The 54444-nt window shown below is 59.9% G+C and carries 65 protein-coding genes and 1 tRNA gene (1 of these 66 only partly in view); 23 read left to right on the top strand and 43 right to left on the bottom strand.

The annotated features are described in order from the left end of the window. Both ACM64M_RS10405 and ACM64M_RS10400 read right to left on the bottom strand, forming a co-directional pair. Window positions 1-219: the 5' portion of a hypothetical protein gene (locus tag ACM64M_RS10405; protein ID WP_416228622.1), read on the bottom strand. 456 nt of this gene lie to the left of the window's left edge; the window shows 219 of its 675 coding nt (coding positions 1-219); the start codon lies at window positions 217-219; the stop codon falls past the left edge of the window. Window positions 220-261: 42 nt separating this feature from the next. Then, complete coding sequence (locus tag ACM64M_RS10400; protein ID WP_416228621.1) at window positions 262-690, bottom strand: DUF2177 family protein; 429 nt, start codon at window positions 688-690, stop codon at window positions 262-264. A gap of 93 nt (window positions 691-783) precedes the next feature. On the opposite strand from ACM64M_RS10400, the gene ACM64M_RS10395 reads away from it, so the two are divergent. From ACM64M_RS10395 to ACM64M_RS10350, 10 genes are all read left to right on the top strand, one after another. Further along, the gene (locus ACM64M_RS10395) at window positions 784-1053 is read left to right on the top strand and encodes an exodeoxyribonuclease VII small subunit (RefSeq protein ID WP_416228620.1); all 270 of its coding nucleotides are present in this window, start codon (window positions 784-786) and stop codon (window positions 1051-1053) included. A gap of 1 nt (window position 1054) precedes the next feature. Next, a complete protein-coding gene (locus ACM64M_RS10390) occupies window positions 1055-1969 on the top strand; it encodes a polyprenyl synthetase family protein (protein ID WP_416228619.1) in 915 nt (304 codons plus the stop codon). A 52-nt stretch (window positions 1970-2021) separates the two neighbouring features. Next, window positions 2022-2534: a pantetheine-phosphate adenylyltransferase gene (coaD, locus tag ACM64M_RS10385; protein WP_416228618.1), complete on the top strand. Its 513-nt coding sequence runs from the start codon at window positions 2022-2024 to the stop codon at window positions 2532-2534. 113 nt (window positions 2535-2647) lie between these two features. Beyond that, entirely contained in the window at window positions 2648-3358 is a 711-nt protein-coding gene (locus tag ACM64M_RS10380) for a peptidylprolyl isomerase (protein WP_416228698.1), read from the top strand. Between the two features lie 45 nt (window positions 3359-3403). Further along, on the top strand, window positions 3404-4441 hold the full coding sequence (gene queA, locus ACM64M_RS10375) for a tRNA preQ1(34) S-adenosylmethionine ribosyltransferase-isomerase QueA (protein ID WP_416228617.1): 1038 nt from the start codon (window positions 3404-3406) through the stop codon (window positions 4439-4441). Window positions 4442-4482: 41 nt separating this feature from the next. Further along, window positions 4483-5427: an ABC transporter ATP-binding protein gene (locus ACM64M_RS10370; RefSeq protein ID WP_416228616.1), complete on the top strand. Its 945-nt coding sequence runs from the start codon at window positions 4483-4485 to the stop codon at window positions 5425-5427. Next, complete coding sequence (locus ACM64M_RS10365; RefSeq protein ID WP_416228615.1) at window positions 5424-6191, top strand: ABC transporter permease; 768 nt, start codon at window positions 5424-5426, stop codon at window positions 6189-6191. Before ACM64M_RS10370 ends, ACM64M_RS10365 begins: the two co-directional genes overlap by 4 nt. Continuing rightward, on the top strand, window positions 6188-7312 hold the full coding sequence (tgt, locus tag ACM64M_RS10360; RefSeq protein ID WP_416228614.1) for a tRNA guanosine(34) transglycosylase Tgt: 1125 nt from the start codon (window positions 6188-6190) through the stop codon (window positions 7310-7312). Before ACM64M_RS10365 ends, tgt begins: the two co-directional genes overlap by 4 nt. 429 nt (window positions 7313-7741) lie before the next feature. Further along, window positions 7742-7873, top strand: coding sequence for a hypothetical protein (locus ACM64M_RS10355; RefSeq protein WP_416228613.1), 132 nt, complete (start codon window positions 7742-7744; stop codon window positions 7871-7873). A gap of 107 nt (window positions 7874-7980) precedes the next feature. After that, window positions 7981-8322 carry a chorismate mutase gene (locus ACM64M_RS10350; RefSeq protein ID WP_416228612.1) on the top strand — a complete coding sequence of 114 codons (342 nt, stop codon included), beginning with the start codon at window positions 7981-7983 and terminating at the stop codon, window positions 8320-8322. Here ACM64M_RS10350 and ACM64M_RS10345 read toward each other — a convergent pair. The 7 genes from ACM64M_RS10345 to ACM64M_RS10315 form a co-directional block, all read right to left on the bottom strand. Next, window positions 8319-8954, bottom strand: coding sequence for an NAD(P)H-dependent oxidoreductase (locus tag ACM64M_RS10345; protein ID WP_416228611.1), 636 nt, complete (start codon window positions 8952-8954; stop codon window positions 8319-8321). The genes ACM64M_RS10350 and ACM64M_RS10345 overlap by 4 nt on opposite strands. A 105-nt stretch (window positions 8955-9059) precedes the next feature. Next, window positions 9060-9674 (bottom strand): 30S ribosomal protein S4, encoded by a 615-nt coding sequence (gene rpsD, locus ACM64M_RS10340; RefSeq protein ID WP_416228610.1) that lies wholly within the window; start codon window positions 9672-9674, stop codon window positions 9060-9062. Window positions 9675-9855: 181 nt separating this feature from the next. After that, entirely contained in the window at window positions 9856-10164 is a 309-nt protein-coding gene (locus ACM64M_RS10335) for a hypothetical protein (RefSeq protein ID WP_416228609.1), read from the bottom strand. An 80-nt stretch (window positions 10165-10244) separates the two neighbouring features. Beyond that, complete coding sequence (locus ACM64M_RS10330) at window positions 10245-11009, bottom strand: RNA methyltransferase (RefSeq protein ID WP_416228608.1); 765 nt, start codon at window positions 11007-11009, stop codon at window positions 10245-10247. 7 nt (window positions 11010-11016) lie between these two features. Next, the gene (nrdR, locus tag ACM64M_RS10325; RefSeq protein ID WP_416228607.1) at window positions 11017-11478 is read right to left on the bottom strand and encodes a transcriptional regulator NrdR; all 462 of its coding nucleotides are present in this window, start codon (window positions 11476-11478) and stop codon (window positions 11017-11019) included. Window positions 11479-11490: 12 nt separating this feature from the next. Then, window positions 11491-12813 carry a serine hydroxymethyltransferase gene (gene glyA / locus ACM64M_RS10320; RefSeq protein ID WP_416228606.1) on the bottom strand — a complete coding sequence of 441 codons (1323 nt, stop codon included), beginning with the start codon at window positions 12811-12813 and terminating at the stop codon, window positions 11491-11493. Continuing rightward, on the bottom strand, window positions 12810-13289 hold the full coding sequence (locus ACM64M_RS10315) for an RpiB/LacA/LacB family sugar-phosphate isomerase (RefSeq protein ID WP_416228605.1): 480 nt from the start codon (window positions 13287-13289) through the stop codon (window positions 12810-12812). The genes glyA and ACM64M_RS10315 overlap by 4 nt, the downstream gene beginning before the upstream one ends. 187 nt (window positions 13290-13476) lie before the next feature. On the opposite strand from ACM64M_RS10315, the gene ACM64M_RS10310 reads away from it, so the two are divergent. Then, entirely contained in the window at window positions 13477-14154 is a 678-nt protein-coding gene (locus ACM64M_RS10310) for a hypothetical protein (protein ID WP_416228604.1), read from the top strand. On the opposite strand, the gene ACM64M_RS10305 is transcribed toward ACM64M_RS10310, so the two are convergent. The 6 genes from ACM64M_RS10305 to ACM64M_RS10280 form a co-directional block, all read right to left on the bottom strand. Continuing rightward, window positions 14151-14582 carry a hypothetical protein gene (locus tag ACM64M_RS10305; RefSeq protein WP_416228603.1) on the bottom strand — a complete coding sequence of 144 codons (432 nt, stop codon included), beginning with the start codon at window positions 14580-14582 and terminating at the stop codon, window positions 14151-14153. The genes ACM64M_RS10310 and ACM64M_RS10305 overlap by 4 nt on opposite strands. Then, window positions 14579-15229 (bottom strand): ParA family partition ATPase, encoded by a 651-nt coding sequence (parA, locus tag ACM64M_RS10300; protein WP_416228602.1) that lies wholly within the window; start codon window positions 15227-15229, stop codon window positions 14579-14581. Before parA ends, ACM64M_RS10305 begins: the two co-directional genes overlap by 4 nt. Window positions 15230-15309: 80 nt before the next feature. Continuing rightward, the gene (locus tag ACM64M_RS10295) at window positions 15310-15786 is read right to left on the bottom strand and encodes a hypothetical protein (protein ID WP_416228601.1); all 477 of its coding nucleotides are present in this window, start codon (window positions 15784-15786) and stop codon (window positions 15310-15312) included. 14 nt (window positions 15787-15800) lie between these two features. Continuing rightward, entirely contained in the window at window positions 15801-17840 is a 2040-nt protein-coding gene (gene rpoD / locus ACM64M_RS10290; protein ID WP_416228600.1) for an RNA polymerase sigma factor RpoD, read from the bottom strand. 109 nt (window positions 17841-17949) lie between these two features. Beyond that, window positions 17950-19815, bottom strand: coding sequence for a DNA primase (gene dnaG / locus ACM64M_RS10285; protein WP_416228599.1), 1866 nt, complete (start codon window positions 19813-19815; stop codon window positions 17950-17952). 67 nt (window positions 19816-19882) lie between these two features. Beyond that, window positions 19883-20335, bottom strand: a complete 453-nt coding sequence (locus ACM64M_RS10280; protein ID WP_416228598.1) for a GatB/YqeY domain-containing protein — start codon at window positions 20333-20335, stop codon at window positions 19883-19885. Window positions 20336-20485: 150 nt separating this feature from the next. On the opposite strand from ACM64M_RS10280, the gene carA reads away from it, so the two are divergent. The 6 genes from carA (at window position 20486) to greA (ending at window position 27257) form a co-directional block, all read left to right on the top strand. After that, entirely contained in the window at window positions 20486-21664 is a 1179-nt protein-coding gene (gene carA / locus ACM64M_RS10275) for a glutamine-hydrolyzing carbamoyl-phosphate synthase small subunit (protein ID WP_416228597.1), read from the top strand. Next, window positions 21664-22227 (top strand): hypothetical protein, encoded by a 564-nt coding sequence (locus ACM64M_RS10270; RefSeq protein ID WP_416228596.1) that lies wholly within the window; start codon window positions 21664-21666, stop codon window positions 22225-22227. Before carA ends, ACM64M_RS10270 begins: the two co-directional genes overlap by 1 nt. Continuing rightward, window positions 22220-22813, top strand: coding sequence for a carbamoyl-phosphate synthase large subunit (locus ACM64M_RS10265; protein ID WP_416228595.1), 594 nt, complete (start codon window positions 22220-22222; stop codon window positions 22811-22813). Before ACM64M_RS10270 ends, ACM64M_RS10265 begins: the two co-directional genes overlap by 8 nt. Continuing rightward, entirely contained in the window at window positions 22810-23340 is a 531-nt protein-coding gene (locus ACM64M_RS10260; protein WP_416228594.1) for a hypothetical protein, read from the top strand. The genes ACM64M_RS10265 and ACM64M_RS10260 overlap by 4 nt, the downstream gene beginning before the upstream one ends. Next, on the top strand, window positions 23340-26663 hold the full coding sequence (carB, locus tag ACM64M_RS10255; protein ID WP_416228593.1) for a carbamoyl-phosphate synthase large subunit: 3324 nt from the start codon (window positions 23340-23342) through the stop codon (window positions 26661-26663). Before ACM64M_RS10260 ends, carB begins: the two co-directional genes overlap by 1 nt. A 117-nt stretch (window positions 26664-26780) precedes the next feature. Continuing rightward, the gene (greA, locus tag ACM64M_RS10250) at window positions 26781-27257 is read left to right on the top strand and encodes a transcription elongation factor GreA (RefSeq protein ID WP_416228592.1); all 477 of its coding nucleotides are present in this window, start codon (window positions 26781-26783) and stop codon (window positions 27255-27257) included. A gap of 19 nt (window positions 27258-27276) precedes the next feature. Here greA and ACM64M_RS10245 read toward each other — a convergent pair whose 3' ends face one another. The 6 genes from ACM64M_RS10245 to ACM64M_RS10220 form a co-directional block, all read right to left on the bottom strand. Next, on the bottom strand, window positions 27277-27807 hold the full coding sequence (locus ACM64M_RS10245; RefSeq protein WP_416228591.1) for a GNAT family N-acetyltransferase: 531 nt from the start codon (window positions 27805-27807) through the stop codon (window positions 27277-27279). Window positions 27808-27827: 20 nt separating this feature from the next. Beyond that, on the bottom strand, window positions 27828-28058 hold the full coding sequence (locus ACM64M_RS10240; RefSeq protein ID WP_416228590.1) for a DUF4170 domain-containing protein: 231 nt from the start codon (window positions 28056-28058) through the stop codon (window positions 27828-27830). Window positions 28059-28185: 127 nt separating this feature from the next. Then, complete coding sequence (locus ACM64M_RS10235; RefSeq protein ID WP_416228589.1) at window positions 28186-28791, bottom strand: hypothetical protein; 606 nt, start codon at window positions 28789-28791, stop codon at window positions 28186-28188. Further along, window positions 28781-29110 carry a hypothetical protein gene (locus ACM64M_RS10230; protein WP_416228588.1) on the bottom strand — a complete coding sequence of 110 codons (330 nt, stop codon included), beginning with the start codon at window positions 29108-29110 and terminating at the stop codon, window positions 28781-28783. The genes ACM64M_RS10235 and ACM64M_RS10230 overlap by 11 nt, the downstream gene beginning before the upstream one ends. Beyond that, complete coding sequence (locus ACM64M_RS10225) at window positions 29107-29544, bottom strand: phage holin family protein (RefSeq protein WP_416228587.1); 438 nt, start codon at window positions 29542-29544, stop codon at window positions 29107-29109. Before ACM64M_RS10225 ends, ACM64M_RS10230 begins: the two co-directional genes overlap by 4 nt. Window positions 29545-29568: 24 nt before the next feature. Then, complete coding sequence (locus ACM64M_RS10220) at window positions 29569-30183, bottom strand: hypothetical protein (protein ID WP_416228586.1); 615 nt, start codon at window positions 30181-30183, stop codon at window positions 29569-29571. Window positions 30184-30375: 192 nt separating this feature from the next. Between ACM64M_RS10220 and eno the strand changes: the two genes are divergently transcribed. Then, the gene (gene eno, locus ACM64M_RS10215; RefSeq protein WP_416228585.1) at window positions 30376-31665 is read left to right on the top strand and encodes a phosphopyruvate hydratase; all 1290 of its coding nucleotides are present in this window, start codon (window positions 30376-30378) and stop codon (window positions 31663-31665) included. Between the two features lie 20 nt (window positions 31666-31685). On the opposite strand, the gene ACM64M_RS10210 is transcribed toward eno, so the two are convergent. From ACM64M_RS10210 to ACM64M_RS10185, 6 genes are all read right to left on the bottom strand, one after another. Beyond that, window positions 31686-32135: a MarR family transcriptional regulator gene (locus ACM64M_RS10210; protein ID WP_416228584.1), complete on the bottom strand. Its 450-nt coding sequence runs from the start codon at window positions 32133-32135 to the stop codon at window positions 31686-31688. 489 nt (window positions 32136-32624) lie between these two features. After that, a complete protein-coding gene (locus ACM64M_RS10205; protein ID WP_416228583.1) occupies window positions 32625-32852 on the bottom strand; it encodes a hypothetical protein in 228 nt (75 codons plus the stop codon). 138 nt (window positions 32853-32990) lie between these two features. Next, the gene (gene ribH / locus ACM64M_RS10200; RefSeq protein ID WP_416228582.1) at window positions 32991-33413 is read right to left on the bottom strand and encodes a 6,7-dimethyl-8-ribityllumazine synthase; all 423 of its coding nucleotides are present in this window, start codon (window positions 33411-33413) and stop codon (window positions 32991-32993) included. Between the two features lie 5 nt (window positions 33414-33418). Then, on the bottom strand, window positions 33419-34669 hold the full coding sequence (ribB, locus tag ACM64M_RS10195; protein ID WP_416228581.1) for a 3,4-dihydroxy-2-butanone-4-phosphate synthase: 1251 nt from the start codon (window positions 34667-34669) through the stop codon (window positions 33419-33421). Between the two features lie 105 nt (window positions 34670-34774). Further along, window positions 34775-34850 (bottom strand) — tRNA-Lys (locus ACM64M_RS10190). Between the two features lie 112 nt (window positions 34851-34962). Next, window positions 34963-35301 carry a hypothetical protein gene (locus tag ACM64M_RS10185; protein WP_416228580.1) on the bottom strand — a complete coding sequence of 113 codons (339 nt, stop codon included), beginning with the start codon at window positions 35299-35301 and terminating at the stop codon, window positions 34963-34965. A 204-nt stretch (window positions 35302-35505) separates the two neighbouring features. Here ACM64M_RS10185 and ACM64M_RS10180 point away from each other — a divergent pair, with 204 nt between their 5' ends. Beyond that, window positions 35506-36234, top strand: a complete 729-nt coding sequence (locus ACM64M_RS10180; protein WP_416228579.1) for a helix-turn-helix transcriptional regulator — start codon at window positions 35506-35508, stop codon at window positions 36232-36234. A gap of 3 nt (window positions 36235-36237) precedes the next feature. On the opposite strand, the gene rodA is transcribed toward ACM64M_RS10180, so the two are convergent. The 5 genes from rodA to ACM64M_RS10155 are packed head-to-tail and all read right to left on the bottom strand — an operon-like array spanning window position 36238 to window position 42048. Continuing rightward, window positions 36238-37368 carry a rod shape-determining protein RodA gene (gene rodA / locus ACM64M_RS10175; RefSeq protein ID WP_416228578.1) on the bottom strand — a complete coding sequence of 377 codons (1131 nt, stop codon included), beginning with the start codon at window positions 37366-37368 and terminating at the stop codon, window positions 36238-36240. Further along, window positions 37365-39479 (bottom strand): penicillin-binding protein 2, encoded by a 2115-nt coding sequence (gene mrdA / locus ACM64M_RS10170; protein WP_416228577.1) that lies wholly within the window; start codon window positions 39477-39479, stop codon window positions 37365-37367. Before mrdA ends, rodA begins: the two co-directional genes overlap by 4 nt. After that, a complete protein-coding gene (locus ACM64M_RS10165) occupies window positions 39476-40036 on the bottom strand; it encodes a rod shape-determining protein MreD (RefSeq protein WP_416228576.1) in 561 nt (186 codons plus the stop codon). Before ACM64M_RS10165 ends, mrdA begins: the two co-directional genes overlap by 4 nt. Next, complete coding sequence (gene mreC / locus ACM64M_RS10160; RefSeq protein WP_416228575.1) at window positions 40033-40950, bottom strand: rod shape-determining protein MreC; 918 nt, start codon at window positions 40948-40950, stop codon at window positions 40033-40035. Before mreC ends, ACM64M_RS10165 begins: the two co-directional genes overlap by 4 nt. A gap of 54 nt (window positions 40951-41004) precedes the next feature. After that, window positions 41005-42048: a rod shape-determining protein gene (locus ACM64M_RS10155; protein WP_416228574.1), complete on the bottom strand. Its 1044-nt coding sequence runs from the start codon at window positions 42046-42048 to the stop codon at window positions 41005-41007. Window positions 42049-42250: 202 nt separating this feature from the next. Between ACM64M_RS10155 and mutL the strand changes: the two genes are divergently transcribed. Next, window positions 42251-44080 carry a DNA mismatch repair endonuclease MutL gene (gene mutL / locus ACM64M_RS10150; protein ID WP_416228573.1) on the top strand — a complete coding sequence of 610 codons (1830 nt, stop codon included), beginning with the start codon at window positions 42251-42253 and terminating at the stop codon, window positions 44078-44080. A gap of 109 nt (window positions 44081-44189) precedes the next feature. Further along, window positions 44190-44978: a hypothetical protein gene (locus tag ACM64M_RS10145; protein ID WP_416228572.1), complete on the top strand. Its 789-nt coding sequence runs from the start codon at window positions 44190-44192 to the stop codon at window positions 44976-44978. 64 nt (window positions 44979-45042) lie between these two features. Here ACM64M_RS10145 and ychF read toward each other — a convergent pair whose 3' ends face one another. From ychF to ACM64M_RS10090, 11 genes are all read right to left on the bottom strand, one after another. Continuing rightward, window positions 45043-46143, bottom strand: a complete 1101-nt coding sequence (ychF, locus tag ACM64M_RS10140; protein WP_416228571.1) for a redox-regulated ATPase YchF — start codon at window positions 46141-46143, stop codon at window positions 45043-45045. A gap of 101 nt (window positions 46144-46244) precedes the next feature. Then, a complete protein-coding gene (locus ACM64M_RS10135; protein ID WP_416228570.1) occupies window positions 46245-46466 on the bottom strand; it encodes a PEP-CTERM sorting domain-containing protein in 222 nt (73 codons plus the stop codon). A 113-nt stretch (window positions 46467-46579) separates the two neighbouring features. After that, window positions 46580-47164, bottom strand: a complete 585-nt coding sequence (pth, locus tag ACM64M_RS10130; protein WP_416228569.1) for an aminoacyl-tRNA hydrolase — start codon at window positions 47162-47164, stop codon at window positions 46580-46582. A 119-nt stretch (window positions 47165-47283) separates the two neighbouring features. Next, complete coding sequence (locus ACM64M_RS10125) at window positions 47284-47937, bottom strand: 50S ribosomal protein L25/general stress protein Ctc (RefSeq protein ID WP_416228568.1); 654 nt, start codon at window positions 47935-47937, stop codon at window positions 47284-47286. A gap of 141 nt (window positions 47938-48078) precedes the next feature. Then, entirely contained in the window at window positions 48079-48975 is an 897-nt protein-coding gene (locus ACM64M_RS10120) for a TraB/GumN family protein (RefSeq protein WP_416228567.1), read from the bottom strand. Beyond that, on the bottom strand, window positions 48972-49892 hold the full coding sequence (locus ACM64M_RS10115) for a TraB/GumN family protein (protein WP_416228566.1): 921 nt from the start codon (window positions 49890-49892) through the stop codon (window positions 48972-48974). The genes ACM64M_RS10120 and ACM64M_RS10115 overlap by 4 nt, the downstream gene beginning before the upstream one ends. A 70-nt stretch (window positions 49893-49962) precedes the next feature. Continuing rightward, entirely contained in the window at window positions 49963-50421 is a 459-nt protein-coding gene (locus ACM64M_RS10110) for a hypothetical protein (protein WP_416228565.1), read from the bottom strand. Further along, window positions 50418-50618 (bottom strand): helix-turn-helix transcriptional regulator, encoded by a 201-nt coding sequence (locus ACM64M_RS10105; RefSeq protein WP_416228564.1) that lies wholly within the window; start codon window positions 50616-50618, stop codon window positions 50418-50420. Before ACM64M_RS10105 ends, ACM64M_RS10110 begins: the two co-directional genes overlap by 4 nt. Next, window positions 50615-51112 carry a hypothetical protein gene (locus tag ACM64M_RS10100; protein ID WP_416228563.1) on the bottom strand — a complete coding sequence of 166 codons (498 nt, stop codon included), beginning with the start codon at window positions 51110-51112 and terminating at the stop codon, window positions 50615-50617. Before ACM64M_RS10100 ends, ACM64M_RS10105 begins: the two co-directional genes overlap by 4 nt. Further along, window positions 51109-51636 (bottom strand): hypothetical protein, encoded by a 528-nt coding sequence (locus tag ACM64M_RS10095; RefSeq protein ID WP_416228562.1) that lies wholly within the window; start codon window positions 51634-51636, stop codon window positions 51109-51111. Before ACM64M_RS10095 ends, ACM64M_RS10100 begins: the two co-directional genes overlap by 4 nt. Before the next feature lie 177 nt (window positions 51637-51813). Further along, window positions 51814-52164 carry a UrcA family protein gene (locus ACM64M_RS10090; protein WP_416228561.1) on the bottom strand — a complete coding sequence of 117 codons (351 nt, stop codon included), beginning with the start codon at window positions 52162-52164 and terminating at the stop codon, window positions 51814-51816. Between the two features lie 223 nt (window positions 52165-52387). Here ACM64M_RS10090 and ACM64M_RS10085 point away from each other — a divergent pair, with 223 nt between their 5' ends. Together ACM64M_RS10085 and glyS are read left to right on the top strand one after the other, a co-directional pair. Further along, on the top strand, window positions 52388-53320 hold the full coding sequence (locus tag ACM64M_RS10085; protein ID WP_416228560.1) for a glycine--tRNA ligase subunit alpha: 933 nt from the start codon (window positions 52388-52390) through the stop codon (window positions 53318-53320). Beyond that, window positions 53320-54444, top strand: a 1125-nt coding sequence (gene glyS / locus ACM64M_RS10080) for a glycine--tRNA ligase subunit beta (protein ID WP_416228559.1), incomplete at its 3' end; no start/stop codon positions are given. The genes ACM64M_RS10085 and glyS, both read left to right, overlap by 1 nt.

Below are 54444 nucleotides of genomic sequence, written 5' to 3'. Positions count from 1 at the left end.
TGTCCCCGCAAGGCTGTGGGTATAGGGCATGAAATAGAGATCGAGCGGCACCATCACCGTTGCCTCTGGGTCGATCCGGGCCTTTTCGATCCCCACCATTGCCAGCGAGAAAAACCCCCAATCGACCAATTGCGCTGCCACGAAATAGGTGCCCAGCTTTGGCCCCCGCGAATAGGCCGCTGCCGCAACAAATGCGGGAGCAAAGTGACCGATAAACATATGTGCGAGCCCCTGTTGCCGCGTCTGTGTTAAGGCGCTTGTTCAGCGCTGCGATGTTCGCCCATTATGGCGCTGCATGAAATTCAGTGTGATCCAGGTAACGATTGCACTGGTTGTTCCCGTGGCAAACGCGCCCCAGGCAATATCAATTATGGTGATATGGGTTGCCCAGACCCTTAACACCGCCTGGCTGGTCAGATCAAAGGTCGCATAACACAGCGCCCCCAGCAACGCGCCATTCAAAAATGCCACGCGCACCTGGCCGCTTTCAAGACCGGGGCGAATCGCGAACCAGAGTGTTCCGGCAATGTAGATCAGATAAAACGTCGCCGCCGCACCCGCGTCGAATTGATCGGCCATGATTTCGCCGATGACTGGCCGGTAGAGATTTGGCCCGGCCCATTGCAGCCACAGCGCATCAAGCACGCCAAAAATGACTGCGGCACAAAGACCTGCGATCACCCACTTCATCTTTGCAATATCCCCAATCCGCCCGGAAATGTCGGCACAGCGCCCGACGGGGAGCCTTGACCGGACCCTTAGTCAGCGTCAATGCTCGCGCCCATGGATGAGGGAAACAATTCTGCCAATCAAGCGGCGACAATCGCCGATATGACCTTTGAACAGGCGCTATTGGCGCTCGAAGAAATCGTGCAGCAGCTTGAACGCGGCGACGTGCCGCTCGATCAGTCGATTGATCTGTATGAACGCGGCGAAAAACTGCGCGCGGCCTGTCAGCAAAGGCTCGATACGGCGCAGGCCCGGATTGAGAAAATCGTCGCAGGCGCCGATGGCGAGCCAGTGGGCACCGCTCCGCTTGACGGGGACCGCTAGGATGAATGTGGTCGGGATCGAGGGAAACCTGCTTCACGACGGGCTTAGCCGGGTTCTGCGCGAAATTGATTCGGTTTTCGATGCGTTCCTGACGGTGCCCGGCGATACCCGCGCGCGCCTTGTCGAGGCGATGCGTTATGCCGCGATTGGCGGCGGTAAACGGGTCCGGCCATTGTTGGTGGTGAGCACTTCGGAATTGTTCGGGGTTGACCGGACCGCAGCCTTGCGCGCCGGTGCGGCGGTAGAGGCGATCCATGTCTATTCGCTGATCCATGATGATTTGCCATGCATGGATGACGACAGTCTGCGGCACGGCAAACCCACAGTTCACAAGGCCTTTGATGAAGCGACGGCGGTGCTGGCGGGCGACGCGCTGCATGCGCTGGCGTTTGAAATTCTCGCAGACCACGGCACCAGCGCTGATCCCTTTGTCCGCAGTGAACTGATAATGACACTCGGTGCGGCCAGCGGCATGAACGGCATGGCGGGCGGACAGATGATGGATATGGTCGCTGATGAAGAAGGCGTGGAATACGACCTCCACACGATCACCCGGCTGCAACAGCTGAAAACCGGCGCATTGCTGGCGGCGAGTGTCGAAATGGGAGCAATCCTGGGCAAAGCGCCTCCCGAAGGCCGCGCCCATCTGCGTGCTTATGCCCGCGACATTGGATTGGCGTTTCAGATTGCCGACGATTTGCTCGATGTCGAAGGCGACGCAGCCTTGGCTGGAAAGGCGCTGCGCAAGGATGAAAGCCAGGGCAAACAGACTTTCGTCACGCTGATGGGTGTGGAAAAAGCCCGCGAACAGGCCCGCGCACTGGTCGATCAGGCGGTGGCGCGGCTCGCCAATCACGGACGAGAGGCCGACATGCTGCGCGCGCTGGCGCGGTTTATTGTCGAGCGGGACAGATAACAGGGGAAAGCCGGGCGGCAGAATCCGGCATTTGCGAGAGGATGTTTTCACAATGACACGCCGCGTCGGGATTTATCCCGGAACATTCGACCCGATCACTTTGGGCCATGCCGATATCATCCGGCGCGGGTCCAAGCTGGTGGACTGGTTGATAATCGGGGTCACCACCAACCCATCCAAGAACCCGATGTTTTCCAACGAGGAACGCTTTGCCATGGTCGAACGCGAAGTTGCCGGGCTGGGGCTTGGCAATGTCGAAGTGGTCGGGTTCAACGCGCTGCTGGTGAAATTCGCGCAGAAACAGGGCGCGAGCGTCATTATACGCGGGCTGCGCGCGGTGGCAGACTTTGAATATGAATACCAGATGGCGGGCATGAACCAGCAATTGGACGACGAAATCGAGACGGTGTTCCTGATGGCTGATGTCTCGCTGCAACCCATCGCATCGAAACTGGTCAAGGAAATCGCTCTTTATGGCGGAGACATCACCCGCTTCGTAAGCGAGCCGGTGCGCGGCGAGGTTGATGCGCGGGTTCAGAAGATTGGACTGAAAGGCGACTACTGAGGCCGCCGACCGGCGCAAACAAGACTGTCGATGCGCCGCCGATCATTCATTGAAGTGTCAGGCACACGTCGTTAGACGCACTCTCTGATATGGATCATTTCGTGAAGATAAAAATGTTCAAGCATTCCTTTGGCGTATTTGCCGCGATGGCGCTTTTCGCCGCACCTTCGGCTGTTCTTGCACAATCCGATGAAGCAGAGCCGGATACATCTGCCGATGCCGCAGCGACCGGTGCGCCAGTGGATCAACGCACCTATCCCAACATCAATTTCGATCAGAGCGTGGAGCCGGAGAATATCTGGGTGCTCGATCTGTCGAACGGGGAACGGGTCAAGATTCGCCTGATGAGTGAATGGGCACCGCAACATGTGGAACGGATCAAGACGCTGACCCGCGAAGGTTTCTACGACGGGGTGATTTTTCACCGGGTGATCGATGGCTTCATGGCGCAAAGCGGCGACCCGACGGGAACAGGGCAGGGCGGTTCACAGCTTCCCGACCTCAACGAAGAATTCAACCCCATGCCGCATGTTCGCGGGTCCGTGGCGATGGCGCGTGCGACCGAGGAAAACAGCGCCAACAGCCAGTTTTTCATCGTGTTCTATCCGCGTTTCAGCCTGGATAAGCGCTACACCAATTTTGGCCGGGTGATTGACAATATGGCCGCCGTCGATGCGATCAATCGTGGGGAACCGCCGCAGAACCCGACGCGGATCTTGCAGGCCTCGCTGGCCAGCGACAATCGCCCTCGTCCGGCCGCTGCTCCTGAGCCTCTGGTAGAGCAGGACATCACTGCTGACCTGCTCAATGCACCGCTGCAGTAGCGGCGGATTTGCAATTGCGCGAATGCCGCGCGGGGCGGGCCTACCATGCGAGTTGACCTGTTTGATTTTGAGCTACCGCAGGAAAGGATAGCGCTGCGCCCGGTGCGTCCGCGCGACGCGGCACGGATGCTGGTGGTGCGCGGCGCAGATTGGCCCTTGGAGGATCGCGGCGTTCTCGACCTGCCAGAATTGCTCGAACCCGGCGATGTCCTTGTCTTTAACGACACCCGCGTGATCCCTGCCCAACTCGAAGGGCGGCGCGCCGGCGGCGAGGCGCGGATCGGCGCGACCTTGCACAAACGCATCGATCTTAGGCGCTGGCAGGCCTTCGTCCGCAACGCCAAGCGGGTAAAGGAAGGCGACCAGATCATTTTCGGCGGCGGGGTAACCGCCATCGCCGAGGCGCGCCACGGCGACGGTTCAATCACGCTGCAATTCGAAGGCACCGAACCGGTCGAGGTGCTGCTTGACCGCGCAGGCACCATGCCGCTGCCCCCCTATATCGCGCAGCGGCGCGGGGTGGATGAGCGCGACTACGAAGACTATCAGACCATGTTTGCGGCGGAGGATGGCGCGGTTGCCGCCCCCACTGCATCGCTGCATTTCACCGCGCGCCTGATCGCGGCGCTTGATGCGCGCGGGATCGGGCGCGAGATGTTGACGCTGCATGTGGGTGCAGGGACATTCCTGCCGGTAAAGGCCGACGACACCGCCGATCACCAGATGCATTGCGAATTCGGGCGTATTGACGCCGAAACCGCCGCTCGCCTCAATGCTGTGCGAAATGCAGGCGGGCGGATCATCGCAGTGGGAACAACCTCGTTGCGGCTGCTCGAAAGCGCGGCGGATGAAGGCGGCGCAATTCATGAATTTGCGGGCGATACCGACATTTTCATCACCCCCGGCTATACATTCCGCGCGGTGGACGGCCTGATGACCAATTTTCACCTGCCCAAATCGACGCTGATGATGCTGGTCAGCGCGTTGATGGGGCGCGAGCAGATGATGGCGGCGTACCGCCATGCCATCGCGCAGGAATATCGGTTCTATTCTTACGGCGATTCTTCGCTGTTGTTGCCGTGACTTAAGCTTGCAATCGCGCGGCCCTGTGCCACATGGCGGGGGTGAGCGAGACAATCCTGAAAATCGAAGGCCTGAGCAAGGTCTATGGCGGCGGCACAAGAGCGCTTGATGGGGTGGACCTGACCATCCGCAAGGGCGAGATTTTCGCGCTGCTTGGTCCCAATGGCGCGGGCAAGACGACTTTGATCGGTGCGGTCTGCGGGCTGGTGCGGCCCACGTCTGGCACGATCACGGCTTTCGGCTATGATCTGTCAAAGGAATGGCGTGCTGCGCGGGCGCGGATCGGTTTGGTTCCGCAGGAACTCAGCACCGACATGTTCGAAACGGTTGAGCGCGCGGTTGCCTATTCGCGCGGCCTGTTTGGCCATCCGCCGGACAAGGCCCGGATCGAGGAAATCCTGCGCTCGCTGAGCCTTTGGGAAAAGCGCAGCAGCCAGATCCGCGAACTGTCAGGCGGAATGAAGCGCCGCGTACTGATCGCCAAGGCGCTGGCGCATGAACCCGAACTGCTGTTTCTCGACGAACCCACCGCCGGGGTGGATGTTGAACTGCGCAAGGGCATGTGGGAGCAGATCGGCGCACTGCGCGAACGCGGCACGACCGTCATCCTTACCACCCATTACATCGAGGAAGCCGAGTTGATGGCGGATCGCGTCGGGATCATTCGCGGTGGACGCATCCTGATGGTGGATGACAAGCATGCCATCATGCAGCGTCTGGGCACCACCGAGGCGGTCATTACGCTGACCAAGCCATTGGGTGAACTTCCCGCATCCATCGCGGCGTTTCCGGTGACGCTGAACGATGATGGATCAGAGCTGTGTTATCGCGGCGGCGACGGCAGCGGCAAAGGCAGCGAAGAAGTCGCCGCCTTGACCAAGGCGCTGATCGGGGCAGGGATCGATTACAAGGGCATCGACATCCATGACAGTTCGCTGGAGGATATTTTCGTCGATCTACTTGCGCAAGAGGAGACCGCGTCATGAGCTTTAACGCGCGCGGCACCTGGTCGATCTATCAGCGCGAATTGATGCGCGCGATGCGCACCGCGTTTCAATCGATCCTTTCGCCAGTATTGACGACATCGCTCTATTTCGTGGTGTTCGGCACGGTGATTGGTGCGCGGATGGAGCCGGTCGGCGGTGTCCCCTATGGCGCATTCATTATCCCCGGCCTGCTGATGTTGACCCTGTTGGGCGAGACCACGAGCAATTCCAGTTTCGGCATCTATATGCCGCGCTTTACCGGCACGATATATGAGCTGCTCTCTGCGCCCGTGGGCGTGGCCGAGACGCTGATCGGATTTGTCGGTGCTGCGGCGACTAAGGGGCTGATCCTAGCTGCGATCATCTTGGGGACCGCGACTTTCTTCGTCGATTTCGAGATCGCCCATCCGCTGGCGGCGATTGGCTATATCATGCTGGTCGCGGCGAGTTTTTCGCTGTTCGGTTTTATCCTCGGTATCTGGGCTGACAGTTTTGAAAAGCTCGGGATCATTCCGCTGCTCATCCTGACACCGCTGACGTTCCTGGGCGGGACTTTCTATTCGATCGACGAACTGCCCGAACCGTGGAATACGATTGCGCTGGCCAATCCCATTGCCTTTCTGGTGAGCGGGCTGCGCTGGACATTTTACGGCACATCGGACGTTTCGATCTGGGTCTCGCTGGGCCTGACGCTTGGTTTCCTCGCAGTGTGTGTCGCGATCATCGCCTATATCTTCAAGACCGGTTGGCGGCTGCGGGAATGACACCCCGCTTTCAATTCACGCTCCATGCCACCGATGGCAAGGCGCGCACCGGCGTTATCCAGATGCAGCGCGGTGAGATTCGCACTCCTGCTTTCATGCCAGTGGGGACGGCCGCGACGGTCAAGGCGATGAAGCCCGAAAGCGTGCGCGCGACCGGGGCGGATATCATCCTTGGCAACACCTATCACCTGATGCTGCGCCCCGGAGCGGAGCGTGTTGCGCGACTAGGCGGACTGCACCGCTTCATGAACTGGGACCGTCCGATCCTGACCGATAGCGGCGGCTATCAGGTGATGAGCCTGTCCGAATTGCGCAAACTGACCGAGCAAGGGGTCGAATTTCGCAGCCATATCGACGGGTCAAAGCACATGCTCACCCCTGAACGGTCGATGGAAATTCAGCGCCTGCTCGGTTCCGACATCGTGATGGCGTTTGACGAATGTCCGCGCGCCGACCGTCCGCGCGATGACATTGCCGACAGTATGGAGTTGTCGATGCGCTGGGCGCGACGCAGCCGCGACGCCTTCAACAGCGGCGGGGAACATGCGGAGCGTGCCGCGCTGTTCGGCATCCAGCAAGGCGCGCTCGACCGCGAATTGCGGGCAATCAGCGCGCAAAAACTGACCGGGATTGGCTTTGATGGTTATGCGGTGGGCGGGCTTGCGGTGGGTGAGGGGCAGGCGGCGATGTTTGGCGTGCTCGATTACGCTCCCGACATGCTCCCCGCTGACCGCCCGCGCTACCTGATGGGTGTGGGCAAGCCCGATGACCTCGTCGGCGCGGTTGAACGCGGGATCGACATGTTCGATTGCGTGCTGCCGACCCGATCAGGCCGCAATGGGCAGGCGTTTACCTGGAACGGCCCGCTGAACCTGCGCAATGCGCGCCATGCGGAGGATTCCGGGCCGCTAGATGAAAAGTGCGCCTGCTCCGCCTGCGCCAGCTACTCGCGCGCCTACCTCCACCATTTGCATAAAAGCGGGGAGATATTGGGCGCGATTCTGGTGACGGAGCACAATCTCACCTTTTACCAAGCCTTGATGCAGGCCATGCGCGATGCCATTGGGGCGGGGCGGTTTGCCGATTTTGCCGCTAATTTCCGGCGCGATTACATAAAGTGAATGTTGGTTCTGGCGTTATGTCAGTTTCGGTGTAACCTAAACCGCATTGAAATCGGATTGAGTGTTGAAATGCGGTTTGTCGTGGTCCTTTTTGCAATGCTTCTCGCCTTTGGGTCGGTTGGCCCAGGTATGGCGCGGGCTGAGGCCGCGGGGTTTGAGAGCGGGCAATCGGACTTTGCCACACCGTGGCACAATTGCATGGATGATTGCTGCACCGATTGTCCGGAATTGGATCATTGCAAGATTGTTTGCGGCGCGGCGATGCTTTCTCCGCCGATTAACAGCGATGGGTCATTTGCTATACAGCAACATCGCGCAACTTCGGCACGATCGATCCTTGGGCATGATAACAAGCCGCAACCGCCGCCGCCGCGATCCGAATCCTGAAGAACCCACACGATTGTATTTTCAGATATTTGGAGAATTTCTATGAAACTGATTACCAAGTTTGCGGCGCTTTCTGCGCTGCTTACCTCGACCGCCGCAATGGCTGCAAACAACGAAGCCGTGGCAGAGGCGTGCTGTGCGCTTGCCATGTGCTGCGGACTGCCTTGCTGCTAAGTAGATGAAGGGGCTGGGGGCGGGTTCGCTCGTCCCTAGCCTTTTCTTTTGGCGATGGTGTCAGCGCCGGATTGAAGCGCGGCAAAAGTTCCATCATCAGGCTCGACATGACAGCATTGAACCGCCAAATGGCGGCGATGGACAAACCATTCAGCCTCCCCGAAGACTGCGAAACCATGGCCGATGTGCGCGCGGGCGTCGATGCAACCGACCGTGAGCTGGTCGCGCTGCTTGATCGCCGGTTCGGCTACATGCGCGCCGCCGCGCGGATCAAACCGGTGCGGGCTGCGGTGCGCGATGAAGAACGCAAGGCTTCAGTGATCAATGCCGCGGTGGCTGACGCAGAGGCGCGCTGCCTGCCCGGCGATGTAATCGCCGACATCTGGGAACGGCTTGTCGAAGGCTCAATCGCCTATGAATTTGCCGAATGGGACCGGACTCGCGATTAGGAACTGCCTCGATTGAGGAACCGCGCAAGGCGCATCTCTTTCTTGCCCGGTTCGGCCTGTCTGATTGTGCGAGCCAGTTTTTCGACCTTGGCGGCCCATTTTGCCGCATGCTTTTCCGCTCCGCCGAATTTGACCTGGCCCAGCGGCAGGATGCGCACCGGCTTGAACCCGCAGAAACCCAGCACTTGACCTTTCCAACGGCGAATGATCGAATTGCCATAGGAGAGCCACAGGAAGATCGGCGGCGTATCCATCGTGATAATAGCATCGGCAGATCGGCCAGCCATATGGCGATCCCACCAGGTGTCATTGTCATGATAGGCGAATGTAAAACCAGGCAGCAAGACCCGGTCGAGCAATCCTTTTAGTGCGGCAGGCTCCGCGCCCCACCACATCGGGAAAAAGAAAGCAACGTGGTCGCAGGCATCCAGCGCTTGCGCAAAAACCAGAAGGTCAGGTTCCCAATCCGTGCGCTGGCGATAGCCATGGGCAAGGTTTGGCGAAAAGATCATGTCGCGCACGGCAATCCGGGTGACTTCGCAGCCAGACGGCAACGCTTCCGCGTAGCGATCGAGCAAATGCGTGCAATACCGCCCCCGATCGGGATGGCCGTCCACCAGCAGCACCTTCATTCTCTGATCCCCCTATTGCCACGGCGGATCATGGCGGCGTCTGGCGCAAATGAAAAGGGCGATCCGTGAGGACCGCCCTTTGCTGTTTCATAATTTCGCTGAGGATCAGCGCGAATAGAATTCGACGACCAAATTCGGTTCCATCGTCACCGGATAAGGCACTTCGTCAAGTTTGGGCACGCGGCTGAACGACACTTTGTCGTTGCCATCGGGCACGACATAGTCGGGAATGTCGCGCTCTGGCAGGCTTTGCGCTTCGATCACGAGCGCCATTTCCTTGGCTTTGTCGCTCAGGCTGATGACATCGCCGACATCGCAGCGGCGCGATGCGATGTTGCACTTCACGCCGTTCACGCGGATGTGGCCGTGGCTCACAATCTGGCGAGCCGCAAAGATCGTCGGGGCGAATTTGGCGCGGTAGACAATCATGTCAAGGCGGCGTTCAAGCAGCCCGATCAGGTTCTGGCCGGTGTCACCTTTCATCCGGGTGGCGTCCTTGTAGGTCGACCGGAACTGCTTTTCGGTCACATCGCCGTAATAGCCCTTGAGCTTTTGCTTGGCGCGCAATTGCAGGCCAAAGTCGCTGACTTTGCTCTTGCGGCGCTGACCATGCTGGCCGGGGCCATAGGCGCGCTTGTTGATCGGGGAATTGGGGCGACCCCAGATGTTTTCACCCATCCGCCGGTCGAGTTTATACTTGGCGCTTTTGCGCTTCGACATATGTCTTTCCTTCAAATTTGCAGGACCAACCACATGTTGGCCATTGAACCCGGCCTCGCACCAATCAGCTTTTGCGCTGATTGCGGCCGCCGCTTCACCGGGGTGCGGAGCCAAATTGCGAAGGCGCGCCCTTAACTGCGGGCGGAGGACACGTCAAGCGAGAAGGGGGATTGGCGCAGGTTCAGCGTTGCTGGTTGAGTTCGCGCCAGCCTGCTACGGTGCGGCACACGCGCGTCTTGCGGCGGCTCGACATATCGAGACGGATGCTGCGGCAGATCAATTCGTCTTCGCCTGCTTCCTCTTGCGCTGCGCTTTCAACGGGCACTGCATCGCTGGCAGGCGCGGCGTCCTGTTCAGGCTGAGCTTCATCGGCTGTGCTGGTCGCTTCCTCGGCCTGCTGCGCACCCGCAGAATCGGGATTTGCGGCCGAAGCCGGAGCGGTCAGGGCGAAAGCGGCAGCGAGCGCCAACAGCGGGACGATGGATTTCATCAATGATCTCACAGATTTCGGGGGAAAGAGAGGGATTGCTGAAGTTTCTAGCGAGAGCGATCCAGCCTGTCCAGATCGCCCTAGTCCTCGCCTGCATCTGAGCGCGGCTTGCGACCAAGCGTGGTCAGAATGCCGCGCATCGTGCGCACCTCCAGATGGTTCCAGCCTGGCTTGGTCAACATGCTGCGCAGATTGCGCCGCGTGGTTTCGCTGCGCGCTTCGGGCAGGAAATAGCCGCGCGGAGCCAGCAGTGTCTCGAAATGTTCGATCAGCCCCTCCAGCTCGGCCTGCGGGGCAGGGGGGAGCCACTCCTCCTCCGCCGTAGGTTGCACCAGTTCACTGGCAGCGCCCGACGTCTCGCGCAGCCTGCGCGCCCATTCATAGGCGACCAAAATAACGGCTTGCGCCAGATTGAGCGACCCGAATTCAGGGTTGATCGGGACGGTCAGGATGCGGCGCGCCAAGGCTACGTCCTCGGTCTCCAGCCCCGCAGCCTCACGCCCGAACAGCACGGCGTGACGCCCGGCCTCATTGTGAAACAGCTGCGCCGCTTCACCCGGCGTGACAACCGGTTTGGTCACGCCGCGCTTGCGGACGGTGGTGGCATAGACATATTCGCAATCGGCGACCGCATCGGCGGTGCTGGCATAGACCTTTGCTTGATCGAGCACGATATCTGCCCCCGCCGCCGCCGGACCCGCCGAAGGGTTGGGCCAACCATCGCGGGGGTTGACGATCCGCAATTCCGTCAGCCCGAAATTGAGCATGGCCCGCGCTGCCTTGCCGATATTTTCGCCCAGTTGTGGACGCACAAGGACAATGATGGGCCTATTCGCCGCGTTCATGGGGACGCTATTCCTTTGCCGCGTCAGCGACAGTGCTGGCGAATTCTTCAAAATCGCGGGCTTCGGAAAAATCGCGGTAGACGCTGGCGAAACGGATATAGGCGACGCTGTCGAGCTGTTTCAGCCCTTCCATCACCATTTCACCGATCTGTGCAGAGGCGACCTCTGGTTCGCCTGCGGTTTCCACTTGCCGCTGGATGCCTGAGATCAACTGATCTATGCGTTCCTGCGAAACCCCACGCTTGCGGCAGGCGAGCGCCACCGATTGTTCGATCTTGAGCCGGTCGAACGCTTCCCGGCGGTCCCCCGATTTTACGATGGTTACCTCGCGCAACTGCACGCGTTCAAATGTAGTAAAGCGCGCGCCGCACGACACGCATTGCCGTCGCCGCCGGATGGCGCTCGAATCCTCGGTCGGGCGACTGTCCTTCACCTGTGTGTCATCATTGGCGCAAAAAGGGCAGCGCATGGCAGGTCTGGATCAGCTTGCGGGATAAACGGGGAAGGCGGCGCACAATTCGGCGACCCGCGAACGCACGCTTTCCTCAATCTGGGCGTCGCCTTCCGGCCCGTTCTTTGACAGGCCATCGACCACTTCGGCGATCAGCTTGCCGATTGTGCGGAATTCCGCCGGACCAAAGCCGCGCGTGGTGCCCGCGGGCGTGCCCAGCCGAACACCGCTGGTGACAAAGGGCGAGCGTGTGTCGAATGGAATGCCGTTCTTGTTGCAAGTGAGCCAGGCGCGATCGAGGCCTTTCTCGGCATCCTTGCCGGTCACGTTCTTCGCGGTGAGATCAACCAGCATGGAGTGATTGTCGGTGCCGCCCGAAACGATCCGCAGGCCGTGGTCCTCAAGGCTGCTGGCCAGCGCGCGCGCGTTTTCGACGACGCGGTGGGCATAGGTCTTGAATTCGGGCCGCAGCGCCTCGCGGAATGCCACTGCCTTGGCCGCGATCACATGCATCAGCGGGCCGCCCTGCAAGCCGGGGAATACCGCCATGTTGAGCGGCTTTGTGAATTTCTCATCGTTCCAAAGGATGATCCCCGAACGCGGACCGCGCAAGGATTTGTGCGTGGTCGAGGTGACGATGTCGCAATGCGGGAAGGGCGAGGGATGCGCGCCGCCCGCGACCAGACCGGAGATGTGACTCATATCGCACAGCAGCACAGCGCCAACCTCATCTGCGATGGCGCGAAACGCGGGGAAGTCCCAAGTGCGCGAATAGGCCGTGCCGCCGCAGATAATCAGTTTTGGCTGATGCTCGCGTGCCTTGGCCGCGACCTCATCCATGTCGATCAGCTCGTCGCCCTGACGCACGCCATAGGACACGACGTTGAACCACTTGCCGCTCATATTGACGGGCGAACCATGGGTTAGGTGCCCGCCCGAATTGAGGTCGAGCCCCATGAATGTGTCTCCGGGCTCAAGCAGGCCGAGGAACACCGCCTGATTCATTTGCGAGCCCGAATTGGGCTGCACATTGGCGAAATCACAGCTGAACAATTGTTTGGCCCGGTCAATCGCCAGCGTTTCGACCACGTCGGCATATTCGCAGCCGCCGTAATAGCGTTTACCCGGATAGCCCTCGGCATATTTGTTGGTGAAGACGCTGCCAGTCGCCTCAAGCACTGCTTTTGAGGCGATATTCTCGCTGGCGATCAGCTCAATCTTGTCCTGCTGACGTTTGAGCTCGCTGCCAATGGCGGCCGCGATTTCAGGGTCCGCCGTGGCAAGATCATCATGCCAGAATCCGTTCATCGCGGTGTCCTCAAGATTGAAAATCGTGCTTGGCTGAGTGCTCATTGATGGGTCTCTATGTGATCGGACAAAAGCGGCGGGATGCCCAGTTTGGTTACGCGGCGGCGGTGCCGTCCATCGGGATTGTTGGCATCGGCAAATTCGGTGCTTAGAAAGGTCGCAACGCAGGACTTGGCCATTTCGATCCCGATCAGACGCGCGCCCAGCGCAATGCAATTGGCATTGTTGTGTTCGCGCGACAAGGCTGCCGAAAGCGGGTCCGATACCATCGCGCAGCGCAAGGCCGGGTGGCGATTGACGCTGATCGATATGCCGATGCCCGATCCGCACAGCGCGATGCCATATTCGGCGGTGCCGTCGGCGATGACTTCGGCCAGTTTATAGCCGTAATCGGGGTAATCGACGCTCTCGCCCGCATCAGGGCCGAGATCGGCGACTTCGTGGCCTTCGTCCATCAACCATTCGGCAAGCTCTGCCTTCATGTCGGTGGCGGCGTGATCGGAAGCTATGGCAATACGCATGCGGGCTACATAGTCACCGCAGCGCCCGGACTCCACCCCGCTAAGGCAGCTTTTCGACGTATCTGGCACTGTCTATGATTGATCCATGTTTGTTTTTGGCAATTCTCGGCGCAGAGTGACCCTTGTGCCGGGGCCCTACATGTTTCATCCCCGCGTCCGTTCACACCAAGAATATTGGGTTCGCACCATGCGTTTTGCTTTCCTTGCCCTGTTGCTATCTGCTTTGGCATTGCCAGCGTGGGACGCGGCCAGCGCTGAACCGGGGTCGGCAGCAGAGCGGGTGTCGCGGGCCTCCGCGCTCGGGGGCGGTTATGGCGCGGTGGTGATATCGGTCCGCAGCGAGATATATCTCGACGATCCATTGCAGGTCTATTTCCTGCGCGATGGGGGGAGCATTGCCAATGACAATGATGTTGTGCGGTTTGAACGGCGGCAGGGCTTTTTCGCATTCGGCAACGACACGCTTGAATACAAGGTAGCCGTCTTCGCGTTGCCCGCCGGGACATACCGGTTGGTTGCGCATGGAATGAACTGCCCCAAGATCCCGGCAGAGGATGAGCGCTGCCTTATCGATGTGCAGGGGCTGGGCGGGAGCGAAGAATTATCCCGTCCCAGCCGCGGTTATGGGGATGATGCCCCAAGATTCGAAGTGCGCGAGAGATCGGTGACATATGCTGGCGATTTTGCCCTGACTGCGCGCAATTCGGTCGAATGGTCGCCCATACCTGAACAGGAATTGCGGCGCATCCGCCGCGACTTTGCGCGGCTTCCTGAAGCGCCAGCACCCTTTGTGCCAGACGAATACAAGCTGAAATACGGCCTTACCCCGCGCCATTACGAGGACGACCGCAACCGGCGTTACTAGAGCAAGAGCGTGCGCGGTTTCGGCATGGGCTTGTGACGAACCGCGTTCAGCATCGCATAGACGGTGCGCGCTGCGGCAAGGATCAGCACCCCGAACGCAATCGCGCCGGCCACGAGTGCACCGAAAAGAAAACCCTCTTCGCCGTGGCTGATCAGAATCGAGATGCCGCAAAAAATCGCGATCAGGAAAGCGCCGATCATCATCCAGAACGTGCGGATGAGATATTGGAACTGGCTGCGCTCCCATTCCTCGCATCGCCCTTCGACAAAGACATGCGCGAGCACCACGCCGACGACACACGAAAAGAACGTGAAATAGGTGCAAAGATACAGCGCGCAGATGATAAAGGGACGGTTGGCGAGCAAATCAGTTGCGCGCCATTCTCCGCGTTCGTCCGGCGTAGGGAGCCGGGGCGGCTGCTCGGTCATTTCTGCGCCTTCTTCAACACCTTGTTCAGCCATTTCCAGAGCGCGTCCACTTCCTGTGCCGCCTTGCCCGAAGGGTCGATTTCGGCGGCGGTTTCGCCCTTTGCACTTGATCGGTGGAAAGCGGCGCGGTCGCCCAATTCGACGGGACAGATCGAAAGACCCATGCCTTCGGCGGTCTTGCGTGCTTCGTTGGCCAGCACGGTCGCGCCCGTTGGAACAGCGTTGAGCACGACAAATGCGGGCGTTTTGGCAAAGCTGACAAGGTCGGCAATCGGTTCAAGCGCAGCCAGATCAAAGGCGCGCGGCTTGGTCGGGATCAGCACGATATCGGCCGCCTTGATCGCCTCCCGCGCGGCGGCATCGGCATGGGGCGGGGTGTCGATGACAATGAATTCGACCCCGTTTTTCTTCGCGCTTTCGATAGTGCGGGTCAGCCGGGCAGGGGGCGCGGTCACGACCACAGGCAGGAAATCCCCGCGCCAATCGCCCCATGCCGCAGCGGTGGCCTGCGGATCGGTGTCGATGACGCAGCTTTCCTGGCTGGCCTGCGCTGCACGAGTGGCAAGATTAACCGCGAGGGTGGTCTTCCCAGAGCCGCCCTTTTGGCTGACGATGGCGATGATGGTTGGCTGGTCGGTTTTAGGCATCGATCAAGCTTAAATTGCTGCGGCGCACAATCAATAGCTTTTGTTTGCTTTGATGGCGAGGATGAAGACTCGCTTTGCCCCTATTGATATTCGATCTCGGTCGGGTGATCCATGCTCGCTACTAGCGCCTCGATCCGCGTTATGTCTTCTTGGATCCAGCTTCCATTCGGCAAGTCTGGGCCAGGCGAGACCTCATTGCCGCCACAGCTAAAGCATACCGAGACATCGCCAATGAGCTCTCCGTCCGCGCCTGTGTAACGGAAAAAATGGTGCGGTATGAAGCAGGCGGCCGCTTCGCCCACGCCATGATCAGTGATGATTGTGAACGATGCCCCCAACTCGGTGCGTTGCGCGTCGGTGAGGGTCGCCACAGGTCCCGCCGCAATCGCATCCCTCAAAGAGCTCGTTCCACTCGTATCAATAAACAGCTGAACTGTGGCCGCCTCGGGGAAGGGCTCAAAAGGCGAGGTTAAAACCGCATTTGGCGCTTCATCGTCAATATCTGCGCAAGCTGGCATGAGCAGAGCAAGGACGAGGGCCGCAAAATGTATTTTCACGGCAATCGCTGGCCCTACTGATCCAAGAAACTACGCATCTTACGCGACCGGCTTGGGTGCTTGAGCTTGCGCAGCGCTTTTGCTTCGATCTGGCGGATACGTTCGCGCGTCACCGAGAATTGCTGGCCGACTTCTTCGAGCGTGTGATCGGTGTTCATTCCGATGCCGAACCGCATCCGCAGCACGCGTTCCTCACGCGGGGTGAGGCTGGCGAGCACGCGGGTGACGGTTTCCTTTAGGTTGGCCTGGATCGCGGCATCGACGGGGATGATCGCGTTTTTGTCCTCGATGAAATCGCCCAGATGGCTGTCTTCCTCGTCGCCAATTGGCGTTTCGAGGGAGATCGGCTCCTTGGCGATTTTCATCACCTTGCGCACTTTTTCCAGCGGCATGGACAGGCGCTGCGCCATTTCCTCAGGCGTCGGTTCACGGCCTTCCTCGTGGAGGAACTGGCGCGAGGTGCGCACCAATTTGTTGATCGTTTCGATCATGTGCACTGGAATGCGGATGGTGCGCGCCTGATCGGCGATGCTGCGGGTGATCGCTTGACGGATCCACCACGTTGCATAGGTCGAGAACTTGTAACCGCGGCGGTATTCGAATTTGTCGACCGCCTTCATCAGACCGATGTTGCCTTCCTGAATAAGATCAAGGAATTGCAGGCCACGATTGGTGTATTTCTTGGCGATGGAAATCACCAGACGAAGGTTCGCCTCGACCATTTCCTTCTTGGCGATGCGCGCTTCACGCTCGCCTTTTTGCACCATATTGACGATGCGCCGAAACTCGGTGAGCGCCATGCCGGTGTTGGCGGCAATATCTGCGATTTCAGTGCGGATACGCTCAATCGCGTCGCCTTCCTTTTCAGCGAAGGCCTTCCACTTTTTGTCCTTCTTCGCATTGGAAGAAAGCCATGCCTCGTCCAGCTCATTGCCGACGTAGGAATTGAGGAAGTCGAGCCGCTTGATCTTGTGCCGTTCGGCCAACCGCAACATCTGCCCGCCCAGCGCAGTCAGGCGGCGGTTGAAGGCGTAAAGATTGTCGACCAGAAATTCGATCTTGGTCGCGTGGAACTGCATGCTTTCCACCTCGGCGGTCAGTTCTTCGCCCAACGCTTCGTATTTCTTTTCCTTGGCTTTGGGAAATTCGAGGCCAGCGCCAAGCGTATCGACGCGTTCGACCTGCAGTTTTTCAAAGGTCTTGAACAGTTTGGTGATGCGCGCGAACCGTTCGATGGCGTCGGGCTTTAACGCGGCTTCCATCTGGGCGAGGCTGAGGGTGTTGTCCTCCTCTTCCTCGTCATCGAGCTTTTTTGAACTGCCTTCTTCGCCGTCCTCATCGTCGTCATTGTCATCGCTGGAATCGCTGACGTCTTCGTCATCTTCGCGGATGGTGGGGCCAGCGGTTTCTTCGGAGATTTCGCCGCTATCGTCCTCGTTTTCCGCTTCCATCTTGTCTGGTGGAGGCTCTTTGGAAAGCATCGCATCAAGATCGAGGATTTCACGCAGTTGCATGTCTTCGTTGTTGAGCGCTTCGGACCATTGGATGATGGCGTGAAACGTGATCGGGCTTTGACACAGGCCCATGATCATCATGTCGCGGCCGGATTCGATCCGTTTGGCAATGGCGATTTCGCCTTCGCGGCTGAGCAATTCGACCGCACCCATTTCGCGCAAATACATGCGCACGGGATCATCGGTGCGCTCACCTGTGCCGGTCTTCTTTGCGGCGAGCGTCTTTGCGTCCTTCTTGGTCGCGGCTTTCTTGTCATCTTCCTCAGCGTCGATTTCCTCGACCTCGAGTTCCGGATCGGCATCGCCATCAGCTTCGGCGTCTTCGTCATTTTCAACGATCTGCACGCCCATTTCGGACAGCGCAGTCTGCACATCTTCGATCTGGTCCGAATCCATATCCGTCGGCAAAGCCTCGTTCAGCTCATCAAGGGTGATGTACCCCTTTTTCTTCGCCTTGCTCATCAGTTTTTTCACCGAGGCTTCGTTAAGATCGATCAGCGGAGCGTCGTCTTTGTCGGCGGCTTTTGCGGTTGAGGCCATGAATGTATCGTCAGTCCATTATCTGGCGATGGTCCCGGCGGGCGTTTGTGTCCGGCCCGGCTTGCCACCGCCAATGTTAATCCCAAGAACCAGCAGGGGAAGCGCCGGCCTAATCCTGTCTGGCCGGTTCCCCGGCCTTTCGCCTTCCGAACGCTTTCAAGCGTTCTTCAACTGTCGTGAGCTGCTGCCGCAACCGGGCCTGCTCGGCAAATGACCCTTCCGGATCATCGTCGAAACGAGCAATCGTTGCCGCCATAGCGGCTTCGAGCGCTGGTTTTTGGACCAGCAACGACACAGCTTCGGCCAGTTCCTCGCGCGCTTCACCGGGGGATGTGCCCTCTCTGAGAAAGGCGTAACGTCTGTCTTCCGGTGGGGCAGGATAGCCTTGCGGACCCGATATGGCGTTTTCGTGCTCCGAATCAAGCGTCTCTGACAGTTCTATCAGCGATTCAATTTCGGGTGCGGCATTCGGGTCCGCCTTGGCAAGGCTGGAAAGGGCCTCCGCGTGGCGTGTGATCTCCTCCGGATGTCGGATCAATCCGGCGATGACCGCTGATAACAGTGTGGATCGCTGCCCGCCTGTCATGGCGCGGTTGAGAGTGGCTTGGGCATCGGGCGAAAGACCGCGCGGCGCAGGCTTATCATAGCGCCAATTCCCCTTGGCGCGGCCCGGTGTCGACTGCGCCTGACGCGCCGATGGTCGTTCTCGATGGGGATAGGCAAAGGCTGAGAACCGATCGAGCAATTCGCGGCGATAAAGTGCGCGAATGTCGCTATCCTGGATGGTGTCAACGTGCTCCATCAACCGTGCTTTCAGCCCCGCCTTGGCCTCGGGAGTGGTCAGCGGTTTGGCCGCGCTTTCAAAGCTCCACAGCAAATCGAGCAGGCTTTTGGGCGCAGCAAGCAGATTTTCCAGCGCGCCTGAGCCTTGCTGATTGACGAGATCGTCGGGATCGATTCCTGCCGGCAGGCGCACAATCGCAAGCGAGCGCATCGGCGCGAGCAGCGGCAGCGCCCGCGTCACCGCTCGCATAGCGGCCTTTTGCCCCGCCGCATCGCCATCGAAGCACAGCACCGGCACCTCCGCCATGCGCCACAGCAGCTCCAGCTGGGTTTCGGTCAGCGCCGTTCCCATCGGTGCGACCACATCGGCTATCCCGGCCTGCGCCAGCGCGATCACGTCCATATAGCCTTCGACCACCACCACTCGGCCTGTCTGGCGCGAGGCAGGTGCGGCGCGGTGGAGATTGTAGAGCGTGCGCCCCTTGTCAAACAGCGGGGTGTCGGGCGAATTGAGATATTTGGCGATGCCATCGCGGGATTCGAGGATACGCCCGCCAAACGCAATAACCCGCCCGCGCGCATCCTGAATCGGCAGCATGATCCGGTCCCGAAATCGGTCATACATGGTGCCATCATCGGTGCGGATGCGCATTCCGGTTTCAACCAGCATGCTATCGTCGAACCGGGGCAGGGCGGCGGGCAGCGCCTGTTTGTTTTCCGGCGCATAGCCAAAGCCGAACTCGCGCAAGGTTTCCGGTTTCAGACCCCGGCGATTGAGATATTCGAGCGCCGCGCGGCCTCCGGCAGAGTGCAAATTGCGGACGAACCAGTCCTGCGCCTCGGTCGTTACATCAATCAGCTCGGCGCGCTTTTCCGCCCGCTTGGCGGCCACGGGGTCGGGTGCTGGCACTTCCATACCAGCCTCGGCGGCGAGCTCCTTGATCGCATCAATGAACGACAGCCCGCGCTGTTCGGTCATCCAGCTGATAACATCGCCATGCGCCCCGCAGCCAAAGCAATGGTAAAACTGCTTTTGGTCATTAACATAAAAGCTGGGCGTCTTTTCGTCATGAAACGGGCAACAAGCCGTCCATTCGCGCCCTTTTCGAACGAGCTTTTCGGTGCGCATAATCACGGTAGACAGCGTGATCCGCGCGCGCAGTTCGTCCTTCCATTGCGGAGTGATGGCCATGATCGGGATTGTGCGCCGTAAGCGTTGAGGGTTCAAGCGCCCGCTGTGGGTATATCTGTGGCCAGGATTAACTCAGCGCCGCCTTCACCAATCCGCTCGCCAGCTTCCCATCAAGCACAGCGCCGTGCCTTGCCTTGAGCGCGCCCATGACGGTGCCCATGTCCTTCATTCCCGAAGCGCCGGTTTCCGCCTTGATCGCCTCGATTGCCGCGATCGTGTCTGCTTCGCTCATCATTTGCGGCAGAAATTCGTCGATCACGGCCAGTTCTGCCTTTTCCTTATCGGCCAGTTCCTGGCGTCCGCCGGTTTCGTACATTTCGATTGATTCGCGCCGCTGCTTCGCCATTTTCTGCAAGACCGATGTCACCAATTCATCATCGGGAATATCCTTGCCGCTGGTGCGCTCCTCGATATCGCGATCCTTGATCTTGGCGCTGATCTGGCGGAGCGCGGCGGTGCGGTCCTTTTCGCCGGCTTTCATGGCGGTGATGGTGGCGGCCTTGATATCGTCGCGGATCATGGTGAAATCGAACTTTCTGTGGAAGGATTGTTGATGCGCCGCGCTCTAACGCATTGCGCGCGTTCCGACTAGGTTGACGCGCATGGTCCCCGCGTCTAGCGGCTAGGTCTTAGCGACATTGCTGGAAAATCCTCTTTAACGGAGCGCCCCATGGCCCCTTCCGCGAATACCCCTGCGCAGCCTTCTGGTGCGACCGGTTGCCTTGTTCTGGCCGATGGCACGGTGATCTGGGGGCGGGGCTTTGGCGCAGAGGGTTCGGCAATTGGCGAGGTCTGTTTCAACACCGCGATGACCGGCTATCAGGAGGTGATGACCGATCCCAGCTATGCTGCGCAGATCGTCACCTTTACCTTCCCGCATATCGGCAATGTCGGCGCGAATGCCGAGGACGTGGAAAGCCGCGTGGAAGGCGCGGTGGGCTGCGTCGTGCGTGAGGATGTGACCGAACCGTCCAATTTCCGCTCGGCCGAAAATTTCACCGATTGGATGGTGCGCAATGGCAAAATCGGGCTGTGCGGAGTGGACACCCGCGCGCTGACCCGCCGCATCCGCCTATCGGGCGCACCCAATGCGGTGATCGCCCATGCGCCCGATGGGAAATTCGACATTCCCGCGCTGATTGCCCGCGCGCAGGAATGGGCGGGACTCGAAGGCATGGACCTTGCGCTGCGCGTTACGCGTGAAGCCCGCGAGGACTGGGCCGGCGGATACTGGCGTTTGGGCCACGGCTATGCCCGCGCGGACTGGTCGAATAAGCCGCACGTTGTCGCCATCGACTTCGGCGCAAAGGACAACATTTTCCGCAATCTGGTGAAAGCGGGGGCGAAGGTGACGGTGGTTCCGGCCAAGACTGGGTTTGAGGAAGTGATGGCGCTTTCTCCCGATGGCGTGTTCCTTTCAAACGGTCCCGGCGATCCGGCGGCGACGGGCGAATATGCCGTGCCGGTGATTGCGGCTCTGCTGGATGCGGATGTGCCGATCTTCGGCATCTGCCTCGGCCACCAGATGCTGGCGCTGGCAGCGGGCGCAAAGACGGTGAAGATGCATCAAGGCCACCGCGGCGCAAACCATCCGGTTCAGCGCGTGGGTGAAGGCTGGGGCGAGACTTCGGGACTGGTCGAGATCACGAGCATGAACCACGGTTTCGCGGTGGATGTGGGGAGTTTGCCCGAGAGTGTTGAGCAGACGCATGTGAGCTTGTTCGACGGATCGAATTGCGGGATTGCGGTGAAGGGCAAGCGCGCGTTCGGCGTGCAGTATCACCCCGAGGCAAGTCCGGGGCCGCAGGACAGCTTTTACCTGTTCGAGAAGTTTGTTGGGGGGCTGTGATGGACGGCCCGCCGCCCGAATATTCGGTTGAGGAAACAAGGATCGCCGATCGCTTGCAGAGCTGCGGTTTAAATCGCGCCGGGTTCACAGTGACCTACGAGGACTGGCTGCAAAGCTTCGAAATCGTGATCTCGGAGAAAGCTGGACCTTCGGAGAATGACATTGAATGCATTCACGAGGCCGCTGGATACGAGATCGTCAGCTTCGAGGATCCCGATTTACAGCGGGCATACGACAAGCACGTGTCCGACCTTCTGGCACCCGAGAGAATCGCAGAAAACCAACGCTATCTTGAAGAGCGCGGGCTCCTTGACTCGGCTCCTACGCTTGCGAAGTTCGGAAACCTAACGAAACTCGCCATTGAGATAGAGCGGCTGTGCGGGTTCGAACCGGGTTCGATCTTGACCGTGCAAGGCGACGATCTGATGCTAGGCGGTCCTGGGAGTGCCTTGCTCGACGCCGACTATGAGCAATCGGCGTGCCTGCTGGCGTTGATCCGTTACTCGGGCGTGACCAAATTCGGCTTTGTCGGAAACGAGAAGTATCGGGCGGAAGATGATTAAGGCTGCCGTTTTCCTCCTTGCCTCCGCAACCCCGCTCGCCGCCCAGAACCCCGCGATGACGCCGCCGCCTGTCGATCAGTGGCCCGGCGCTGAGATCGCCGATGGCGTCGCATTTCAGGGGGACGGCGGGATCACGCTCGAACAGGGCGAAAGCGGGTTGCCGGTGCTCGTTTACTGGCGGCCCGTGCTGTTCAAGGAGGATAGCGACAAACCCGTTGCAGGACGCATGGATTGCCGAGTGGTTGCTGCTGAGGGGCTTTATTCCGAAGAGGAATTCGACCCCGAGGCCAAACATGCCGCGATTGCCGATACGCGCGAGCGGCAGGGTTTTGTCGATATGGATAGCTTACGGGATTTCTCTGACACCCTGCGCCAACTTGACGTGGTGGGCCGCCGCGCCAATCCGCGTTCGCATTATGTGCTGAGCTATATCATGGTGCGCGACGGCGACCGGATGATCGACATTCGCCGCAATTGCACCTTTGTCTATGGCAATGCGATTTCGCGGCCCGATGTGTTGCCCTATGTCGGGCGCTACACCCGCATCAGCTATGCGTTTGAGCCGAACACGGGAGAGGCCGAATGAACCGCGCTGCCATCGCCTTGATTGCGCTTGCCGGGCTGACCGGCTGCGACCTGCTGTTTCCCGAGGACCCGCGTCTCGGGGTGGAACAACCAGCCGCCTGCCTTGCACGCGTCGAACAGGAACTGCGGTTTGAACTGGCGAATTTGCAGGATGGTGACCGGTTTGAGCCAACCTACACCTATGACATTACCAAGCTGGGGCTGGAGGCGATCCAGAACCTTTCCGCTTCGCGCAGCGATGAGATCAAGGGCACGCGGATCGACCAGAGCACCAACGAAACCTCGACCGCGGTCGATGTGTTCATGCAGCAACCGGTGGATGAAAACGGCGCGTTCTTCCTTGGCCGTGACCCAGCACTTTACCGGGTGCGCGGCGAGGCATTGCCGCTGGCCGATATCATCCCCGCAGGGTGCGAACGTCAGCAGGCGAACATGCGGCTGATCCAGATCGATTTTACGCGGACCGGAGGCGGAGCGTCCGCCGCCAATCCAGACGATGCCAGCACAGAAAACGAGAACTCCAACTGATGCCCAAACGCACCGACATTTCCTCCATCCTCGTCATTGGCGCTGGCCCGATCATCATCGGTCAGGCGTGCGAGTTCGATTATTCGGGCACGCAGGCGATCAAGGCGTTAAAAGAGGAGGGCTATCGCGTCATCCTCGTCAATTCCAACCCCGCGACGATCATGACCGATCCGGAGTTCGCCGATGCGACCTATATCGAACCGATCACCCCCGAAATCGTCGCCAAAATCATCGCCAAGGAACGCCCCGATGCGCTGCTGCCGACGATGGGCGGGCAGACCGCGCTCAATTGCGCGCTGGCGTTGGATGCGGATGGCACGCTGGAGAAATACGGCGTCGAAATGATCGGCGCGAAAGCCGACGCGATCGACAAGGCCGAAAACCGCCAGCGATTCCGTGAGGCGATGGATGCAATCGGGCTGGAAAGCGCGCGCAGCGGCGTGGCGACCAGTGTTGAACAGGCGCGCGAAGTGCTGGAGCGCACCGGGCTGCCATCGATCATCCGCCCCAGCTTTACGCTGGGCGGGACCGGCGGCGGGATTGCCTACAACACCCAGGAATTCGATCAGATCGTGCGCGAAGGGCTGGATGCCTCGCCCACGACTGAGGTGTTGATCGAGGAATCGCTGCTCGGTTGGAAAGAATATGAGATGGAGGTGGTGCGCGACCGCGCCGACAATTGCATCATCATCTGCTCCATCGAAAACGTCGATCCGATGGGCGTGCATACTGGCGACAGTATCACTGTCGCCCCGGCTCTGACGCTGACGGACAAGGAATATCAGATCATGCGCAACGCGAGCATTGCTGTGCTGCGCGAAATCGGGGTCGAAACGGGCGGGTCAAACGTGCAGTTTGCGGTCAATCCTGCCGATGGCCGTTTGATCGTGATCGAGATGAACCCGCGCGTTTCGCGTTCATCGGCGCTGGCGTCGAAGGCCACCGGCTTTCCGATTGCGCGCGTCGCGGCAAAACTGGCGGTGGGCTATACGCTCGATGAAATCACCAATGAAATCACTGGCGCGACCCCGGCGAGCTTTGAACCCACCATTGACTATGTCGTGACCAAGATCCCCAGATTTGCCTTTGAGAAATTCAAAGGGGCCGAAGCGACGCTTTCAACCGCCATGAAGTCGGTCGGCGAGGTGATGGCGATTGGCCGGAATTTTCAGGAATCAATGCAGAAGGCTCTGCGCGGTCTTGAAACCGGGCTCGACGGCTTTAACCGCGTGCCCGAACTGGAGAGCGTGCAGCACGGCGTCATCACCGCCGCCATTTCGCGCCGCACGCCCGACCGTTTGCTCAAGGTCGCGCAGGCGATGCGCGAAGGGTTGAGCGTTGAGGACATCAACAACGTCACTGGTTATGACCCGTGGTTCCTGCGCCAGATCGAAGCGATCATCGTGGCAGAACGCGAAGTGCAGGCAGACGGTCTGCCCCGCGATGCTGCGGGACTGCGGCGGCTGAAAGCGATGGGCTTTTCCGACAAGCGTCTGGCGACGCTGGCAGTGCGTTCGGTCGGCGTTGCGGGCGGGCTTGCAGAAACGCAGGCCAAGCGTTCGGGCCTGCTGCATGATGCGCTGCAAGCTATGGCCGGGGCCACCAGCGAAGACGAAGTGCGCGCGCTGCGTTACAAACTGGGCGTCTTGCCGGTGTTCAAACGGATCGACAGCTGCGCCGCCGAGTTTGAAGCGATCACCCCCTATATGTATTCGACTTATGAAGCCCCGTCTTTCGGAGAGGCCGAATGCGAATCGGCGCCCAGCGACCGCAAGAAGATCGTTATTCTTGGCGGCGGGCCAAACCGGATCGGGCAGGGGATCGAGTTCGATTATTGCTGCGTCCATGCCTGTTTCGCGCTGGCCGAGCAGGGTTATGAAACGATCATGATCAACTGCAATCCGGAAACGGTTTCGACCGACTACGACACGTCAGACCGGCTGTATTTTGAACCGCTGACGGCAGAGGACGTGCTCGAAATCCTGCGCGTGGAAAAGCAAGCGGGCGAACTGGTCGGAGTGATCGTGCAATTTGGCGGGCAGACCCCGCTCAAACTCGCGCAGGCGCTGGAGGATGCGGGGATCCCGATCCTTGGCACGTCACCCGACGCCATCGACCATGCCGAGGACCGCGAAAGGTTCGCCAGACTGGTCGACAAGCTTAATCTGAAACAGCCCGACAACGGTATTGCCTACACCCGGGATGAAGCCGCCGCCGTGGCTGCGCGGATTGGGTATCCGGTGCTGCTGCGCCCGTCTTTTGTGCTGGGCGGGCGGGCGATGGAGATCGTCGATTCCGAGGCTCAGCTCGATGATTACATTAAAACCGCGGTGAATGTGTCGGGCGACAGTCCGGTGCTGGTCGATCAATATCTGCGCGACGCCATCGAATGCGACGTCGATGCGCTGTGCGACGGTGTTGAAGTCCGCATTGCCGGGGTAATGCAGCATATCGAAGAAGCCGGGGTCCATTCGGGCGACAGCGCCTGCACTTTGCCCGCCTATTCACTGGGCGCTGATATTATCGCCGAAATGGAACGGCAAGCAGAGGCGCTGGCCCACGCGCTTGGCGTGCGCGGGCTGATGAATGTGCAATTCGCCGTCAAGGACGGGGAGGTTTATCTGATCGAGGTCAATCCGCGCGCCAGCCGGACCGTGCCCTTCGTCGCCAAGGCCATCGGACAGCCGGTCGCCAAGATCGCCAGCCGGATCATGGCTGGCGAAAAGCTGGCCGATTTTGAACCGTTCAAACGCGAGTTTGATTATATGGCGGTGAAAGAGGCAGTGTTTCCCTTTAGCCGTTTCCCCGGTGCTGATCCTGTGCTGACCCCGGAAATGAAATCTACCGGCGAGGTTATGGGGATCGACACCAGCTTTGAGGCCGCTTTCTTCAAATCCCAGCTTGGCGCGGGCATGATCCTGCCGCGCGAAGGGACGGTTTTTGTCTCGGTCAAGAATTCCGACAAGGCGGTGATCGTGCCTGCGGTGCGCAGCCTGATCGAACAGGGTTTTAGGATCATCGCCACCGCTGGCACGCAAAGCTATCTGTCGCAGCAGGGGCTGGCGGTGGAAAAGGTCAACAAGGTCGCCGAAGGTCAGCCGCATATTGTTGACAAAATCATTGACGGAAAAATCGCTTTGATCTTCAATACCACCGAAGGGTGGCAATCGCTGCTCGACAGCAAATCAATCCGCGCGACTGCGCTTGAAAAGAAGGTCCCGTATTACACCACAGCGGCGGCTTCGCTGGCGGCGGCGGCGGCGATTGCGGCGATAAAACCGCATGATCTTGAAGTCCGATCGTTACAGGACTATTATACTTGAAATTTCACGCCGGTTTTCCCGACATTTCGATGATTTGAGGCCGCCTCGTCAGAAGCGGTCACAGCCGAAATTACCGCATGTCTTTTCAGGGAACGGCTACGGACAGAAAGAAACGGAATGGCAACGATGGAAAAGGTTCCGATGCTGGCAGAAGGCTATGAAAGCCTGATGGCAGACCTGAAAGCGCTGCGCGATGAACGCCCTAAGATCGTTGACGCGATCGAAGAGGCGCGCGCGCATGGCGACTTGTCGGAAAATGCCGAATATCATGCTGCGAAAGAACGTCAGGGCCAGGTTGAGGCGATGATCGGCGACATTGAAAGCAAGGTTAGCCGCGCGCAGATCATCGATCCCAGCACGCTGTCCGGTGACAAGATCGTGTTTGGCTCCACCGTCACTTTGCTCGACGATAATGACAAGCCAATCCGATATCAGATCGTTGGCGAAACAGAGGCCAATGCGGCTGCTGGTCGGATCTCGTTCAATTCACCGCTGGGCCGCGCCATGATCGGTCGGCAAGTCGATGACGAGATTGAAGTAACGGTCCCTTCGGGCGACAAGTTCTACCTCGTCCAAAAGATCGAATTCATCTGAAGAACCGGCCAGAAGCACCTTAATTCAGACGCTTCTGGCCGAGTTTTTTCTCCATCGCATAATTGTGGATCGCCACGCCGGCGATAGTAAAGTCGCGGCGGTGCAGGACGTGGTATCCGGCCCGTTCGAACGCGGGCCGCGCGAGTTCGCTGGCTTCAGTATACAGTCGCGCCATAGCCGCGACTTCCGCATGCGCCTGTGCTGCGCCGAGGAGTTCATCTGCAAGGCCGCGGCGTGTATGCGCGGGATGGCAGTATAGCATGTCGAGATGGCCTGCGCCGCGCCCATCGGCCTGCTCTGTTCGTTCGAGCAGCGCATAGGCAACTGGCGCGTCCTGCGCATTTGCCGCGACAAAGATCACGGCACCGGCTGAGGCGCGGTCCAGAAACCGCTGAGGGCCGGGATGGCGTGACGCCCAGACCTTCACCTGATCCGGGGAATAGCGCCTTGCACCGAGTGTATGAATGGCCGAAATCGTGATTTCCGCCAGATCGGCAGCGTCGCTCTCTCGGAAGGGCCGAATGACATAGGTAGCGACAGCTTTGGCCATGCGAGAGGCTGCGGACCCGATCAGGCGTTCGGAGTCAGCAGCTTGTGAATATGCACAACCACATATTTCATCTCGGCATCATCAACCGTGCGCTGCGCTTGCGCGCGCCAGGCATCCACGGCATCATCATAAGAGCTGTAAATGCCCACGACATGCAGGCTTTCGGGGTCCTGAAATTCAAGCCCGCGCGGATCGGTGACCTTGCCTCCCATAACGAGATGAAGGCGTTGAGTGGTGGTGGTTTCTTCCATGTGGTGTTCCCTGGGGATTTGCGCCCGCAGCGGGCGCGTTTGCGCGCGCTTTAGCGAACCGTGCCAGGATGACAAGGAGGCGGGGAAAGCAATTAAACGTGGTTCAACAGCCTGGTGCCGGGGCGGCTCAGTTCGAAATGCGGTCGGTCAGATCGCGCACCGCGCGGGCCGCGCGGCGGCGGGTTTTCTGTGCTGCGGTGCGCCCCTTGTCAGTGGCAGTGCCCGCCACATAAACAGCATCACGGCGCAGCGCGCGCACCTTTGCAGCGGCGCTGTCGCCAATATTCTCAGCCGCATCCTTGCTCGCGCGCGCGCTATCCATCGCTTCGTCGATCAGTTTGATGCCATAGGCGATGGCAGCGTCTGCAATCAGCGTTCCAAGCGCGGAACCACGCGTTTTGACTGCATTGCCAACGCTCTTGGCTGCACTTGACGTCAGCTCAGCCGCCCCGGCCGAGGCGGCCTTGGCAGCGCTGCTTGCAACCCGGCGGCCGGGGGAGGTCATTGCGCCGATGATCAAACCGATGGCAATCGCCCCGCCAACGACCGTCAAAGGGTTCTTGCGGGCAAAATCGCCCGCTGCGATTGCGGCCTCCTGCGCCTGTTCAGCCAAGGTGCGTTCGGCAATGCGCCGCTCGCTCGCTTCGATCCGGGCGCGCAATTCATCGCGCTTTGCATCGTTCGAAGCTGCGGCTGTCGCGGGTTCGTTTTGAGGGGTCGGTTCATTGCTCATGTTTTTCTCCGAATTTGGGGGCATCTTCGCTTGTCTCATCGCTGTCTGACAGCCCGAGAATTTCAAGGATCGGTTCACGCCCCAGCCATAACAGGACCGCACCAATCAGCGCCGCGATAATGCCGCGATTGTCTTCAGAATGCGCCTTGGCCACTTCGAATACGTCTTTCGCGCCGTCACCAATGCGCCCTCCGATGCGGGCTGCCACGCCCTTTGCCGATAGGCTGGCACGGGCATGGGTGATGTCAGCCATCAGCACGGCCCGTGCAGCGTCGCGGATGGCGCGGTCTTCGATAAAGCGTCGCTCCAGGTCGCTCATGCATCCGCCTCATTTTGGTCAGAAGCAAAGAGTGTTGAGAGCCTCTGAACACGCTTCTTTGCGATCAAGGTGAGCACGGCAACCACCAGCAGCAGGCCGCCCACCACGATTGCGATGGCACCCCAGATCGAGACCAGCGGCGCAAGCGCAATTACCAGACCGACCGCGAGCGCAAGCAAGGCGATATGCACAAGTATCAGGGCAAGGATGATGCATAACAGCACCGTGCCCAGATTTCGCCCAGCCAGTTTTGCGCGGGTCTTTTGAAAGCCTATCTCTGCCTGCGCATAGGTGCGACCGCCGTCGATCAGCGCAGCAATCTCTCCGATCAGGGAGTCGTCTGGTTCGTTGTTCGCGGGAGGAACTGCATTTTCGGCATCAGGCGCAGCGTTACCCGGGTGGGCCGCGCCTGTCTGGCGGTCGATATTGTCCATCCCCTCTGCCCGCTGGTTTCAAAATCAGTCGCGTGAACCGCGGAACAACCGCGCCAGCAGGAACCCTGCAACCGCCGCAATGCCGACGGCGACAGCCGGGCTCTTGCGGACCATTGCACGGGCATCTTCGCCCAGTTCATCGACGCTCTTCGCTTCGAGCTTGGCCGACGTTTCAGCCAGGCTACGCGAGGCTGAACGCGCATAATCGCCATATTGTTCGCCCAAACGTTCGTCGATCTGGACGGCCGTGTCACCGACCGCCTTGCCAATCGTCGCAAGTGCATCGCTAGCGGCGGACTTGCCCTCGTTCGCCAGTTCACCGGCGCGGCTGCGAGCTTTCTCGCTGTAAACCTTGGCTTCGTTCATCAATTCGTCTCCACGGGATTTGGCTTGTTCGCGGTAATCGCCTGCACGGTTTCCAGCTTCGGCGCGCAATGCAGCGGCGCCGGCCTTCGCCTCTTCGAGCGCAGCGTTGAATCGGCTCTTCGCCTCCCCTGTGCCTGAAGGGACCGAATCATCCACCGGCTTGGCTGCTGCACCGGTCTTTTTCGGTGCAGCTTTCTTGGCGGGAGACGCCTTGGTCGCCGATTTGGGCGCTGCCCGCTTTGCCGGAGCTTTGTTTGTCGTGGTGTCAGCCATATCGTCTCTTTGCCTTCCTGTAGCGCGCATTTCCAGTGGTAACACGCGCCAGTTTGTTATGCTAAATCTACGCCGCTTGCGCCGCTTGGTTCCGACGAATAGGGAAGCCGAAACCAGCAACGCCAAGAGCCCGAGCTTGCATCTTGACCCAGTGTCTTACTCGCCTACCACACTTTCCACCCGGAGACAATCATGACCGCCATAATCGACATTCATGCCCGCGAAATTCTCGACAGCAGGGGCAACCCGACCGTCGAAGTGGATGTGTTGCTCGACGACGGCAGCTTTGGCCGCGCGGCGGTGCCTTCGGGCGCTTCGACTGGAGCGCATGAGGCGGTCGAACTGCGCGATGGCGATCCAGCGCGATACAAGGGCAAAGGTGTGCTCAAAGCGGTCGATGCGGTCAATTCGGAGATCCGCGATCTGCTCATCGGTGCGTTCGATGCAGAGGATCAGCGCGACGTCGATCTGTCGTTGATTGCGCTGGACGGAACAACCAACAAGGCGCGGCTTGGTGCCAATGCCATTCTCGGCACCAGCCTTGCGGTGGCCAAGGCGGCGGCCAATGCGCGCGGCCTGCCGCTGTATTCCTATCTCGGCGGAGTCTCCGCGCATGTCCTGCCGGTGCCGATGATGAACATCATCAACGGCGGCGAGCATGCGGATAACCCCATCGACATTCAGGAATTCATGATCATGCCCGTTGGCGCGCCTGACCTGGCAGAGGCTGTGCGCTGGGGTTCAGAGGTGTTCCATACCTTGAAAAAAGGTCTGGCGGATAAGGGGCTGGCGACCAGCGTCGGAGATGAAGGAGGGTTCGCCCCCGATCTGGCAAGCACTCGCGCGGCGCTCGATTTCATCATGGCGTCGGTAGAGCAGGCCGGGTTCACCCCGGGCACCGACATCGTGCTCGCGCTGGATTGCGCCGCGACCGAATTTTACCGCGACGGCAAATATCAAATCTCGGGCGAGGGACTGAGCCTCGATGGCGCAGGAATGGCCGATTATCTGGCGCGACTCTGCGATGATTACCCGATCCGCTCCATCGAAGACGGCATGAGCGAGGATGATTTCGAAGGCTGGACTGCGCTCACCCAATTGATCGGCAACTGCGTGCAATTGGTCGGCGATGATCTGTTCGTGACCAATCCAGCCCGTCTGTCCGATGGGATCGCAAAGGGTCTGGCCAATTCGCTGCTGGTAAAGGTCAATCAAATCGGCACGCTGACAGAGACATTGGCGGCGGTCGATATGGCTACCCGCGCGCGCTACACCAGCGTGATGAGCCACCGTTCGGGGGAGACCGAGGATGCGACCATCGCCGATCTCGCGGTGGCGACCAATTGCGGGCAGATCAAGACTGGATCGTTGGCGCGTTCGGATAGGCTGGCGAAGTACAACCAGCTCATCCGGATCGAGGAAGAATTGGGCGATAGCGCTGCCTATGCAGGGCCAGGCTGTTTCGGCGCACTGTCTGGCTGAGCGACAGGTCTGAGACGGCTTTAGATACCTGAAAAAAACTGATCCATCGCCGCGAGCCCGCTGTCGGTCAGCCTAACGAGCACGCGGCGTTGATCCTCAGGATCGTGCTCGCGCAGGATCAGGTTGTTTTCGGCCAGCACACCGAGCCAGCGCAGGCCAGTGGTGGGCGGCGCGGCTGAGCCTATGCAGGCGCTCGAAACGGACACTGCCTTGCCCTCGACCTCAGCGATGTAGAGGTCGAGCAGAATGTCCCATGCAGGTTCACCAAACAGGTCCGGATTGCCGAACAGCACAGCCCTTCGGCGGCGCTGTGTATAGATCTCGCGTGCCGCTTCCGCTTTCAGGGCACGCTCGCGGCGGCTGTCTTCAATCGTGGCAGCGCCTGAGCTCTCAGGCCCAGTGGCAAGAGAGGCTCGAGATTCGTCGATTGCACGCCGCACAGCCGCATTGCCATCTTGGTCGATGCCCACAGCCAGAGGCACACGCCGCAATTCTCGCGCGATCGCAGACAATTGGTCTGCAAGCCCATCGAGATCGGTCGCTTGGCGGCTTGTTGGTGGAAGGTTTGTATCAAGGGCTTTGGGCTGCCTCGGCATGGTGGCCTTGCGCATTTCGCCAAATGTCACGTCGGCTAAGTAACGCCCATCCTTACCTTCCCTCATCCGACGCTCGCACGTGTCGCCGGTAAGAGATCTCGCGAAGTTGGATGGAAACAGATCAAGCGCCGCGCAGCGTCGAACCAATGAGGCAAAACCGGGAGAGGTCGCAACTGAACTTTCGGCAGGTTTTGAGGCAGCGCCAAGACATACTCCATCAAGGGTGCCTATCCACCTGACACCTTGAATGGTGCGCACCCCATGCGGCACTATGACGCTTGTATCGCTCTGTATATTAAGTGAAGCTGCGTATGTTGCTCCTCAGCCAATGTTGGCTTTTGACATTGGTGGACAATCGGCCGGTCAATTCAAAACGCGACCGCCTTGTACGATGCGGATGAAACTGGGTTCGAAATCGTGCACCAAGCTGTGCTCGATCACGCCGATGTTATCGTTCAACTGCTCAATGGCGGCATTGACGTGGATCGCCGCGAGCCCGGCGCCCAGACGGTCAAGCCTGTCCAGCGTTAGCGCAAGTGTCCTGCGGCATTCGTGGAGTTCGATCGCGGTGTTTATCGATAGTTTTTTCAATTCTTATCCCGTCCCAGCGCGACCCGGATTGCAAGAAGTTCCCCTGAGCCCGTGGTAAGCGGGACTTATGAAGAAGTGTATCCGTGAAAATACTTATTCTCGCGCGGGTTTAGCAGGTCATTCGGCAAATCGGGGCTCTCAACGGGCAAATCTGTGCGCCAATTCCAACATTGCCATTGCCGCCTTTGCCGCTTCTCCGCCCTTATCCTTTTGCGCCGGATCAGCCCGAACAAGCGCCTGCGCCTCATTCTCGACCGTCAGAATGCCATTGCCGATAGCGATACCGTCCATGCTCAAGGCCATGATTGCCCGTGCGCTTTCACCCGCGACGATTTCAAAGTGGTAAGTCTCACCGCGGATGACCACGCCGATCGCTACAAATCCGTCATATTCACCGCTTTCGGCAGCCAGTGCGATTGCTCCTGGCACCTCAAGCGCACCCGGAACGGTCAACACTTCGGCTTCGTGGCCGGCTGCTGTGAGGGCTGCCATCGCGCCGGAGATGAGCATGTCGTTCAGTGAGGCGTAAAAGCGCGCCTCGACAATAAGAAATTTGGCCATTGAAGTTACTCCGGGATTTCCTGATGATCGATAATGGTGATGCCATATCCTTCCAGCGCGACCAGGTCGGGCCGGGAATTGGAGAGCAGCACCATTTCGTGCACACCCAGATCGGCAAGGATCTGGCTGCCGATGCCGATATTGCGGATCTCCTCGTCCTGCGACCATTCGCCGCTCGACCCGACCCGCTGAGTCAGAATGACAATGACCCCCGACCCATGCGCCCCGATCGCGCCCATCGCGCGCTGCAAGGTGCGTTTGCGCGGACCGGGCGCGCCCAGCACATCGTCAAACACCGAAATAGGATGGACGCGGGCGAGGGTGGGAGCATCGGCGCTCACATGCCCTTTCTGCAGGACATAGGCTTCGCTGTCGGCGATCCGGTCGCGGTAGGTAATCAGACGCCATTGGCCGCCGTAATCGCTTTCAAAACTGCGCTCGCCCAGCCTTTCGACCAGATGATCGTTGCGCATTCGATAGGCAATCAAATCGCGGATCGTGCCGATCTTCAATTCGTGGCGCCGCGCAAAGGCGATCAAATCATCGAGCCGCGCCATTGACCCATCGTCATTCATGATCTCGCAAATGACACCGCTGGGATTGAGCCCGGCGAGTCGCGAGATATCGACCGCCGCTTCGGTATGCCCGGCACGCACCAGCGTCCCGCCATCGCGCGCGGCAAGCGGAAAGACATGGCCCGGCGTCACAATATCATCAGGTCCTTTGGTCGAATCAATCGCAACCGAGATGGTGCGCGCCCGGTCTGCCGCCGAAATACCGGTGGTCACGCCTTCCTTCGCCTCGATAGAAATCGTGAAGGCGGTCTGCATGCTTTCCTTATTGTTGCGGCTCATCGGTTCAAGGCCAAGCTGATCGACCCGTGCCCGGTCCAGCGCCAGACAAATCAGACCGCGTCCATGTGTGGCCATGAAATTGATCGCCGCCGGGGTCGCCATTTGCGCGGGGATAATCAGATCACCTTCGTTTTCACGGTCCTCGTCATCTACCAATATGTACATCCGACCGTTGCGTGCCTCGTCAATGATTTCCTCAATCCCGACCAGCACCGGCCGATCATCATTGGCTTCGAGGAAAGCTTCAAGCTTTGCGAGAGTGTCGGCGGTAGGGTTCCAATCCACCTCAGCAGCATCGCGCAAAGTGTTGGCATGCAGGCCCGCAGCCCGGGCCAAACCGGCCTTTGTCATCTTGCCGCTCTCAACAAGCGAGCGCACGCGTGTGATTATTGATGTGTTCATGGGCGATAGTTATCACATCAGAATGTGATAACAAGCAAGCAAAATTGACAGGACAGCGCCATTGAAGAGCGCAAGAACTGACGCGAATATTTTGCAAAATTGCTATGGTGGACGCAGTAGGGTTCGAACCTACGACCCGCTGATTAAGAGTCAGCTGCTCTACCAACTGAGCTATGCGTCCATTGCCGATCAAACATCGGGAAACTGAATTTCGCACGGCTGCATGCGGTCCGAATCAGCGAGCGGCTGCATATAGCGCCCCTGCTACTTATGAAAAGCCCAAAAGCCGTGCGTTAGCGCGCTTGCCCGGTCAAATCACGGTCAAGCCAACGCTGCGCTTTTTCCGTAAGCGTGATGGTCGATTCAAATGCATCGCCAAGATTGCTTTCGATGTGGACAATCCCGGCGCGCTCCAACGCGCGGATAAGCGTTAGCGCCTGTGGCTGGCTGAGGCTGGAAATCGTGTGCAATTGGCGCAAAGTGGTTGCATGCCCACCGGCCTGCCGCGACTGGATGGCCGTTGCGACCTCGACCATATCAGGTGCAATTCCAGCGGCAACAGCGCTACATTCCCCGCGATTGGCTGAAAACAGACGGCTGATATGTGACGCTGCGTTGCGCAACTTGCTCATGGCAAACCTCGGCTATGGTGTGAAACGGGTTGCCTGACGGCAGTCGGCGCAAATGGGGGGAAGCGCGACTGCCGCCAGGACTTGAACGTTCAACCAGACCGCTGAGTATCTCAGCAGCTGCGACCCGAACGTCCGAGTTCGTTTGAACCTTGCGCGCTATGAAGAAAGTTTACGCACACGGAAAGTCGCCCATCTGGGGGACTTATGGTAACCTGCGCTCCGATGCAGTGGTATTTCGATCAGATCGATGCATTACATGACATCGAGGCCGTGCTGAGATTTGCGCGCGAAATCTGCGTTAAGCAGGGTGTGGTGCGGATGAGCTATCACGTCACACCGCCGTTTGATGGCCCAACATCCTCGACCACGGTGGTTTATACCGAAGGCTTCAGCGCCGAATGGCTCGAAATGTATGAACAGGAAGAATTCCGCGCCAGCGACCCGATCCCGCGAAGGGTGATGCAAAGCGGTTCGATGATGAGCTGGGCCGATGCAATCGCTGCTGGGCCGAACACCCCCGAAAACGAAGCGTATTTCGCTGCCATGCGTCAGTTTGGCTTGATCCACGGGATTGGAGTGCCGCTCTATGGTCCCCGCGGCCGCGCGGCCTATGCTTCGTTTGATTTTGACCGGCCAGTGCCCGAACTTTCAGATGATCAGCTTGGGACTGTTCGCAGCGTCGCCCAGGCAGGGCACCAGCGGATTTGCATCCTGATCGACGAAAGCAGCGATACCCCAAGCCTTTCGGAGCGCGAAATCGAGGTGCTGACCTGGGCGGCGCGGGGTAAATCGGTGGGGGCGATTGCAACCATCCTGGGCCTGTCGCCGGACACGGTAAAAACCTATTCCAAACGCATTTACGCCAAGCTTGACGTGACCGACAGGGTCGGCGCGGTGGTCAAGGCGCTGAGGTTGGGGCTGGTACGGGTCTAACGCTTAGGACGAAAGCCCACTGCGGGGCGCGCGCTGGTTCCAGCGATTGACCATCATCAAAGCGCCGATGCAGATCATATTGGTCAACATCGACGATCCACCATGGCTCATAAACGGCAGTGGGATGCCGACAACCGGGGCCATGCCCATCACCATCAGCAGATTGACCGCAATGTAAAAGAATATCGTCGCGCTCATCCCCGCCGCCAGCAGGCTGGAGAACCGGTCGCGCGATTCGCGCGCCACCCGCATGCCCCATCTCAGGATGATGCTGAACACCGCGAGCACGAACAGCCCGCCGACCAATCCCCATTCCTCTGCCATGGTGGCGAATACAAAATCGGTATGCGGTTCGGGCAGATATTGCAGATGGCTTTGCGAACCATTGTTGAAACCCTTGCCGAGAATGCCGCCCGAACCGATGGCGATCTTGGACTGGGCGATGTGATAGCCTGCCCCCAAAGCGTCCGCTTCGGGGTCGAACATCGTCATAACCCGGCGCTGTTGGTAGTCCTGCAGAACGAAGAAGAACATGAGCGGTGCCGCCGCAAGCGCGGCTACGCCGCCCGCCACAAACCACCGCATTGGCAACCCGGCGAGTAGCAAGACAACTGCGCCGCCAAATGCAATCGCCAGAGACGTGCCAAGATCCGGCTGAAGCAGCACGAGCGCGACTGGCATACCAATCATCGCTCCGGGAACCACCAAGGCGCGCCAGCTGGTGATGAGTCCTGCAGGTAGGGTGGCAAAATAATGCGCCAGCGCGACAACGATCACCGGCTTCATGATTTCTGATGGTTGCAGCACCATAAAACCAAGGTCGAGCCACCGCTGGCTGCCGCCGTTCACCTGTCCGATTATCTCTACCCCCAACAGCAACACCAGCACGATGACATAGGCGGGATAGGTAAGGAAACGCACCAGCTCGCGCGGCAGTGCGGTGATGACGGCGGCCATTACAAGGAAGATGCCGAAACGCATCAGATGCGATGCCGCATAGGGCTGCATTGATCCTCCCGCAGCCGAATAGAGCACCGCGGCACCGAACAGCACCAGCATGAACAGCGGGATCAACATCACCCAGGGCTGCCGGGCGATGGGTTCGGGAACGATGCCGCCGCGCGCCGAATTCATTGGCTTACACCTGTTCCCGGCGCAGGCGACCGCAATGCGGGTCTGAGCGCATCGGGGGGCGGGGTGCCCGATGGATTGGCAACCGGACGCGGAGCCACGAACTCGTCTGCAATTTTCTCTGATTGCTGCGCCGCTGCGCGGGCCTCTGCTTCTACGCGGTCAAAAATGTCCTCATCCCGGCGGGGCGGGGGACTGACATTTGCGCCGCGTTCGGCGGCATAGGCGGCATAACGCGCCTCCAGCCTTTGTTGTGCGGTGCCTCCCCATTGCTGTTCCAGCGCCTGCAAGGCTTCGAGCCCTTTTTGAGGGTCGAACATATAGGTCATCACATCGCGCGCAATCGGATAGGCCGCGCCCGATCCGCCGCCATGTTCGATCACGACCGCACCGGCATAACGCGGGTTTTCGGTCGGGGCAAAGAAGGTAAAGAGCCCGTGATCGCGGTATTTCCATGGGCCGCTGCGGCCATCAGAGACGCTCAGCGAAACGACCTGAGCGGTGCCAGTCTTGCCCGCCATTTTGATATCGGGCAGCGGTAATCGCCCGCGCCCGGCGGTGCCGGGGCCGTTGACGACATCGCTCATCGCCTGCCGGATCAGGCTGATTTCGTCGGGTCTGAAATTGTAATCGACGATGGCAGGGGCCGTGCTGTCCAGCACCAGCCGAGGGTTCAACCGATGTCCGGTCGCCAGCCGCGCGCTCATTACCGCAAGCTGCAACGGGCTGGCGAGGTAATAGCCTTGACCGATTGAGGCGTTGACCGTGTCGAACGCTTCCCATTCGCGCCCGAATTTGTTGAATTTCCATTCGGGGTCGGGGACTGTGCCGTAAAACTGGCTGGTGACGGGCAGGTCAAATTCCTGCCCCATGCCCAGATCCTTGGCCATGGCGGCAACCTTGTCAAAGCCGACGGCCTGCGAGAAGTGATAGAAATAGCTGTCGCAGCTCTGGTAGATCGCCTTCGCCATATCGACCGTGCCGTGATTGCTCCAGCAGTTGAAGAATCGGCTGCCGATCCGCCGTCCGCCGCCGCAGGTGATGGTTTCGGTTGGCTTCACCCCGGCTTTCAAAAACGCCATGCAATGCATCGGCTTGACCGTCGATCCGGGCGGATACAGGCCTTTAAGCACTTTGTTACGCAGCGGTACGCGTTGATCGTCGCGCAGCATGGCATATTCGACGCTGCCGATGCCGTCGGAAAAACTGTTGGGATCAAAACTAGGCATGCTCGCCATGCACAACAGGTCGCCAGTGGCGCAATCGATCACCACCACCGATCCGCTTTCGAGCCCGATCCGGCGCGCGGCGTAATCCTGCAACGGCCCGTCAATCGTCAGCCGCACAGGATCGCCCTGAATGTCGTCGCGCGATTCCAGATCACGGACGATCCGCCCGCCTGCGGTCACTTCGACCCGGCGCGCACCAGGCACCCCGCGCAGGCGCTGTTCAAACTGCTTTTCAAGCCCGTCCTTGCCGATCTTGTAGCCCGGCGTAATCAGGATGGGATTGCGGTCCTGTTCGTATTCCTCCGCCGAAGCCGGACCGACATAGCCAATCAGGTGCCCGATGGATGGCCCGGTCGGATAGAATCGCGAGAACCCGCGTTGCGGCACGACACCCTGCATATCGGGAAGGCGCACGCTTAAGGCGGCGAATTGTTCATAGGCAAGCCCGCTCGCGACTTCGACCGGAGCAAAACCGCGCGAGGTTTCGATCCGGGTCTTGAGGTCGGCAATCCGGTTGGGTGACAGGTCCAGCAGAGCGCCAATCTGGTCCAGCGTGGCATCGGGGTTGGACAGGCGTTCAGGGATCACATCGACGCGAAAATCGGCGCGGTTCGACGCCAGCGGCGCACCGTTGCGATCGAGTATCCAACCCCGCCGCGGCGGGATCAGCGTCAGATTGACCCGGTTGCTTTCAGATTCGAGCCGGTACTTCTCATTCTCGGCAATCGCCAGATAGCCCATCCGCACCGCCAGCAGCACGCCAACACCGTATTGCAGGCCGCCAATCACGAATGCTCGCCGGTCAAACGTGTTTTTCAGGGTCGAGGCATTGATGACCATTCCGCGCTGCCTGAGCCCGCTTTTGAGTTTGAAGAACCGCTTCATCCGATCCTCCGCGACCGCGACAGGCGAAACCGGTCAAGCCAAGCGATAACCCGCGCGAGCAGCGGATAGAGCAGCACCGCCAGCAGGATCTGCGGCAGCGACGCTATGATCAGATGGGGCGTGATAGGAGCACCAGATACCACCATGGCAGCGGCGATATAGAGCACGCTTGCCAAACCAGCAGTGAACCAGTCCTGCCAGAACCCGCGCCAGGGAAACCGGGTTTCGATCAATTCCAGTGCGATCATGGTCAGCGACCATAGCAGGATTGCGCTGCCAAAGGGCTGGCCGCTGAAAAGATCGTCGAATGCGCCCAGCGGCACTCCGACCCAGAGCGGCATAAGGCCGGGGCGCATCAATCGCCAGCACAGGAAAAACATAAAGCCCAGCGGCGGGGCAACCGGCATCACATCGGCGACCATCCACATGGGCAGCAGCGATCCCAGCAGGATCGAGATGTAATGAACCGATTTTGCCCGCCACGGAGATTCGACGCGGTTAATCCCCTCGCGGCCAAACGCGCGGCGCTGAGCGTGGGGGGAGAGCCGGTCAATCAATCATTGAGCTCCTCTTCGGTCAATTCATCCCGCGCGCGCACGCTGGAAGCCTCGACCGCAAGGGGTTCGTAGATCGGTTCGACTATCACGAAATTCGTCGCAGAAGGCTCTGCGATCAGGCGGGCAATCCCGCCGTCAGATGTAATTTCGCTGAGCACTGCCACAGCGACACCGGGACGGTAATATCCCCCCGCACCGCTGGTGACGAACACGTCGCCGACCTTGAGCGGGTTAAGCCCCAGATTGATCAAGCGGATGCGCAGCAATCCGTCCCCGCGCCCTTCGGCAAAGGCGACGGTCTGATCTGACGCGCGGCGCACCGGCAGCACGCTTTCGCTATCGGTTAAAAGCAGCACCCGCGATGAAGACAAAGCGCTTTCGAGCACACGTCCGATTACTCCGCGTTCCGAACGGATCGGCATGCCAACAGCCACGCCGTCGCTTTGACCGACCCCGATGTAAGCAAAGCGGCGCGCGCTCGATGCGCTGGAACCGATCAGCCGCGTGGCGGCAATGGGTGGTGCGCCTTCGCTTGTGGCGCTTTGGGACAGGCCCAGCAGCGCCTTGAGACGGCGATTTTCCGCTTCGACCGCTTCGGCTTCGGCTAGGCGGATGCGGGCGACCTCGACTTCGCGGCGCAAGGCGACGTTTTGACTGCCCGCGCGCCAGAAACCCGTTACCGTGTCCCACGCATTGTTGCCGCCCGCGCGCGCGGTTGCAGTCGCTTCGCCCACGGGCGCGGCAACATCACTCGCCGCGCCTCGCACGGGCTGAAAAGCCGCCGGTTGCCAAAGCGACAAGACGAGCAGGGCCAGTCCGGCGAGCGCGCCGAGCGCCGCCAGCAAATACCCGGTAAAAACCGAATATTGCTGCTTTTTCGAAAAGCCTGATCGACGCGATGATGGCGGCGCCATGGCCCCGGTATTCCCTTGTTACGTTGGCCCGCGCGGATTTTACGCGGACCAGTTCTATGCCGTCATCAAGACCCCGCGATAGATGGGATCTTCCATCGCCCGCCCGGTGCCAATCGCGACGCAGGTGAGCGGGTCTTCGGCGATGGACACCGGCAGGCCGGTTTCCTCACGCAGATGCTCGTCAAGCCGCCGGATCAACGCCCCGCCGCCGGTCAGCACGATACCCTGATCGACAATATCGGCGGCAAGTTCGGGCGCGGTGTTTTCCAGCGCGATCCTGACCCCTTCGACAATTGCGCCGATCGGTTCGGACAATGCCTCTGCCACGTGGCCCTGATTGATGGTGATTTCCTTCGGCACGCCATTTACCAGATCGCGCCCTTTCAACGTAATCAATTCGCCAATGCCGTCTTCGGGAACCATGGCGATGCCGTAATCTTTCTTGATCCGTTCGGCGGTTGCATCCCCGATCAGCAGATTGTGATGCCGGCGCACATAGCTGACGATGGCTTCGTCCATCTTGTCCCCGCCGGTGCGAACCGAAGTGGTGTAGGCCAGACCGCGCAGCGAAAGCACGGCAACTTCGGTTGTGCCGCCGCCGATGTCGACCACCATCGAACCGACCGGCTCTGTCACCGGCATGTCTGCGCCAATGGCGGCCGCCATGGGCTCAAGGATCAGATACACTTCAGAAGCACCCGCATTGGACGCCGCATCTCGGATTGCGCGCTTTTCAACCGAGGTTGAACCGCTCGGCACGCAGATCACGATCTCGGGATAGCGGAACAGATTGCGCTTGCCGTGCACCTTGCGAATGAAATGCTTGATCATTTCCTCGGCGATTTCGATGTCGGCGATGACCCCGTCGCGCAAGGGGCGGATCGCCTCAATCGTGTCGGGCGTCTTGCCCATCATCATCTTGGCATCATCGCCAACGGCCTTGACCCGTTTGATCCCATTGATGGTTTCAATGGCGACGACCGATGGTTCATTAAGGACGATCCCCTGATCCTGGACATAGACCAGCGTGTTGGCGGTGCCGAGATCGATCGCCATATTCTGCGAACCGAATTTGAAAAGGTTGGAAAAGAAGCTCATTTTTATGTTTTTCCGTGGTGCCCGTTTGTTGCTGTCGCGGTCCGGGTTAGGGCCCGGTAAAGCCCGCAGCACATCTTGAATGTGACGTGACCTGTTGCGCCTAGCGAAACCTTGACAAAATAGCTAAAATTTTTGTTGACGGATTTCGCTATTTTCCCCCGTCCCCTCGAATTTGCGGCGCATGACGTCTAGCTTGCGACAAATGCCCGTTATTCGCCGCCTTCCCAACGAACTCGTGAACCGGATAGCCGCTGGAGAAGTGGTTGAAAGACCCGCCGCCGCGCTCAAGGAGCTGGTCGAAAACGCGGTCGATGCGGGTGCGCGGCGAATCACTGTCACCTTGGCAGAAGGCGGGCTGACCCGGCTTGAGGTGACCGACGATGGCTGCGGGATGAGCGCGGCTGAGATGGAACTGGCGCTTGAGCGGCATGCAACATCCAAACTCCCCGATGACGCCATCGAAATGGTCACCACCCTGGGGTTTCGCGGCGAGGCCTTGCCGTCCATTGCCAGCGTCGCGCGGCTGACGCTGGAAAGCAGGGTCGCGGGCAGCGCGGATGGCTGGCGGCGGATTGTTGATCACGGCGAAGTCGTCACCGATGGCCCCGCTGCGGTGCCGGTGGGAACGCGGGTGCGGGTCGAGCAGATCTTTGCGCGCGTGCCTGCTCGGCGCAAATTCCTGCGCACCGCGCGCAGCGAATATATCGCCTGCCTCGACATCGTCCGGCGGCTTGCGATGGCGCGGCCCGACATTGCCTTTACGCTGGAAAATGCAGCGGAAGGAAAGGTGCGCAAGGCGCTTTCCACCCAAGCCGATGAGGCGCTGGCAACCCGCGTTTCGCAGATCATCGCGCGCGAGCTTAAAGACAATGCGGTGGCGATCGAACTGGCGCGGGAAACGCCGCATGGGTTGATGCGGCTGACCGGGCTGGCGGGCCTACCAACCTACAATCGGGGCGTGGCCGATCACCAATATCTGTTCGTCAATGGCCGCCCGGTGAAGGACCGATTGCTGACCGGAGCGGTGCGCGGGGCCTATTCCGATATGCTCGCGCGCGACCGGCATGCGGTGCTGGCGCTGTTCCTTGACCTGCCGCCGCAGGATGTCGATGTGAACGTTCATCCGGCCAAGACCGAGGTGCGGTTCCGCGACAGCGCGGGGGTGCGCGGGTTTATCGTTTCCGGACTGCGGCAAGCTTTGGCGAGCGGCGACAGGCGCAGCGCGCAAGGGCCGGATCGCGGCGCGATGGAAAGGTGGCAGGCAGAGCCACTAAGAGAGGAAACCCCGGCTTTACGCTCAATCTTTGACGGGCGGGATTGGAGCGCGCCGCAGCCTCGGCTGTCCGAACCGCGTCCGCAGTGGCACACGCAAGACGAAGCGCCGCCCGCAGGCCTCGCCGAAGAAGCCGCGCCGATCCCGCAGGAGGCTGCGCATTACCCGCTCGGCATTGCGCGTGGGCAAGTGGCGAACACCTACATCGTTGCTGAAAGCGCGGACGGGCTGGTGCTGGTCGATCAGCACGCCGCGCATGAACGCCTTGTATTGGAGCGGTTGCGCGCCGCCGGGGCAGGGGAGGCGGCGCAGCGCAGCCAGGCGCTGCTGATCCCCGATGTGGTCGAAATGGACGAGGCCGATTGCGACCGGATTGAGGATGCCGCCGAAGGATTGGCGCGGTTCGGGCTTTTGGTCGAACGCTTCGGCCCTGCCGCGATGCTGGTGCGCGCGGTGCCCTCAGTGATTGCGAAGGCGGACACGAACAAGCTGCTACGCGACCTTGCCGACGACATCGCCAAGCATGGCAAGAACGAGGCGTCGGGCGCGCTGCTGCTTTCGGAAAAGCTCGACTATGTGCTGGCGACAATGGCCTGCCACGGTTCGGTCAGGGCGGGGCGGGTGCTCAGCGTCGCAGAGATGAACGCCCTGCTGCGCGAGATGGAAGCGACGCCGCGGTCAGGCCAGTGCAATCATGGCAGGCCGACCTGGGTGAAGCTGAGCATGGCGGATGTCGAGAAGCTGTTCGGGCGGCATTGAGGCTCGCCGTCGCTGGCATTGCCGTGCTTTTGGCCCGACGGGAATATTTGGCAGAGCTGATCCGTTGTCACAGGTAGAAAGCCACTTGCCGTGAATCGACCGGGTACCAATGCTGACAGACACCAATCCGCCCCCGTCGCCGCTCCCCTGGCTGGTGCAGTCCGAACCGGACCTCTCGAGCACATACTATTCCAGCCGCGAGAGCCGGCAAAACAGAAGGGCACGCCAGCTTCGCTTGGGGATCGAGGTGGGCCTTACGGTGCTATGCGGCGGCATGATTTGCCTGCTGCTGTGGCCCTCTGCACAACCGGTCCCGGCGGTGGATTTGGTAGAACCTGCGCAAACCGCCGTGACTGCGGTCGCTCCGGCAACAGTGGAAACAGATGTAGCAGATAACGAGGCGCTGATCGCGACACCTTTGGCGATCACGCACGAAGCAGCGCCGCAAGCCACGATGACGAAGGCCGCGCCTAAGCCCCAGACTGCCGCGCCCGTGATCGCTTATTCTTCGGTCGCCGAGCAGGCGAACATGACGGATGCCGCGCCAGTCGTCGCCCCTCTCGCGCCCCCGGTTGACGAGACCTCGGCCAGCGCAGCAACAATCGCAGAACTCCGGTCGGTTATCGAAGAAAGCCGCGAGGATGCGCGCCTCGTTATCCGGCTCGCCAGCCGTCAGCGACCATCGCGCAACGCCTCGGCGGAGGAGTTGACCAGTTATGACCTTAGACAGCAAAACGCCGAAGCAGCCAGAGGCTACCGCAGATATCTCGACAGGCTTAAACGTTCGATGCGCGGCTCGCCGTCGAAGGATGTAGGCCAGCAATTGCTCGAACAGGCGCGTCAGACACAGGCCTATCTGAAGACGATGCTGGAAGATTCGCAGGCGTCGCTGCGGTGATGCGTGGCGCCCAACTGTAACCGAGGAAGCGCTGACAAGGAATCAGTGTCCCGCAGCATACCCCTCAAACATTGAACTTGAACAGCAGCACGTCCCCGTCCTGCACGACATATTCCTTGCCTTCCTGCCGCAGTTTGCCCGCTTCCTTTGCGCCGCCTTCGCCGCCCAGCGTGACGTAGTCGTCATAGGCAATCGTTTCCGCTCGGATGAAGCCGCGTTCGAAATCGCTGTGGATCTCGCCTGCCGCCTGCGGGGCTTTGGCGCCGTCGGGAAAGGTCCAGGCGCGCGCCTCTTTGGGGCCGACGGTGAAAAATGTCTTGAGCCCCAGCAGCTTGTATCCGGCGCGGATCACTCGGGCGAGGCCGCTTTCGGAAAGGCCGAGGGCTTCGAGAAATTCGCCGCGGTCTTCCACCGGCATCGTCACCAGATCGGCCTCTATCGCGGCGGAGACAACCACCGCTTCGGCGCCCTCTGCCGCAGCCTTGGCGAAGACCTTGGCTGACAGATCATTGCCGACCGCCGCGTCTTCTTCGGCGACGTTGCAGACATACAGAACGGGCTTTGCAGTGAGCAATTGCGCCTGCCGGAACAATCGCTCTTCCTCGTCGTCGCCGGGCACGGTCAGGCGTGCAGGCTTGCCCTCGCGCAGCAATTCAAGCGCCTGGCCCAGCACGCTGGCCATCGCCTTGGCTTCCTTGTCGCCGGTTGCCCCGCGCTTGGCCGCAGCGGGCACGCGCTTTTCAAGGCTTTCAAGATCGGACAACATCAATTCGGTTTCGACCGCTTCGGCATCAGCGATGGGATCGACCGTGTTGGCGACATGCTGAATATCGTCATCTACGAAACAGCGCAGCACGTGGACGATGGCGTCCACTTCGCGGATATTGGCGAGGAACTGATTGCCCAGACCTTCGCCCTTGCTCGCGCCTTTCACAAGTCCCGCGATGTCGACAAAGCCCAGCTGGGTTTCGATGATCTTCGCGCTTTTGCCGATGGCGGCGATTTTATCGAGCCGTTCATCGGGCACCGCGACCTGGCCGACGTTCGGCTCAATCGTGCAAAACGGGTAATTCGCCGCCTGCGCGGCCTGCGTTTCGGTGAGTGCATTGAACAAGGTCGACTTGCCGACATTGGGCAGGCCGACAATCCCGCAACGGAAACCCATGGGTAGCTCTTTCTGATGACATGGTGAAAGAGCCGCGCCTTAGCGCCGCCATCGGGGGTTGGCCAGCGTCACATGCGCTGGCTCTGCACACTACCCAAAAATCAGCCGTTCTTGCGGCGACGCCGGGTCAGCATGAATGCCGCAGCGCCCGCGCCGAACAGAACGATGCTCGAAGGTTCGGGAACCGGCGTGCCGCCCGATGACCCGCCCGAACTGCTGATCGGCGTATCCTGCGGCGGCGGCTTGAGAGCGTGGGCCGGGGCAGCGGCAATGGTGATGGCGGCCAGCACGATAATTGCGTGGACGATTGTATGCGCGCGCATTGCTAGATCGATCCCTGATTTGATTGATTAACGACGGATTTACTGTCTTTGCGCCAATCTGTCCCGGTCAGGATCGAAGGTGTCCCGGAATGGTTCAGGCGTTGCAGTGTTCGTTATTCATCCTGCAATCTCAACGCCACTTCGCTCATGAAACGCGGGTCATTGTGCTCTGCCAACCACGCAGCCTCAGCCCCGATAGCGCCGAGCACTGCCGCGAGATCGTCCTGCTCTGCTTTGGCGTAATTGCTCAGGACGTGGCCGTGCACACGGTCTTTATGTCCCGGATGCCCGATGCCGATCCGCACCCGGCGGTAATCAGGTGCCCCCAAGCTGGCGATGTGGCGGTCGATCGAACGCAGCCCGTTGTGACCGGCATGACCGCCGCCGACCTTCACCTTGACCTTGAACGGGGCCAGATCAAGCTCGTCATGAAACACCGTCAGCGCCGAGGGCTCCAGTTTGAAGAACCGTAGCGCTTCGGCGACGGCGCGCCCGCTTTCATTCATGAAGGTCGCAGGTTTCAACAGCAGGATCTTGGCCGCACCAATGCGCCCTTCCTGCACCCATCCGGAAAATTTCTTTTGCACCGGGCCAAAGCCATGCATGTCGGCGATCACATCCGCTGCCAGAAACCCGACATTGTGCCGGTGCAGCGCATATTGCGGTCCGGGATTTCCAAGGCCTGTCCAGATTTGCATGAGCGCCCCTGTAGCGATCCTTCGCGCAAAAACAAAACACCGGACCTATGCGCGAGGCCCGGTGTTCTGGTGATTGCGTGTTCTGGTGATTGCAAAATTGCCAGGAATAAATGCCGCGATCAATCGTCGCTGTCATCGCCCTTCTGTGCCGAGGCCGTGACCTCATCAGCAGCGACCTCTTCGGTCTCATCTTCGCTCTTCTTGAGCGCGGACGGGGCAACCAGCGTGGCGATGGTGAAATCGCGGTCGGTGATCGCGCTTTCGCTGCCAGCGGGCAGAGTGACTTCGCTGATGTGGATCGAATCGCCAACCTGCTTGCCAGTGACATCAATCTCGATCTCGCCAGGGATCTTGTCGTTTTCACAAACCAGATCAAGTTCGTGACGAACCACGTTGAGAACGCCGCCCTTCTTGAGGCCGGGCGATGCTTCTTCGTTGATGAAGACCACGGGAACGCTGACTTCGATCTTTCCGCCTTTGGAAAGCCGGAAGAAATCGGCATGCAACGGACGATCGGTGACCGGGTGCAGCGCGACGTCCTTGGGAATGGCGCGGATGCTGTCGCCGCCCATTTCAATCTGCAAAATCGAGTTCATGAAATGGCCGGTGTTCAATTGCCGGATCAGTTCCTTTTCCTCGACATGGATCGTGATGGGTTCTTCTTTGCCGCCATAAATAACAGCGGGAATCCGACCTTCGCGGCGAAGTGATCGGGAGGCTCCCTTGCCTGCCCGTTCGCGGCGTTCGGCCGGCAGTGTAAGAGCGTCGCTCATGACAAAAGCCTTTCGAATGCGTGGAATTTACGTTTTCTCGGCGCGCCGCCTCCAGGGATGACCAGAACGCCGAAGCGCGGGCACATAGCGGCATCAGGGGAAAACGCAACCGGGAAAAGCCTCTCCTTCGGTCAAGGCAGGTCACATTCGCCGGACGGCATAACCTTCCGCTTCCAACAGAGCTGCCAGCCCATCCGGGCCCAGCAGATGCGCCGCGCCCACCGCCACCAAGGGCCGGTCATCGCCGCGAAGCGCCGGTTCAAGCGCAGCCATCCAGCTCCGGTTGCGGCCCGTCAGCAACGCTTCACGCAATTCAGGGTCGGCAAGTATGCCCTCCCGCGTGGCCCGCGTCAGCCGCGCCTCATCGCCCGCGAGCCATGCCGCGATCAGCCATTCGGGATCACCGCGCGATCCGGTCCATTCGCGCACTGTGCCTTCGAGCAGGTCGGTCTGTTCGCCAGGCGGCAATCGGTCGAATATCGCCAATTGCGAGGCGGCGGTTTCAAATCCCAGAACCGGGCGGTCCGCAAAACCGGCAATCACCGCCCGGTCGGCACCATTGGCGGGCTTACCCCGCGCATCGACCCGAGACAACATCACCGCCGCCGCCCAATCCTCGATAGTCTCAAAGTCGCGGCGGGGTATGTCGGAACGCTCCAACATGCGGTCAAGCGCGGGCCGCAGTTCGGGTTCGACCCGGAATGTCAGGGGTCCGAGCCCGGGAGTTTGCGACAGCTTTGCAAAGGTCGCGGCGGTTTGACCTTGCCCGTCCGCCAGATCAGCAAATTCGACAAACAGAATGTCGGCCTGCTCAATCGCCCGGTCGATTTTCGCGGTCTTCCACCTTGTGCCGTCGGGCAGGGCGTGCACCGTGCCCAGCAGCCAGCCTTCCACTTCGCCATCGGCATTGGCTATTTCGTACAGCAACGGGTTCGCCGGGTTGCCGCGTTGTTCCTGAGCGCCGGGTGCAGGTTCGCCCCCGCTGCACGCTGCGAACAACAGCGTGCAGGCGAGGGCGAACAGGCGCAGGTGGTTCACTGAACCCGCGCGGTTTCGATGCCCCGCTCGGCCAGATAATCCTGCACGCTGCGGTTCCCGGCAAGGTGCCCGGCGCCGACTGCGATAAACACCGTGCCGGGGTTGCTCGCGAGCCGCGCTTCGATCCATTCAGCCCAATTGGCATTGCGATCATAGAGCAGCGCGGTGGCGAGCGCTTCATCATCCATATCTTCGTTCATGATCGCGGCCAGTGCATCGGCGTCGCCCTTGACCCATTCGGCGACCATCGCATCAAGCGTCTGCTTGACCTCGCCCACGCCTTCGACCGCGGCCATCAGGAATTCGACCTGCTGTTCGCGCGGTAGACTGTCGAACAGGGCGAGCTGAAACTCGGCGGTTTCCAGCGCATCCTTTGGGGTATCGGCAGCTTTGGAGAGGATCACCTTATCGACCCCCGACTGCATATCATAACCTTGCTGCAGCAGCGGCAGCACGCCCAAAGTCAGGCCCGCCATCCACGGTTCAAAACCGTCAAATGCGGCGGGCGGCACGCCCAACCCGCCTAGCGCGCCTTCGTAAGCGGCGGCCTGCTCCTCGGTGAGCAGCGAGCGCAGAGTGGTCCCATCTGCGAACATTCCCTCGCGCACCGCGAGTTGCTGCATCGCCGCTTCGCTGGCCGGGTCCATGGGGATTTCGGTGACGACAGTATCGGCGGAATTCAGCGCCTCTGCAATCTCGGCATCATACCACACCAATTCGGCGGGCAGGGCATGGACGGTACCGAACAGAAAGATCGTGGTGTCCTCATCTGCGACTTTCCACAAGGCCGGACCTTCGGGACCGCTCGGCAAAGCGGTTTCGGCAGCGGCTTCCATATGGCCATCCGCGAGCGCGGGGGTGCCAGCAAGCAGAGCGACAATTGCTGCCGACGCGGCGATAAGAGAGCGGGTCTTCATAATGGGAATCCTTTCAAGATTTGGGATTTAGCGTATGTATTTGACTGCAATTTGAACGAGAGGCGCAAAATCAACGGGTGATCCAGGCGTAAGCATAGGCAATCGCCATCGAGGAAAAGCCTATCGCCCAGACGCCAAAGGCATGGGGTGGCGATGCGAAGCCTCCAGCGAAGAGCACCGCCCAGATCGGAAATCCTGCCAGCACGCCCAGCATGCCCCCGGTGAAGGCGATGTAATTCTGAGCGCGTTTGTAATCGTCGATCTGGGCAAAACCCCAGAGCGGCAAAATCAGAAACCCGACGAGCAAACCGATTGCGAGGCCGATGCCAACCGCAGGAGGCAGCACCAGCTTGTCCCAGTCGCCGCTGAACAGATTGCCATCGCCCTGATCGAAGAAGCCGGTGAAAAAGCCGGTCAGCGCACCGATCAACATAGCTCCGCAGAAATAGATGATCTGGCGCCGTTGGCGTGCCCTGTTGCGCGCTTCACCGGGATTGGGGCCAAGATTGAGGGTTTCAGTGTCGGTCACGAAATCACTCCGTCGTCGAATATTTGTTCAATGCTCATGTCAAACAACCGCGCGATGCGAAATGCGAGCGGGAGAGAAGGGTCATGCTTACCCGTCTCGATCGCGTTCACCGCCTGCCGTGACACGTCGAGCCGCCCGGCCAGTTCGGCCTGCGACCAATCGCGTTCCGCGCGGAGGACTTTGAGGCGGTTTTTCATCGGGCATCGCGCCAGCGCAAGAATTGGAAGACTGCGACAAAAAACAGGAAGTAAATGTGCCAGACATATGTCAGGATCGTTGTCCCACTGGCACCGCCTCTAAGTGCGGAATAGAATACGTCAAAGAGTTCGTACGCGATGGTGCCTTCGCGGACTGTAAGAGCCGCCACCCACGCGAATATCATGAACGCAAGAGGAAAAATTGCGACTCCATAAGCGAGAATAACAACCGTGCGTTTCCAAAGCGCTTCAGCGTAGTCGTCACGCATAAACGCGGCAATTGTCAGAAAAAGTGGCACGAACGACGCAAAGGGATAAATGCTCAGATAGATCGGCCATCCGATCGTCTCTGGCAATCCCCATAGCTGTATCCCGGCAAAATTACGGATCAGCATTTCGACAAACAGCGCGACCGCGCTTGGAAGGCTCACATTCATGAGCCAGAAGTAGAGGCGATAACGGATCGCTGTGCTTCGCTCAGTGATCGCTGTCATGTGTCCCTCCAGCGATGGAATTTGTAGATCGCGAAGAAAAGCACCGGCGACCAGGTGAATATCTCGATCAGCGTCTCGAACACACCATAGAACATGACGAACTGGCGCACGTCGGCCGGGTCCTTTGCTGTAGGGAAGGGTGGGGGTGTATCGAGCGAATCAACGAAGGCAACTCCTCCGGCTTCGAACCAGAGATAGATATCCTTCACAAAGAGCCCGCTAAGTACCACCAGGACATAGGGAAGGAATACTACAAAATAGGCAAAGGTGCTCGCTGCCCGGTTCCAGATTTTCTGGGCAAATTCGTCGCGCATGAACTTCGCGGCGAACAGAAAGACCATCAGGATCCAGACACCAAAGAATATCATATCGTGTGCTGGCGAAGTCGGCAGCGCAATGAGTTCGTCCCTGGTCATGAACAGGCGCAGGCCCTTTGCATAAAGTACGAGCGGGATCATCATGTAGACCGTGAAATCGACCAGTGGATCGTAGAACCGATAGAGTTTTTTGAAACGTTCTTTCATCTCGACCCCTAACTCTGGCTACATAGTTTACGATGCATGGGCTTTCCGTCCTCAATTTGCGATTTTTACGACAGACGAATTTCTACGACAGACGAAGACGAAGATGAATGGAAAGGTGCCGCTCTCGCACTATCGGGCTTTTGGGGGAAGGCCCGGCAGGCGAGAGCGGCTGTTGCATCAGGCTCCCGGAGTGTCGGAGCCATCAGCGGAGGAATTCGCTGCGAAGCGTGCGCGGTCTGCGTTGGCTTTGGCGATTGCGAAACGGACCTGACGCTCGGCAGCGGCAAAGGCGCCAGCGCGGCATTCGCGTTCTAGCCGGATCGAAGCGCTGTCGCGCCCGCCATTGCGACACAGCTGCCGGATGCGGGTGCGCACACGTTCGTCAAGGCGGCTGACGCCCTGCTGGGTCGATAGGTTGAGATCCTCATGCGGAACGGTCGCCTCGAATTCGGTTGAATTGATCGGGGAAGCAAGGACAACTGTCGGGACAGTTATCAATGCGGCAGCAAGAGCAAATTGGATTGGCATGTCATGTTCTCCTGGGGAGGAAAAGAGCTGATTTGTGTCATAGCAACCTTCCTGAATGTCAGGTTACCCTTACTTTATGTAGTGATTCGCTGACAATGTCAACACTACCTGACTTTTGGTCATGCTTATGTGACTTGCGCTGCTGCCATAGCGCGCTTGTCAGGCGCAGATGCTGCGGCGCACCATTGACGCTTAACGGGGCTTCAGCCATGGGCCATTCGCCATGAACAGCCCGCTTTCAGCTGCCGCCAACCCGGCGCGCGATCCGACACGTTCGTTTCAGGACATGATCCTGACGCTGCACGATTTCTGGGCGGCGCAGGGATGCGTGATCCTGCAACCCTATGACATGCGCATGGGAGCGGGCACGTTTCACACTGCGACGACGCTGCGCGCGCTGGGGCCAGAGCCTTGGAATGCCGCCTTTGTCCAACCCTGCCGCCGCCCCACAGACGGACGCTATGGCGAGAACCCCAACCGCTTGCAGCATTACTACCAGTATCAGGTGATCCTGAAGCCTTCACCCAGCGACATTCAGGAACTCTATCTGCAAAGCCTCAGCGCCATTGGGGTTGATCTGCTGGCGCATGACATCCGCTTTGTTGAGGATGACTGGGAATCGCCCACGCTCGGCGCTTGGGGGCTGGGCTGGGAGGTCTGGTGCGACGGGATGGAAGTCACCCAGTTCACATATTTCCAGCAGATGGGCGGGTTTGACTGCAAGCCGGTGGCGGGCGAACTGACCTATGGGCTGGAGCGTCTGGCGATGTATATCCAGGGCGTCGACAATGTGTATGACCTTGCCTTTAATCAGCACGGTGTGACCTATGGCGAGGTGTTTCTGGAAAACGAACGCCAGATGTCGAAATGGAATTTCGAGGTCGCAGACACCGCCGCTCTGTTCGACCTGTTCACCAAGGCTGAGGCCGAGTGCCGCAACGCTCTTGCCCATGACGTGCCCATTGCCGCCTATGAACAGGCGGTGGAGGCCAGCCACATCTTCAACCTGCTGCAAGCGCGCGGTGTCATCAGCGTGCAGGAACGCGCCAGCTACATGGGCCGGGTGCGCGATCTGGCGCGCGGTTCTTGCGAGAAATACGCCGAGCTGATGGCTCCGCGCTGGGCCGCGCAATATCCGGAATGGAGCCTGATCTGATGGCTGACTTCCTGCTTGAACTGCGCTGCGAGGAAATCCCTGCCCGGATGCAGGCGGGCGCACGCGCGGAATTGGAAAAGCTGTTCCAGCGCGAGCTTGCCACCGCCGGGGTCGAGATGGGCGAACTCACCATCTGGTCGACCCCGCGCCGCCTTGCGCTGATTGCGCGAGGGCTGCCGCTCGAAACACAAGGGACGAGCGAGGAAGCCAAGGGTCCGCCAGTCGGCGCGCCCGATGCCGCGCTTGACGGTTTCTGCCGCAAGAACGGTGTTTTGCGCGAGAGCCTTGAGGAACGCGACGTAAAGGGCCGTGCGACGTGGTTCGCGGTGATCGATAAGCCCGGGCAGGCGGTCGCAGACCTGCTCGCCGCCGCGATCCCTGCGATTATCCGCGATTTTTCATGGCCCAAGTCGATGCGCTGGGGAGCGGCTTCGATCAGCAATGAAAGCACGCGCTGGGTTCGCCCGCTTTCGGGTATTGTCGCGCTGCTTGATGGCGAAATTGTGCCTTGCGTGATGGATGGGCTGGCCAGCGGGCGCGAGACGATGGGGCACCGCTTCCATGCCTCGCAGCCGGTGACTATTGAGGGCGCGGATGATTACGCGGCGAGGCTGCGCGGCGCGCACGTGATTGTCGATCACGAAGAACGCGCCGCGATCATCCGCGAGGGCGCGGCCAGGGTTGCTGCGGAGGCGGGCTTGACCCTTGTCGAGGATGAAGGGCTGGTGATCGAGAACGCCGGGCTGACCGAATGGCCGGTGCCGCTGCTTGGGCGATTTGACGAGGCCTTCCTCGACGTGCCGCCCGAGGTGATCCAGCTCACCGCGCGGGTGAACCAGAAGTATTTCGTCTGCACGCGATCTCCCGCGCATGCGGGAGCCTCTGGCGGTGAAGCTCAATCGCATGAGGTCCCCGCCTTCGCGAGGACTCACACTTTGGCCAACGCCTTCGTCTGCACCGCCAATATCGACGCGGCGGACCCTGCCGTGGTGGTCGATGGCAACCGCAAGGTCATCGCCGCGCGGCGTTCCGATGCGCGGTTCTTCTGGGAATTGGACCAGAAGACCCCGCTGGCCGAGCACGCGAAAAAGCTTGAGCGGAATACAATACACCCGAAGCAGGGC

It is taken from the genome of Qipengyuania sp. ASV99 (assembly GCF_047872805.1).
Classification (GTDB): Bacteria; Pseudomonadota; Alphaproteobacteria; order Sphingomonadales; family Sphingomonadaceae; genus Erythrobacter.
The sequence above is the reverse complement of the archived record's forward strand: the minus strand, read 5'-3'. Positions and strand labels throughout refer to the sequence as shown.

Bases quoted from the DNA above. Each gene is read 5' to 3' on its own strand.
- ACM64M_RS10400 (WP_416228621.1), bottom strand. From the start codon at position 690: ATGAAGTGGGTGATCGCAGGTCTTTGTGCCGCAGTCATTTTTGGCGTG.
- ACM64M_RS10395 (WP_416228620.1), top strand. From the start codon at position 784: ATGGATGAGGGAAACAATTCTGCCAATCAAGCGGCGACAATCGCCGAT.
- ACM64M_RS10390 (WP_416228619.1), top strand. From the start codon at position 1,055: ATGAATGTGGTCGGGATCGAGGGAAACCTGCTTCACGACGGGCTTAGC.
- coaD (WP_416228618.1), top strand. From the start codon at position 2,022: ATGACACGCCGCGTCGGGATTTATCCCGGAACATTCGACCCGATCACT.
- ACM64M_RS10380 (WP_416228698.1), top strand. From the start codon at position 2,648: ATGTTCAAGCATTCCTTTGGCGTATTTGCCGCGATGGCGCTTTTCGCC.
- queA (WP_416228617.1), top strand. From the start codon at position 3,404: ATGCGAGTTGACCTGTTTGATTTTGAGCTACCGCAGGAAAGGATAGCG.
- ACM64M_RS10365 (WP_416228615.1), top strand. From the start codon at position 5,424: ATGAGCTTTAACGCGCGCGGCACCTGGTCGATCTATCAGCGCGAATTG.
- tgt (WP_416228614.1), top strand. From the start codon at position 6,188: ATGACACCCCGCTTTCAATTCACGCTCCATGCCACCGATGGCAAGGCG.
- ACM64M_RS10355 (WP_416228613.1), top strand. From the start codon at position 7,742: ATGAAACTGATTACCAAGTTTGCGGCGCTTTCTGCGCTGCTTACCTCG.
- ACM64M_RS10350 (WP_416228612.1), top strand. From the start codon at position 7,981: ATGACAGCATTGAACCGCCAAATGGCGGCGATGGACAAACCATTCAGC.
- ACM64M_RS10345 (WP_416228611.1), bottom strand. From the start codon at position 8,954: ATGAAGGTGCTGCTGGTGGACGGCCATCCCGATCGGGGGCGGTATTGC.
- rpsD (WP_416228610.1), bottom strand. From the start codon at position 9,674: ATGTCGAAGCGCAAAAGCGCCAAGTATAAACTCGACCGGCGGATGGGT.
- ACM64M_RS10335 (WP_416228609.1), bottom strand. From the start codon at position 10,164: ATGAAATCCATCGTCCCGCTGTTGGCGCTCGCTGCCGCTTTCGCCCTG.
- ACM64M_RS10330 (WP_416228608.1), bottom strand. From the start codon at position 11,009: ATGAACGCGGCGAATAGGCCCATCATTGTCCTTGTGCGTCCACAACTG.
- nrdR (WP_416228607.1), bottom strand. From the start codon at position 11,478: ATGCGCTGCCCTTTTTGCGCCAATGATGACACACAGGTGAAGGACAGT.
- glyA (WP_416228606.1), bottom strand. From the start codon at position 12,813: ATGAGCACTCAGCCAAGCACGATTTTCAATCTTGAGGACACCGCGATG.
- ACM64M_RS10315 (WP_416228605.1), bottom strand. From the start codon at position 13,289: ATGCGTATTGCCATAGCTTCCGATCACGCCGCCACCGACATGAAGGCA.
- ACM64M_RS10310 (WP_416228604.1), top strand. From the start codon at position 13,477: ATGCGTTTTGCTTTCCTTGCCCTGTTGCTATCTGCTTTGGCATTGCCA.
- ACM64M_RS10305 (WP_416228603.1), bottom strand. From the start codon at position 14,582: ATGACCGAGCAGCCGCCCCGGCTCCCTACGCCGGACGAACGCGGAGAA.
- parA (WP_416228602.1), bottom strand. From the start codon at position 15,229: ATGCCTAAAACCGACCAGCCAACCATCATCGCCATCGTCAGCCAAAAG.
- rpoD (WP_416228600.1), bottom strand. From the start codon at position 17,840: ATGGCCTCAACCGCAAAAGCCGCCGACAAAGACGACGCTCCGCTGATC.
- dnaG (WP_416228599.1), bottom strand. From the start codon at position 19,815: ATGGCCATCACTCCGCAATGGAAGGACGAACTGCGCGCGCGGATCACG.
- ACM64M_RS10280 (WP_416228598.1), bottom strand. From the start codon at position 20,335: ATGATCCGCGACGATATCAAGGCCGCCACCATCACCGCCATGAAAGCC.
- carA (WP_416228597.1), top strand. From the start codon at position 20,486: ATGGCCCCTTCCGCGAATACCCCTGCGCAGCCTTCTGGTGCGACCGGT.
- ACM64M_RS10270 (WP_416228596.1), top strand. From the start codon at position 21,664: ATGGACGGCCCGCCGCCCGAATATTCGGTTGAGGAAACAAGGATCGCC.
- ACM64M_RS10265 (WP_416228595.1), top strand. From the start codon at position 22,220: ATGATTAAGGCTGCCGTTTTCCTCCTTGCCTCCGCAACCCCGCTCGCC.
- ACM64M_RS10260 (WP_416228594.1), top strand. From the start codon at position 22,810: ATGAACCGCGCTGCCATCGCCTTGATTGCGCTTGCCGGGCTGACCGGC.
- carB (WP_416228593.1), top strand. From the start codon at position 23,340: ATGCCCAAACGCACCGACATTTCCTCCATCCTCGTCATTGGCGCTGGC.
- greA (WP_416228592.1), top strand. From the start codon at position 26,781: ATGGCAACGATGGAAAAGGTTCCGATGCTGGCAGAAGGCTATGAAAGC.
- ACM64M_RS10245 (WP_416228591.1), bottom strand. From the start codon at position 27,807: ATGGCCAAAGCTGTCGCTACCTATGTCATTCGGCCCTTCCGAGAGAGC.
- ACM64M_RS10240 (WP_416228590.1), bottom strand. From the start codon at position 28,058: ATGGAAGAAACCACCACCACTCAACGCCTTCATCTCGTTATGGGAGGC.
- ACM64M_RS10235 (WP_416228589.1), bottom strand. From the start codon at position 28,791: ATGAGCAATGAACCGACCCCTCAAAACGAACCCGCGACAGCCGCAGCT.
- ACM64M_RS10230 (WP_416228588.1), bottom strand. From the start codon at position 29,110: ATGAGCGACCTGGAGCGACGCTTTATCGAAGACCGCGCCATCCGCGAC.
- ACM64M_RS10225 (WP_416228587.1), bottom strand. From the start codon at position 29,544: ATGGACAATATCGACCGCCAGACAGGCGCGGCCCACCCGGGTAACGCT.
- ACM64M_RS10220 (WP_416228586.1), bottom strand. From the start codon at position 30,183: ATGGCTGACACCACGACAAACAAAGCTCCGGCAAAGCGGGCAGCGCCC.
- eno (WP_416228585.1), top strand. From the start codon at position 30,376: ATGACCGCCATAATCGACATTCATGCCCGCGAAATTCTCGACAGCAGG.
- ribH (WP_416228582.1), bottom strand. From the start codon at position 33,413: ATGGCCAAATTTCTTATTGTCGAGGCGCGCTTTTACGCCTCACTGAAC.
- ribB (WP_416228581.1), bottom strand. From the start codon at position 34,669: ATGAACACATCAATAATCACACGCGTGCGCTCGCTTGTTGAGAGCGGC.
- ACM64M_RS10185 (WP_416228580.1), bottom strand. From the start codon at position 35,301: ATGAGCAAGTTGCGCAACGCAGCGTCACATATCAGCCGTCTGTTTTCA.
- ACM64M_RS10180 (WP_416228579.1), top strand. From the start codon at position 35,506: ATGGTAACCTGCGCTCCGATGCAGTGGTATTTCGATCAGATCGATGCA.
- rodA (WP_416228578.1), bottom strand. From the start codon at position 37,368: ATGAATTCGGCGCGCGGCGGCATCGTTCCCGAACCCATCGCCCGGCAG.
- mrdA (WP_416228577.1), bottom strand. From the start codon at position 39,479: ATGAAGCGGTTCTTCAAACTCAAAAGCGGGCTCAGGCAGCGCGGAATG.
- mreC (WP_416228575.1), bottom strand. From the start codon at position 40,950: ATGGCGCCGCCATCATCGCGTCGATCAGGCTTTTCGAAAAAGCAGCAA.
- ACM64M_RS10155 (WP_416228574.1), bottom strand. From the start codon at position 42,048: ATGAGCTTCTTTTCCAACCTTTTCAAATTCGGTTCGCAGAATATGGCG.
- mutL (WP_416228573.1), top strand. From the start codon at position 42,251: ATGCCCGTTATTCGCCGCCTTCCCAACGAACTCGTGAACCGGATAGCC.
- ACM64M_RS10145 (WP_416228572.1), top strand. From the start codon at position 44,190: ATGCTGACAGACACCAATCCGCCCCCGTCGCCGCTCCCCTGGCTGGTG.
- ychF (WP_416228571.1), bottom strand. From the start codon at position 46,143: ATGGGTTTCCGTTGCGGGATTGTCGGCCTGCCCAATGTCGGCAAGTCG.
- ACM64M_RS10135 (WP_416228570.1), bottom strand. From the start codon at position 46,466: ATGCGCGCGCATACAATCGTCCACGCAATTATCGTGCTGGCCGCCATC.
- pth (WP_416228569.1), bottom strand. From the start codon at position 47,164: ATGCAAATCTGGACAGGCCTTGGAAATCCCGGACCGCAATATGCGCTG.
- ACM64M_RS10125 (WP_416228568.1), bottom strand. From the start codon at position 47,937: ATGAGCGACGCTCTTACACTGCCGGCCGAACGCCGCGAACGGGCAGGC.
- ACM64M_RS10115 (WP_416228566.1), bottom strand. From the start codon at position 49,892: ATGAAGACCCGCTCTCTTATCGCCGCGTCGGCAGCAATTGTCGCTCTG.
- ACM64M_RS10105 (WP_416228564.1), bottom strand. From the start codon at position 50,618: ATGAAAAACCGCCTCAAAGTCCTCCGCGCGGAACGCGATTGGTCGCAG.
- ACM64M_RS10100 (WP_416228563.1), bottom strand. From the start codon at position 51,112: ATGACAGCGATCACTGAGCGAAGCACAGCGATCCGTTATCGCCTCTAC.
- ACM64M_RS10095 (WP_416228562.1), bottom strand. From the start codon at position 51,636: ATGAAAGAACGTTTCAAAAAACTCTATCGGTTCTACGATCCACTGGTC.
- ACM64M_RS10090 (WP_416228561.1), bottom strand. From the start codon at position 52,164: ATGCCAATCCAATTTGCTCTTGCTGCCGCATTGATAACTGTCCCGACA.
- ACM64M_RS10085 (WP_416228560.1), top strand. From the start codon at position 52,388: ATGAACAGCCCGCTTTCAGCTGCCGCCAACCCGGCGCGCGATCCGACA.